Source organism: Lysinibacillus mangiferihumi, from assembly GCF_003049665.1.
GTDB lineage: Bacteria > Bacillota > Bacilli > Bacillales_A > Planococcaceae > Lysinibacillus > Lysinibacillus mangiferihumi.
On the sequence record NZ_PYWM01000002.1, the window covers coordinates 288358 to 345610 of the forward strand.

58 protein-coding genes, 4 pseudogenes and 2 riboswitches (1 of these 64 cut by a window edge) are annotated in these 57253 nt (G+C 36.5%); of the genes and pseudogenes, 44 read left to right on the forward strand and 18 right to left on the reverse strand.

The window, feature by feature from the left end; all coding sequences use genetic code 11:
* Together C9J37_RS03425 and C9J37_RS28155 are read left to right on the forward strand one after the other, a co-directional pair.
* Positions 1–160 carry the final stretch of an MFS transporter gene (locus C9J37_RS03425; RefSeq protein WP_103976841.1) on the forward strand. 1085 nt of this gene lie to the left of the window's left edge, so 160 of the gene's 1245 nt are visible here — the last part of the coding sequence; its start codon lies off the left edge, out of view; the stop codon is at positions 158–160.
* 303 nt (positions 161–463) lie between these two features.
* Positions 464–613 carry a hypothetical protein gene (locus tag C9J37_RS28155; RefSeq protein WP_103976839.1) on the forward strand — a complete coding sequence of 50 codons (150 nt, stop codon included), beginning with the start codon at positions 464–466 and terminating at the stop codon, positions 611–613.
* A 19-nt stretch (positions 614–632) separates the two neighbouring features.
* Here C9J37_RS28155 and C9J37_RS03435 read toward each other — a convergent pair whose 3' ends face one another.
* The 3 genes from C9J37_RS03435 to C9J37_RS03445 are packed head-to-tail and all read right to left on the reverse strand — an operon-like array spanning position 633 to position 2052.
* Complete coding sequence (locus tag C9J37_RS03435) at positions 633–1187, reverse strand: DUF7010 family protein (protein ID WP_107894249.1); 555 nt, start codon at positions 1185–1187, stop codon at positions 633–635.
* Positions 1184–1615, reverse strand: a complete 432-nt coding sequence (locus tag C9J37_RS03440) for a hypothetical protein (RefSeq protein ID WP_107894250.1) — start codon at positions 1613–1615, stop codon at positions 1184–1186. Before C9J37_RS03440 ends, C9J37_RS03435 begins: the two co-directional genes overlap by 4 nt.
* Positions 1612–2052, reverse strand: coding sequence for a LytTR family DNA-binding domain-containing protein (locus C9J37_RS03445; protein ID WP_107894251.1), 441 nt, complete (start codon positions 2050–2052; stop codon positions 1612–1614). The genes C9J37_RS03440 and C9J37_RS03445 overlap by 4 nt, the downstream gene beginning before the upstream one ends.
* 231 nt (positions 2053–2283) lie before the next feature.
* Positions 2284–2473, forward strand: a riboswitch (cobalamin riboswitch).
* A 582-nt stretch (positions 2474–3055) separates the two neighbouring features.
* Here C9J37_RS03445 and C9J37_RS03455 point away from each other — a divergent pair.
* From C9J37_RS03455 to C9J37_RS03485, 7 genes and pseudogenes are all read left to right on the forward strand, one after another.
* The gene (locus tag C9J37_RS03455) at positions 3056–3544 is read left to right on the forward strand and encodes a hypothetical protein (protein ID WP_107894253.1); all 489 of its coding nucleotides are present in this window, start codon (positions 3056–3058) and stop codon (positions 3542–3544) included.
* A 168-nt stretch (positions 3545–3712) separates the two neighbouring features.
* Positions 3713–3989, forward strand: a pseudogene (locus tag C9J37_RS03460) (DUF6892 domain-containing protein).
* Between the two features lie 158 nt (positions 3990–4147).
* Positions 4148–4338, forward strand: a riboswitch (cobalamin riboswitch).
* A 214-nt stretch (positions 4339–4552) separates the two neighbouring features.
* Positions 4553–4735 carry a hypothetical protein gene (locus C9J37_RS03465; protein WP_024363603.1) on the forward strand — a complete coding sequence of 61 codons (183 nt, stop codon included), beginning with the start codon at positions 4553–4555 and terminating at the stop codon, positions 4733–4735.
* Positions 4736–4887: 152 nt separating this feature from the next.
* A complete protein-coding gene (locus tag C9J37_RS03470) occupies positions 4888–6243 on the forward strand; it encodes a PepSY-associated TM helix domain-containing protein (RefSeq protein ID WP_107894254.1) in 1356 nt (451 codons plus the stop codon).
* Positions 6244–6358: 115 nt separating this feature from the next.
* Positions 6359–7522 (forward strand): hypothetical protein, encoded by a 1164-nt coding sequence (locus C9J37_RS03475; protein WP_235617015.1) that lies wholly within the window; start codon positions 6359–6361, stop codon positions 7520–7522.
* A gap of 121 nt (positions 7523–7643) precedes the next feature.
* A pseudogene (locus C9J37_RS03480) lies at positions 7644–8607 on the forward strand (quinone oxidoreductase family protein).
* Between the two features lie 147 nt (positions 8608–8754).
* A complete protein-coding gene (locus C9J37_RS03485) occupies positions 8755–9372 on the forward strand; it encodes an NUDIX hydrolase (protein WP_107894255.1) in 618 nt (205 codons plus the stop codon).
* A gap of 133 nt (positions 9373–9505) precedes the next feature.
* On the opposite strand, the gene C9J37_RS03490 is transcribed toward C9J37_RS03485, so the two are convergent.
* Positions 9506–10213, reverse strand: coding sequence for a class I SAM-dependent methyltransferase (locus C9J37_RS03490; protein ID WP_235617016.1), 708 nt, complete (start codon positions 10211–10213; stop codon positions 9506–9508).
* A 236-nt stretch (positions 10214–10449) separates the two neighbouring features.
* Here C9J37_RS03490 and C9J37_RS03495 point away from each other — a divergent pair, with 236 nt between their 5' ends.
* Complete coding sequence (locus tag C9J37_RS03495) at positions 10450–10716, forward strand: hypothetical protein (RefSeq protein WP_024363609.1); 267 nt, start codon at positions 10450–10452, stop codon at positions 10714–10716.
* A gap of 257 nt (positions 10717–10973) precedes the next feature.
* Here the strand turns inward: C9J37_RS03495 and C9J37_RS03500 are convergent, their stop codons facing one another.
* Positions 10974–12017 carry an NAD(P)/FAD-dependent oxidoreductase gene (locus C9J37_RS03500; RefSeq protein ID WP_107894256.1) on the reverse strand — a complete coding sequence of 348 codons (1044 nt, stop codon included), beginning with the start codon at positions 12015–12017 and terminating at the stop codon, positions 10974–10976.
* Between the two features lie 137 nt (positions 12018–12154).
* Between C9J37_RS03500 and C9J37_RS03505 the strand changes: the two genes are divergently transcribed.
* The 9 genes and pseudogenes from C9J37_RS03505 to C9J37_RS03545 all read left to right on the forward strand — a co-directional run bounded on the left by C9J37_RS03505 (position 12155) and on the right by C9J37_RS03545 (position 21639).
* Positions 12155–12943, forward strand: coding sequence for an ABC transporter ATP-binding protein (locus C9J37_RS03505; protein ID WP_107894257.1), 789 nt, complete (start codon positions 12155–12157; stop codon positions 12941–12943).
* Positions 12944–12958: 15 nt separating this feature from the next.
* Positions 12959–13885 carry an iron-hydroxamate ABC transporter substrate-binding protein gene (locus tag C9J37_RS03510; RefSeq protein ID WP_107894258.1) on the forward strand — a complete coding sequence of 309 codons (927 nt, stop codon included), beginning with the start codon at positions 12959–12961 and terminating at the stop codon, positions 13883–13885.
* 25 nt (positions 13886–13910) lie between these two features.
* Positions 13911–14906 (forward strand): FecCD family ABC transporter permease, encoded by a 996-nt coding sequence (locus C9J37_RS03515; RefSeq protein ID WP_107894259.1) that lies wholly within the window; start codon positions 13911–13913, stop codon positions 14904–14906.
* Position 14907: 1 nt separating this feature from the next.
* Positions 14908–15906, forward strand: coding sequence for a FecCD family ABC transporter permease (locus C9J37_RS03520; protein WP_201262126.1), 999 nt, complete (start codon positions 14908–14910; stop codon positions 15904–15906).
* Between the two features lie 103 nt (positions 15907–16009).
* The gene (locus C9J37_RS03525; RefSeq protein WP_235617017.1) at positions 16010–16438 is read left to right on the forward strand and encodes a MarR family winged helix-turn-helix transcriptional regulator; all 429 of its coding nucleotides are present in this window, start codon (positions 16010–16012) and stop codon (positions 16436–16438) included.
* 12 nt (positions 16439–16450) lie between these two features.
* Positions 16451–17647: pseudogene (locus tag C9J37_RS03530) on the forward strand (MFS transporter).
* Positions 17648–17813: 166 nt separating this feature from the next.
* Positions 17814–18680: an iron uptake system protein EfeO gene (gene efeO / locus C9J37_RS03535; protein ID WP_107894262.1), complete on the forward strand. Its 867-nt coding sequence runs from the start codon at positions 17814–17816 to the stop codon at positions 18678–18680.
* Between the two features lie 6 nt (positions 18681–18686).
* Positions 18687–19946: an iron uptake transporter deferrochelatase/peroxidase subunit gene (efeB, locus tag C9J37_RS03540; protein ID WP_107894263.1), complete on the forward strand. Its 1260-nt coding sequence runs from the start codon at positions 18687–18689 to the stop codon at positions 19944–19946.
* Complete coding sequence (locus C9J37_RS03545) at positions 19921–21639, forward strand: FTR1 family iron permease (RefSeq protein ID WP_107894264.1); 1719 nt, start codon at positions 19921–19923, stop codon at positions 21637–21639. The genes efeB and C9J37_RS03545 overlap by 26 nt, the downstream gene beginning before the upstream one ends.
* Positions 21640–21962: 323 nt before the next feature.
* Here the strand turns inward: C9J37_RS03545 and C9J37_RS03550 are convergent, their stop codons facing one another.
* Positions 21963–22832 carry a pentapeptide repeat-containing protein gene (locus C9J37_RS03550; RefSeq protein ID WP_107894265.1) on the reverse strand — a complete coding sequence of 290 codons (870 nt, stop codon included), beginning with the start codon at positions 22830–22832 and terminating at the stop codon, positions 21963–21965.
* Between the two features lie 216 nt (positions 22833–23048).
* Here C9J37_RS03550 and C9J37_RS03555 point away from each other — a divergent pair, with 216 nt between their 5' ends.
* From C9J37_RS03555 to C9J37_RS03580, 6 genes are all read left to right on the forward strand, one after another.
* Positions 23049–23342 carry a PadR family transcriptional regulator gene (locus C9J37_RS03555; protein ID WP_107894314.1) on the forward strand — a complete coding sequence of 98 codons (294 nt, stop codon included), beginning with the start codon at positions 23049–23051 and terminating at the stop codon, positions 23340–23342.
* Positions 23339–24442, forward strand: a complete 1104-nt coding sequence (locus tag C9J37_RS03560) for a DUF2812 domain-containing protein (protein WP_107894266.1) — start codon at positions 23339–23341, stop codon at positions 24440–24442. Before C9J37_RS03555 ends, C9J37_RS03560 begins: the two co-directional genes overlap by 4 nt.
* A gap of 253 nt (positions 24443–24695) precedes the next feature.
* Positions 24696–25553, forward strand: coding sequence for a patatin-like phospholipase family protein (locus tag C9J37_RS03565; protein WP_107894267.1), 858 nt, complete (start codon positions 24696–24698; stop codon positions 25551–25553).
* Positions 25554–25708: 155 nt separating this feature from the next.
* Positions 25709–26581: a LysR family transcriptional regulator gene (locus C9J37_RS03570; protein WP_107894268.1), complete on the forward strand. Its 873-nt coding sequence runs from the start codon at positions 25709–25711 to the stop codon at positions 26579–26581.
* Positions 26582–26600: 19 nt separating this feature from the next.
* Complete coding sequence (locus tag C9J37_RS03575) at positions 26601–27341, forward strand: urease accessory protein UreH domain-containing protein (protein ID WP_107894269.1); 741 nt, start codon at positions 26601–26603, stop codon at positions 27339–27341.
* 97 nt (positions 27342–27438) lie between these two features.
* Positions 27439–27762, forward strand: a complete 324-nt coding sequence (locus C9J37_RS03580) for a YnfA family protein (protein ID WP_107894270.1) — start codon at positions 27439–27441, stop codon at positions 27760–27762.
* A gap of 196 nt (positions 27763–27958) precedes the next feature.
* Here the strand turns inward: C9J37_RS03580 and C9J37_RS03585 are convergent, their stop codons facing one another.
* The 3 genes from C9J37_RS03585 to C9J37_RS03595 form a co-directional block, all read right to left on the reverse strand.
* Complete coding sequence (locus C9J37_RS03585; RefSeq protein WP_107894271.1) at positions 27959–28717, reverse strand: class I SAM-dependent methyltransferase; 759 nt, start codon at positions 28715–28717, stop codon at positions 27959–27961.
* A gap of 169 nt (positions 28718–28886) precedes the next feature.
* A complete protein-coding gene (gene nhaC, locus C9J37_RS03590; protein ID WP_107894272.1) occupies positions 28887–30263 on the reverse strand; it encodes a Na+/H+ antiporter NhaC in 1377 nt (458 codons plus the stop codon).
* Positions 30264–30406: 143 nt separating this feature from the next.
* The gene (locus C9J37_RS03595; protein WP_107894273.1) at positions 30407–31177 is read right to left on the reverse strand and encodes a sulfite exporter TauE/SafE family protein; all 771 of its coding nucleotides are present in this window, start codon (positions 31175–31177) and stop codon (positions 30407–30409) included.
* 383 nt (positions 31178–31560) lie between these two features.
* Here C9J37_RS03595 and C9J37_RS03600 point away from each other — a divergent pair, with 383 nt between their 5' ends.
* The 11 genes from C9J37_RS03600 (at position 31561) to C9J37_RS03650 (ending at position 42354) form a co-directional block, all read left to right on the forward strand.
* Positions 31561–32181 (forward strand): DUF47 domain-containing protein, encoded by a 621-nt coding sequence (locus tag C9J37_RS03600; RefSeq protein ID WP_025219331.1) that lies wholly within the window; start codon positions 31561–31563, stop codon positions 32179–32181.
* Between the two features lie 15 nt (positions 32182–32196).
* Complete coding sequence (locus C9J37_RS03605) at positions 32197–33213, forward strand: inorganic phosphate transporter (protein ID WP_107894274.1); 1017 nt, start codon at positions 32197–32199, stop codon at positions 33211–33213.
* Positions 33214–33372: 159 nt separating this feature from the next.
* The gene (locus C9J37_RS03610) at positions 33373–34071 is read left to right on the forward strand and encodes a response regulator transcription factor (protein WP_107894275.1); all 699 of its coding nucleotides are present in this window, start codon (positions 33373–33375) and stop codon (positions 34069–34071) included.
* Positions 34068–35516: a sensor histidine kinase gene (locus tag C9J37_RS03615; protein WP_107894276.1), complete on the forward strand. Its 1449-nt coding sequence runs from the start codon at positions 34068–34070 to the stop codon at positions 35514–35516. The genes C9J37_RS03610 and C9J37_RS03615 overlap by 4 nt, the downstream gene beginning before the upstream one ends.
* Positions 35513–36577, forward strand: coding sequence for a LolA family protein (locus C9J37_RS03620; RefSeq protein ID WP_107894277.1), 1065 nt, complete (start codon positions 35513–35515; stop codon positions 36575–36577). Before C9J37_RS03615 ends, C9J37_RS03620 begins: the two co-directional genes overlap by 4 nt.
* Entirely contained in the window at positions 36567–36809 is a 243-nt protein-coding gene (locus tag C9J37_RS03625) for a hypothetical protein (RefSeq protein WP_227665434.1), read from the forward strand. Before C9J37_RS03620 ends, C9J37_RS03625 begins: the two co-directional genes overlap by 11 nt.
* Positions 36810–37113: 304 nt before the next feature.
* The gene (locus C9J37_RS03630; RefSeq protein ID WP_107894278.1) at positions 37114–38562 is read left to right on the forward strand and encodes a tetratricopeptide repeat-containing diguanylate cyclase; all 1449 of its coding nucleotides are present in this window, start codon (positions 37114–37116) and stop codon (positions 38560–38562) included.
* A gap of 336 nt (positions 38563–38898) precedes the next feature.
* The gene (locus C9J37_RS03635; RefSeq protein WP_107894279.1) at positions 38899–39414 is read left to right on the forward strand and encodes a sigma-70 family RNA polymerase sigma factor; all 516 of its coding nucleotides are present in this window, start codon (positions 38899–38901) and stop codon (positions 39412–39414) included.
* Positions 39401–40069, forward strand: coding sequence for a TIGR04104 family putative zinc finger protein (locus C9J37_RS03640; protein WP_167397249.1), 669 nt, complete (start codon positions 39401–39403; stop codon positions 40067–40069). Before C9J37_RS03635 ends, C9J37_RS03640 begins: the two co-directional genes overlap by 14 nt.
* A 136-nt stretch (positions 40070–40205) precedes the next feature.
* Positions 40206–40757 carry a biotin transporter BioY gene (locus C9J37_RS03645; protein WP_107894281.1) on the forward strand — a complete coding sequence of 184 codons (552 nt, stop codon included), beginning with the start codon at positions 40206–40208 and terminating at the stop codon, positions 40755–40757.
* A 13-nt stretch (positions 40758–40770) separates the two neighbouring features.
* Entirely contained in the window at positions 40771–42354 is a 1584-nt protein-coding gene (locus C9J37_RS03650; RefSeq protein ID WP_107894282.1) for an amidohydrolase, read from the forward strand.
* A gap of 27 nt (positions 42355–42381) precedes the next feature.
* Here C9J37_RS03650 and C9J37_RS03655 read toward each other — a convergent pair whose 3' ends face one another.
* Positions 42382–42591 carry a hypothetical protein gene (locus C9J37_RS03655; protein ID WP_107894283.1) on the reverse strand — a complete coding sequence of 70 codons (210 nt, stop codon included), beginning with the start codon at positions 42589–42591 and terminating at the stop codon, positions 42382–42384.
* A 307-nt stretch (positions 42592–42898) separates the two neighbouring features.
* On the opposite strand from C9J37_RS03655, the gene C9J37_RS03660 reads away from it, so the two are divergent.
* The 3 genes from C9J37_RS03660 to C9J37_RS03670 all read left to right on the forward strand — a co-directional run bounded on the left by C9J37_RS03660 (position 42899) and on the right by C9J37_RS03670 (position 46691).
* Positions 42899–44668 (forward strand): glycerophosphoryl diester phosphodiesterase membrane domain-containing protein, encoded by a 1770-nt coding sequence (locus tag C9J37_RS03660; RefSeq protein WP_107894284.1) that lies wholly within the window; start codon positions 42899–42901, stop codon positions 44666–44668.
* A 124-nt stretch (positions 44669–44792) separates the two neighbouring features.
* Positions 44793–45731 carry a stalk domain-containing protein gene (locus C9J37_RS03665; RefSeq protein WP_107894285.1) on the forward strand — a complete coding sequence of 313 codons (939 nt, stop codon included), beginning with the start codon at positions 44793–44795 and terminating at the stop codon, positions 45729–45731.
* Between the two features lie 156 nt (positions 45732–45887).
* Entirely contained in the window at positions 45888–46691 is an 804-nt protein-coding gene (locus C9J37_RS03670) for a hypothetical protein (RefSeq protein ID WP_107894286.1), read from the forward strand.
* A 191-nt stretch (positions 46692–46882) separates the two neighbouring features.
* On the opposite strand, the gene fumC is transcribed toward C9J37_RS03670, so the two are convergent.
* From fumC to C9J37_RS03685, 3 genes are all read right to left on the reverse strand, one after another.
* Positions 46883–48271, reverse strand: a complete 1389-nt coding sequence (gene fumC, locus C9J37_RS03675; RefSeq protein WP_024363640.1) for a class II fumarate hydratase — start codon at positions 48269–48271, stop codon at positions 46883–46885.
* 304 nt (positions 48272–48575) lie between these two features.
* Entirely contained in the window at positions 48576–48794 is a 219-nt protein-coding gene (locus tag C9J37_RS03680; protein ID WP_024363641.1) for a hypothetical protein, read from the reverse strand.
* Positions 48795–48949: 155 nt separating this feature from the next.
* Entirely contained in the window at positions 48950–50569 is a 1620-nt protein-coding gene (locus C9J37_RS03685; protein ID WP_107894287.1) for an ABC1 kinase family protein, read from the reverse strand.
* 295 nt (positions 50570–50864) lie between these two features.
* On the opposite strand from C9J37_RS03685, the gene C9J37_RS03690 reads away from it, so the two are divergent.
* Complete coding sequence (locus C9J37_RS03690) at positions 50865–51551, forward strand: DUF421 domain-containing protein (protein WP_107894288.1); 687 nt, start codon at positions 50865–50867, stop codon at positions 51549–51551.
* Here C9J37_RS03690 and C9J37_RS03695 read toward each other — a convergent pair.
* From C9J37_RS03695 to C9J37_RS29365, 5 genes and pseudogenes are all read right to left on the reverse strand, one after another.
* On the reverse strand, positions 51535–51834 hold the full coding sequence (locus C9J37_RS03695) for a site-specific integrase (RefSeq protein WP_167397250.1): 300 nt from the start codon (positions 51832–51834) through the stop codon (positions 51535–51537). The genes C9J37_RS03690 and C9J37_RS03695 overlap by 17 nt on opposite strands.
* A gap of 45 nt (positions 51835–51879) precedes the next feature.
* Complete coding sequence (locus tag C9J37_RS03700; protein WP_107894290.1) at positions 51880–52185, reverse strand: hypothetical protein; 306 nt, start codon at positions 52183–52185, stop codon at positions 51880–51882.
* Positions 52118–52330, reverse strand: a pseudogene (locus C9J37_RS29615) (site-specific integrase); the annotation flags it as partial. The gene C9J37_RS03700 and the pseudogene C9J37_RS29615, both read right to left, overlap by 68 nt.
* A gap of 468 nt (positions 52331–52798) precedes the next feature.
* Complete coding sequence (locus C9J37_RS03705; protein WP_107894291.1) at positions 52799–53263, reverse strand: GNAT family N-acetyltransferase; 465 nt, start codon at positions 53261–53263, stop codon at positions 52799–52801.
* Positions 53264–53436: 173 nt separating this feature from the next.
* Complete coding sequence (locus C9J37_RS29365) at positions 53437–53559, reverse strand: hypothetical protein (RefSeq protein ID WP_268807972.1); 123 nt, start codon at positions 53557–53559, stop codon at positions 53437–53439.
* Between the two features lie 1010 nt (positions 53560–54569).
* Here C9J37_RS29365 and C9J37_RS03710 point away from each other — a divergent pair.
* The 4 genes from C9J37_RS03710 to C9J37_RS03720 form a co-directional block, all read left to right on the forward strand.
* Complete coding sequence (locus C9J37_RS03710) at positions 54570–54866, forward strand: hypothetical protein (RefSeq protein ID WP_107894292.1); 297 nt, start codon at positions 54570–54572, stop codon at positions 54864–54866.
* Positions 54867–55313: 447 nt separating this feature from the next.
* Entirely contained in the window at positions 55314–55862 is a 549-nt protein-coding gene (locus C9J37_RS03715; protein ID WP_107894293.1) for a pyridoxamine 5'-phosphate oxidase family protein, read from the forward strand.
* Between the two features lie 234 nt (positions 55863–56096).
* Entirely contained in the window at positions 56097–56228 is a 132-nt protein-coding gene (locus C9J37_RS29370; RefSeq protein ID WP_268807973.1) for a hypothetical protein, read from the forward strand.
* Between the two features lie 505 nt (positions 56229–56733).
* The coding region (locus C9J37_RS03720) for an RNA-guided endonuclease InsQ/TnpB family protein (protein ID WP_153063480.1) at positions 56734–57253 on the forward strand (520 nt) is incomplete at its 3' end.

The following is a 57253-nucleotide window of genomic DNA, read 5'->3' on the forward strand; positions in this document are numbered from 1 at the left end:
TGCTTTTGCTTTATTTTTTGGTAGTTTCCTTGCGGATAAAATAGGAATCGTGAATGTGTATATTCTAGCGGGGATGATCTACACATTAGTGACGGTTTATGCATTTTCATCCGCTGTTATTAGAAACTTCAATATAAAACGCAGTCATACCAGTGTCTAAGTTGTATTGTTAGTACTAGTTTTATGATACGATTATTTTATATTTCAAAAGCAGACTCTCTTTTTGTTATGTGTAACAAATAACTAGAAGGGTAGTTTTTATTTTGGACAAAATTAAAGATTTGATTGATGATTTTATAATAATCGGTAATTTTAAGTAATGAATTATTTTAAGTAAATTATTCTGTTTTTATGGATATATGCAGGGCTAGCAGTACCCGAATAAGGTTTACTTCAGTAAAATAAGGTATAGTATATGTGTTGAGTAGATTTTGTTAAGGACGAGTAAAGTAGGTGAATAAGCGTGGGGAAATATCAATTGGATACTAAAGGTAAGGTAGCTGTGGCGAAGTATCATGAAAAAAACAAACCTGCCAAATTTGATAAAAAGCAGCAACTTGAAAAAATACGTGCGGAGTATTTGAAAAAGAAGCAAGAACAAACAGATAAATAAGATGAACAACATAGGAAGACTAGAGCTCCCTATGTTTTTTTATTTCCTTCTTTAACATTAAAAATAAGAAAAGTACACCAACCTCTACGATTATCGGGATATACATACTATTTAAATGGAAGAATAGCATACTGACCAAAATGGCTATACAAATAAAGATAGCGCTATATTGATAGTTTTTTGATTGGTAAAAAAATGCATAGGGTAACAAATGGGCACCGTAAATAATTGCATATGCAGGTAAGACCAACATCGGTGCTTTCATTAATAGAAGAATACAAATGATTAAGTATAAAATTTGATTGTTTGTCGCAATCAGTAGACCATTAATCAATGGATTTTCTTTATAAAATAAATCGACATTTACTATTTTGGCACAAACAATGGAAACGGGAAACAGTAAAGCACCACAAGATAAAATGCCAATGTTTTTAATCATTAAATCTATAGGAAGTAATGCGATTGTTGTAATCACTCCCCAAATAAAGAGGGAAGCCATGATAAACGGGAGCCCCTTCTTTTGTTTTTGCGCAATATCATTTAATAGGACGTGTAAGCTAGTATTAATGTTCATTTTCTGTCTCCTTCATGTTCTAGCGATTGATTCAAGCTAGCTGCTAGTCTTTTATTTTCATATTTTGAGAAAAAGTAAAATCCGATGATATGACCGATCAACGTGATGGCGAAAATCAGCAACAAATAAGGTTGAATAAATGCTAACATTTGCTCTGAAAAAAGGTAGACCATGCCTACGCCACAGAAAAAATTTAAAAACGTACTAATGATAATTTTGAACGTACCTTTTAATGTGGAGTAGTTCCATAAGTAAGGGTAGGCGATACCAAAAACGATACCAAGTAGTACACTAATACCAATTAAATTCCAAATATAATAAAAGTTGACCAGTTCTTTATGTAAATTAAAAAGTGTTATTAAAAACACAATCCAAATCAATCCCAAAAATGAAGTGGACAAAAAGCTGTTTTTTAAGTCTTTGATCATATCAATTTCTCCTTAATAGATTTTGCATAATGTCTACTGACAATATACTTATTTTGTTGTTTTGTTATAACTTCCAGTCTTGCGTGGCTTCCTGAAGCAAACGACTGGATTTGATTCAAATTTAAAATCATTGAATTGTTAATACGTACCAATCTAAAGGATTCTAAGTAAGCTAGTTCTTTTAAAATCTTATTCAGTAATAGTTCAGTACCATCTATTAAAAAGATTTTAGTAAAATGACCAGCTGCTTCAATGGCTTCGATAGTCTGGAGGTCAATCAGTACCTGCCGATTTGTTTTAAAATCTGTTGCACTTAATGGTATAGATTGTAAAAAGTGCTGTTCCAATGTAGAAAGTAATGTTTTATTTGATGGATGACTAATAATGTCAATTTCAGATGACGATTGTTTGTTTTTCCAAATAAAGTTGAATTTCATGTTGTTCTCCTTTCTGTTTTAATCGTAGCAACACCGCTTTGTTCTTACCATGAATTTTCGATTTGTTGCAAAAAAAGTAGACTTTGTTGCAAATCGATTCAGTAAGCTATACAACGATATATGAATATTGCATTAATATGTATTAAATGGAAAATTTGCCACTATACTAGATATTAGTAATCTATTTGAATAGTGTCAATGTACACAATTCTTTATGATATAAAAATAAAAATAGAATAATAAGAAAGAGGTACAAATCGAAATTTTGCTTTGTTTAAAAGGGAAGATCGGTGAAAAACCGAAGCTGTCCCGCAACTGTAAAGGGAGCACATTTCAAAAAACACTGTTACGCTTGTGTAATGGGAAGGTGAAATGTGTGATGAACATAAGCCAGGAGACTTGCCTTTAACTAGTACAACAAAAAAACCTACGAGGATAGGGAGAATGTCTATTTGGTTGTCTGTTATAAATGTTGAAATTCTCGTCATTTTAAATATAAAAAGGTTAGTGTGCAAGTAGCGCTACAATTCTTTTATCCTTAGACACTTTTAGTAGATTAATAAAATCTATTAGTGGTGTTTTTTTGTTAGTTAAATTTGCTAATCTCTTCATGTGAAATTATAAAGGTGGTGAAAGAATGAATACTGTTTGATACATATTATGCAGATTTTAATTAGAAAACGTTCAAGGCTGAGTAGAAGTGTTTTTCCAACTACTTTATTGTTCGGTTCAATGTTAAATCTGATAATGCAAAGGTCTATTCTTGAAATGAGGATTACTAGAAAGGCTATTTTAAGTATTATTAATACGTATAAAGGTGATGAAGTCTCTAATCTAAATATTCATGAAGACAATTAAAATTATATGATTTGTTGATGTGGTATTTTCTCAAATAAAAATAGAAAAGATTTTGAAGAAATGAAATTATATTTATTAAAAAACATAAATTTCTTATTATTGCTAATGTGGTAATATATAGATGTATTATATTGGAGGGATTAGATTGAAAAAAAGAACAGTATTACTCTTTTTGGTAGTAACAACCATTTTATTGACGGCTTGTAGTGAGGGAAGAGATATTTCAAGTGTTGAAACAGCTATTTTTGGTCATTGGGTTAGCGAATCTGAGGATCCAGAACTTGGAGATACTCACTATTATATAAGTGGAGAAAAATTTATTATGGTTGATGGAGGTACAAAATCTATAATGGATTATACTGTGTCCTCTACCAATGAAGAAGAAAAATGGATTGAAATAATCACAGAAGGTAAAAAAGGCTCGGGTAGTTTAGTGAGGAGACTAGAATTTGCGAATGATGACATGACGAAAATAGTGTATCCTATAAAGATGAGTGATGTTATTGTATCTTCAGATAGAGCAGATAGTAAAGATACTCAAGAATTGTTTGATTTCGCTGAAAATGTATTAGGAGAAACAGAAATTAAATCGACTTGGAAGTATGTAGATGGTTTAACAGAGCCGAAAAAATGAATGGAATTATAACGTAAATAGTAAAAGAGTATTTGGAATTATTCCTTCTACTCTTTTTTGTTGTTTTCAGTTAATAACAATAAACCTTGTATTTCAATTTCATTCAGGTCGCAACCAAGCAATTTGAATCGAAAACTAGTTGGAATGTACTAGAATTGGAGGTAGAGGATGTTTAAGGATTTAAATTTTAAATTAGTAATAATCGATGCTTTACTAGATAAAGAACCATTATTTATAGACGAATTAACAGACTTAATTAATAAGTAAACAAATAATTTTGTGTGGTATTCTGGTGCTGGAGTAATCGTAGAAATCAGGGATTATTTAGAAGGTTTAACATTGGAAGTTTCGATATTTAAGAAATATAAAAAGAGTGGATTATATTTCAATGTGTGATTCAAAAGTGTTAGAACCATTTAGAAAAGCTGGGATTGAAATTAAATAGTAAAATAATCTATTAAAAGATCACTCAATGATGGGTGATCTTATATATTTGACTTTAAGTAGTACTTTACAATCATATTTGCTACATGATAAGTATCATGTTCACAAAATAATATATACATGTCAACGTACATAATTCTTTATGGTATAATAATAAAAACGGAATAATAAGATAGAGGTACAAATCGAATTTCGATTTGTTTAAAAGGGAAGATCGGTGAAAAGCCGACGCTGTCCCGCAACTGTAAATGGGAGCACATTTCAAAAAACCACTGTTACGCTTGTGTAATGGGAAGGTGAAACGTGTGATGAACATAAGCCAGGAGACCTGCCTTTATCTAGTACAACCAAAAAACCTACGAGGATAGGGGGTGTTGAGTGTGACTAGAGAATTTCTTCTGCATGCTCATAGTACGACGATTGTCAAAAGGGTAGCTTCTATGCATAATAGAATGCTTTTTCTGTCATGGCCATCGACGTATTATGTCGTGTATTTGTCATAGTAGGCATCTTTCTAAAGAAGGAAAGATGTTTTTTTATGCTAAAAATGAAGGAGTGTATCACATGAATCCACATGTTATCGAGTATTATGAAAATCTTTTTAAATATGAAATTATGCAAAAGCAGTTTGATGGAGCTAGAAAAACGTTAAATGAGCTTGTCGAACAATTTTTTGGGCAAGATGAAGCGCATCATTCAGACATTTATACAGCTTATTGCAATGTTAGAAAAGAAATAATCGGCTAAAAATAGCGGTAGGCTACTTTCGACAACCCATTAAAGGGATGCGAGAGTAGTCTTTTTATTTTATTAATTTTTTTCTAGGACTTCATTCTTATTTCACTTTTATTTTATATAATAAATTTGCTTTTAATATAAAATCGATTGGAGAACTAGAGATGAAAAATGCAACTTATTCAAGTTTTTGGCGAATGCATTTTTATGCGGCATTATTTATTACACCACTTCTAATCACACTGACATTAAGTGGCATTGGGTACTTGTTTTATACAGATGTAGAAGATCATTTATATGAGGACTACTTCTTTGGCAATAGTAACAAAACCGAAGTATTGACAATAGACGAAGGGGTTCAACAAGCGGAAGCGGCATTTGCGGGTTATACAACAACCAAAATTATTGAGTTAGATGAGCCTTACAATACACGATTAACACTGTCAAATAGTGAAGGCGATCAACGCTATGTGTTTTTAGATGATAATAATCAAATTGTTGGTCATCAAGACCCTACATACACATTTTCTAATGTGTTAAGAAGCTTACATAGCTCCTTGTTTGTTGGTGGAACGGTAGTCAATTATTTAGTAGAGTTAGCGGCATGTTGGGCAATCTTTTTATTGCTATCAGGTCTATACATGACCTTTAAAGGAAAAGTATTAAAGAAAGTAAAACAAGCAAATAAACGACAAAAAAATAGAAAATGGCACGCCCTACTTGGAACGATTATTACAATTCCAATGGTTATTATCATTTTTACTGGATTACCTTGGTCTGCATTTATGGGGAACTTTATATATACAGCAGCACAAGATAATCCGTCCTTCGGTATTCCGTTATTACAACAACAACCGCCGACATCTGATATGAGTGAAATTCCGTGGGCAACACGTCAGGAAGAAGCACCTTCTTCGTCTAAACATGCACACCATGGAATGGGTGCTGCAAGTACAAGCAGAAACGAAAATCAGTTAGATGTGGCAAGTTTACAACAACAAATTGAGGCGAATGGTATTACAAAGCCATATTCCATTATTTATCCGACAAGTGATGACGGTGTTTTTACCGTGGCTAAATCAAGTAATACAGGGGTAACAGGACTCGATGTGAGCCCTTATGACGAAGCGACAATGTACTTTGACCAATATAGTGGTGACTTTATTTCTAAGGTAAACTATGATGACTATGGCATTTTGGCAAAATGGTTCACATGGGGAATTCCGTTACATGAAGGTCACTTATTTGGTTGGCCAAATAAGCTAATTAACTTACTCGTTTGTGTAGCCTTTTTAGGTGTTATTTTCTGGGGATTCCGTACATGGTTATTGCGCAAGAAAAAAGGCCTACTATCAGCACCCCCTCAATTATCACAGAAAATCTCGATTCCTTTTATCGTGATAATCGTTCTATTAGGTGTTATGATGCCGTTATTTGGCCTATCTTTAATTCTTGTCGCATTCATTGAATTCGCAATGAAAGCAATGAATAAAAATAAACCGACAAATGACATGAACTAAAAACCTTTTAAACTAGTATGCTAAAAATTTCTCCTAGCATACTAGTTTTTTTGACTTGAAATCTTTGCAATGAGTAACAAACCCTACGTATAACAATCTTACGGAGTGGGCAAGAATGGTAACGGAGGTAGACCAACTAATTACGATGTTGAAGGATTCGTGTGCAAAAAATTCGAAAGGGGTTAGCCAATTGACAATGAAAAAAAGCATTATGATACCCATTCTTTTAACAGGGTTGCTAACGTTAACAGGTTGTAATTTTCTGAATAAACAGGAGACATCCAAGCAAGGGCAAGCACAACAAGAAACAAAAAACGAGATAGCAAAAGAAGCAGTGCAAATCACAGAAATAAAGCCATTAAACATCATGACATTACAAGTCACTTTTTCTGAACCATTGTCGGAAGAAGGTGTGAAAGTAGAAAATTTAGAGACAATAAAAAAAGCCTTTTCATTCAATGATGATTTAAGTATCGTCAATGTGCCACGCTTGAAAATTGGTGCTACAAGTACGTATATTGTGCCAGTCACTATGCAGAAGGCAGGAACAAACTACACACTAAGATACAAAGAGGGTGAAACAAAGGCCTTTGATGGCAGCGATGAAAAAATAACGCTGAGCCAAACGAAACAAGTGACAAATGATACTTTTGAAATTGAATCATTTAAAGATGAAGGTGTAACAGATTATTCAAATATTATTGAAGCCTATAAAGAGGCGAGAGGTGACTTGTCGTTCCAATTGAATGATGACAATAAGGACGAAAAAGGCAAGCAGTATCAGGTCATTTCCTCTTTACGCGACCGTGTCGTAACATTGACTGCAGAAAATGGTGAAAAGTTACAAGCTGATTATGTGTTGTTTACACAAGCCGCAGATGGCAGACAAGCACCAAAATTCCGCTTGCCAGAAGGAAAAGCGTTAAAGGCGGGGACAAACTATACCGTGTCAGCTGACTGGGCAACCATTAAAAATCCAACCTTTACAGCAACGGATATAGCGCCTTTAACGATTAAGTCGGTTGAACCACTTGATGCTACATCATTCCAAGTGACACTCGAGCATGATCCCGGTATGGAGTTATTTGCAGGTCGCATCGTCGAATTACAGGCTGAAGATGGCTCGACTTTACAAGCGCAATATCGCTATTCATCTCGTAAAGGGGCTGTCGGGATATTTGATGTAAAGGACCAAACATTAAAGGCTGGTGGCACATATAAAGTACTACCCATTAACAATTGGGCAACGGCTGATAATGTCACGTTAACAGCAAAGTAATAAGGCAAGTAGTCAGTAGTGAATGCTTTCACTACTGGCTTTTTTTCAAGCTTAAAGAGTTGTATTGACCTTTTTCTTTAGCGTAATATAGTGCTACATACATTTAACAAGGGGTTAGAAAATGAAAGCATTAGTTTTTGAAACATTTGGTGGACCAGAAGTATTACAATATCAAGAAGGCTGATCCTATTCTGACAGATAACGAAGTTTTAGTACGAACAAAGGCCGTTGGGTTAAATTTTGCTGATATTTATCGACGGAAAGGCAATTATCATTTAGCAGGTCAGCCACCATTTATTTTAGGCTATGAAGGGGCTGGTGTCGTTGAAAAAGTCGGTGCAAATATACACAATATCCAAGTAGGCGATCGCATTGCATTTGCGGACGTACCCTTTGCGAATGCTGAATTAGTGGCAGTGCCACATGATAAAGTGATGTTATTACCAGTTGAAATATCTTTTGAAATGGCGGCTGCCATATTATTACAAGGGTTAACGGCACAATATTTAGTGACAGATAGCTATGCGATTCAACCAGGTGATACGGTCTTAATTCACGCAGCGGCAGGTGGTGTTGGTCAAAACTTAATCCAAATGGCTAAGTTAAAAGGGGCTAACGTCATTGGTCTCACATCTTCAACAGAAAAAGCACAAGTAGCATATGCCATCGGGGCGGACCATGTCTTTTTATATAAAGAGCAATGGGTGCAACATGTGAAGGATACTACTGATGGTCAAGGGGTTCATGTTGTGTACGAATCGGTAGGCTCTACACTGCAAGATAGTTTAGAGGCAACAAAAATCGGTGGAACAGTGGTGTTTTTTGGCATGTCAGGGGGAGATCCTGTGGCGGTGGATCCTCGTCTGTTAATGGATACTTCGAAAACGTTAACGGGGGGAGACCTTTGGAATGTGTTAACTTTTTTTGAGGAAAGAAAAATACGTTCACAACAACTGTTCGAATGGATGATAGATGGTAAGATAAAAATTTCTGAGCCGACTATTTTTGCCCTTGAAGACGGTGCTCAGGCACATACTTTACTGGAAAGTCGCAAAAGTATCGGTAAGATATTATTACAACCTTAAACAATGCAGATGGAGGATTGCTTGTCTCCTTTACTTTAATATTGTAACACTATCATATTTGGAAGTTGGAATATGATAGTGTTTATCCAACTACTAATTCATGATACGATAAAATACAATATGAACTATTGAGGTGAGCACAATCTCATGTTTCTAGATAAATTGAAGCATCAGTTACAGCAAAATCAATCGCTATTTATTGGGGAAGAGACTGCTTTTCGTTCGGCCGTTTTAATTCCATTAGTTCAAGTGGATGACAAGTGGCATATTCTTTTTGAAGTACGGTCATTGACAATGAGAAAGCAACCAGGAGATATTAGTTTTCCAGGTGGGCGAATTGATGCCACAGATGCATCTCCATTAGCTGCAGCGTTACGGGAAACGCATGAAGAGTTAGGAATCGATCCAACAACGGTACATGTTGTAGGACCATTAAGTCCATATGTTGCATCTTCTTCATTTGTAACGTACCCATTTGTAGCGATTATTGATACCAATCAAATCATTCATGAATACAACAAAGATGAAGTGGAAGAAGTTTTGACTGTACCAATTGACTGGTTATTAAACTATGAGCCTTATATGCATTTAGTATCAGTTGAACCAATGCCTTCAATCGATTTTCCATTTGAGAAAATTGTTAATGGTGCGCAGTATAAATGGCGAACGCGGTCAATGGAAGAATGGTTTTTTGATTATGAGCAATACACGATATGGGGTTTAACCGCCCGAATTTTAAAACACTTTATAGAACTGATAAAATAGCAGAATAGCTACATTCCACAGCTTTGTTCCTCACACCTATTCAAAATAGCTATGCGCTACATAAGGTGCACATCTCCATAATAATTTAAAAGGCGCATATGCTTTTCTTATAAAAAAGCATACGCGCCTTAACTTACTTCGTACAATAATAAATTCGATAGTCCAATACCCCATCGTATTTTACATTCATCTCAATGTTTTGCTCCATGACTTTGTACAATTCAGGCTCAATCTGTTGTGAGTAGTGAAATTCAGGCGCTGAAGAAAAAGATTTATTTTTGCGAATGTGAATCGTCTGAAAACCAGCCTGTTTAAATAGTGCTACCCAATCTTTTTTCGTGGACAACATATCAAAGCCATAAAATTGTTTGATTTCCTCCGCACTCATGTCGTCAAGTTCTTGTTGTATCGTAAATTCAATCGTAATTAGTCGACCACCAAATTTCAATAAACGATAAATTTCGTTGAGCGCTTTGTGCTTGTTGACAAAGGACAGAACAGATTCCGCAATTATGAAATCGAATTGTTGTTTAGCTAAAGGTAGTTGTTCAACGGAACCTTTAATAATTTGAACTGGTAGGGAGTGTTTTGCCATTCTGCTTTGAGCCTTCTCAACCATAATGGCATTGTTATCAATGCCTGTAACATTTGCTTTATAATGAGATGCTAAGTAGGCGGCTGTTTGGCCTGTACCACAGCCTACATCTAGTATTTGAGAGTGTTTGGTAATGTTCTCATTTTTCAAAAGTTGCTTTGTTAACGCCATGCCCCCAGGATGTGCCCCGCCAACACCAAATTTAGATAAAAATTCGAGATATTTGGATTTTTGAATAACGATCACCTTCTTTTTTCTTCTTGTTTGTATGATATGAAAAGAAAAATAGTATGGTTCCTAGTGGAGGAATGAAACGAACGATAGGATAAAAAGCAAAACGAAATGTCTAATTATAAGTTTTCAATAGGTTTCCATCGAACGCTTCTATACTATTTATTTTGATGTAGGTTCTTCAAAAGTCTAAACATAAAAAATTTCTAAACGTATACTATATAAACGTTTTATGTATAGGAGGTGAATTGATGCAATATTATTCGCAAAATCCTAGAAGGAGACCAGTCCCAAGAAGATATAGACAAAGTTTTGATCCTATGAATCAAGGTAGACGCGTACAACCCTTCAATTTTAATAGTCCACAACCTTTTACGTTCAACAATCAACAACCCCAAACTTCTCGCTTTGGAAATTTATCAAATAATTTACAGGCAATGATGGGCCATGCAGGAACAATAACGAATGGGGTTAATATGCTAAGGCAAATGGGGTCTTTATTAAGTCTATTTAGATAATAGTAGATATTAATAAGAGGATAGACGTTAAATTTGGCGCGTTTATTCTCTTTTTTCCATGAATATCGCCATGAAACGAATTGAAATCGCCACTAAAAGCCCGAGAATCGCCACTAAACGAGTGGAAATCGCCACTAAAAGCCCGAGAATGGCCACTAAAACAATAAGAGTACGTCCGCCAGAACGGCACCAACGTTCGTATCAAAAAAGTGTTAGTTGACCGCTGTCAATCTAACACTTTTAATTGTTTAACTACTTTATTTCGATAAGCTGTTTTCGATAATCGAGCGATTTTTTTCTTTAAATACTTCGTTATGAGAGGATACTACTGCATGTCGATGAGCCGTTGGTTCTAAGTACGTTTTAATGGAGTTAACGGCGTTTGCTGCATCTTGAAATGTGCCAAGTAGAAGATGAATTTTCCCTTCAAACGATAAAATATCACCGGCTGCAAAAATTCCGGGTTGTGCTGTTTCGCCAGTTGCTTTTCCTTCAAAATAATAGTCATCTTTTTTAGGAATGGCAATGGCTTCATCAAATGTGAGCGAGGCTTCGCGATTATAACCGTGACTTACAATGACTTCATCAATTTGGCGTGTATAGCTTTGGTTGGTCCGAGAATTTTCACATGTAACGAATTGAATCGCTGTTTTATCTGTATTGGCAGATAGTTTTGTAATGGTTGTATTACATTCGATTTGTACACCAACAGCTAGCGCCTCTTGTATGGTTGCTTCGTGTGCTGAAAGCGTGTCCTTACGGTAGACAATCGTTACGTTTTTGGCGATCGGGCTAAGTTCTACTGCCCAGTCGAGTGCCGCATTTCCGCCTCCTGAAATAATAATATCTTTATTTACAAAGCGTTTATAAGACTGGACTGTATAGTGTAAATTGGACATTTCGTATTTTTCAGCACCTTCTAACGTCAGTTTTTGCGGATTAATAATACCACCACCAACAGCTAACAGAACGGTTTTCGAATAATGTTTTTCTCCCTGTGCTGTATGTATTACAAATAAATCTCCTTGACGTTCGATAAAGTCAACCTTTGTGCTTGTTAGCATTGTTGGTTTAAATGTTTTGGCTTGCGCTATTAATTGTTTGACAAATTGTTCGCCTAAAATGGGCGGGTGACCGCCTATATCCCATATTAACTTTTCAGGATAAAGTAACACCTTTCCACCTAGCTGTTCTTGGCTTTCAATTAATTTTGTTTTCAAGCCTCTTAATCCACTATAAAAGGCGCTATATAAACCTGCAGGGCCACCGCCAATAATCGTTACATCGTATATATCTTGCACTTGTATCGCCACATCCTTCAAAAGTATTTGACAAATAATTATCGGAAAACTAAACTAGCTTTATTGATAATGATTATCAATATCACTTTATTGCTATCATATCATGTGTATTAGTAAAAAGAAAGTGAGGGTATGTTTTGCGTTTACAAATAGAATCGATTCGTGTTGGCTATGACAACAAAACCATTGTGCATGACTTATCATTACAAATTCCAGATGGAAAAATAACGACAATTATTGGTTCCAATGGCTGTGGTAAGTCTACGCTTTTAAAGGCAATTACAAGAATCTTAAAATATGATAGTGGCCATGTTATTTTAGATGGTCAAAATATTGCTAAAATGCATACGAAAGAATTAGCAAAAGAGCTGGCTATTTTGCCACAAAGTCCTGAAAGTGCGCATGGTTTAACAGTTGAAGAACTTGTGTCTTACGGTCGATTTCCATATCAAAAGGGTTTCGGTAATTTATCGCAAAAAGATAAAGATGTTATCGATTGGTCCTTAAAGGTTACAAAAACAGATGCTTTTCGTCAGCACCCAGTGGATGCATTGTCTGGTGGGCAACGTCAACGTGTTTGGATTGCGATGGCTTTAGCGCAAGAAACGGATATTATTTTTTTAGATGAGCCAACCACTTATTTAGATATGGCTCACCAATTAGAGGTATTAGAATTATTAAGCATGCTCAATAAAGAAGAAGGTCGCACCATTGTCATGGTACTCCATGATTTAAATCAAGCTGCCCGTTTTTCCGATTATATTGTAGCGCTGTCACAAGGTAAGCTTGTGAAATTTGGTACAGCAGAAGAAGTCATTGTACCTGAAGTATTAAAGAAAGTGTTTCATATTGATGCAGTCATTGGAAAAGATCCGCGAACAGACAAACCGATGTGCATTACATATAACTTATTACATATAACTTAAAAAGGGGATATTCAAATGAAAAAGTGGCTTTTACCAATATTGATGCTGGTCGTTCTTGTATTGGCAGCATGTGGCAACAAAGAAGAGGCTGTGGAGAAGGAAGATGAAGGTACAAAAGCTTCTTCATCAGCAGAAACCATTACGTATCAATCTGAAACTGGTCCAATCGAAGTACCGGCGCATCCTAAACGTGTCGTTGTGCTTGCACAATATGTTGGGCATTTATTGCATCTTGGTGTCAATGTTGTCGGTGTGGATTCATGGGCTGCGGATAATCCAAACTTCAAAGAGGCTATTCAAGATGCAGTAGTCGTTAAAAATTCGGATATTGAAAAAATTATTGAGCTTAATCCAGATTTAATCATCGGTTTAAATAGCATTGAAAACGCTGATAAACTAGCAGAAATTGCACCGACTGTGTTATTTACTTATGGCAAAGTCGATTATTTACAACAATTTATTGAGATTGGGAAAGTCGTGAACAAAGAAGAAGAAGCAACAAAATGGGTAGCAGATTTTAAAAAACGCGCGGCTGAAGCTGGGGCAGAAATTAAAGCGAAAATTGGTGAAAATGCAACGGTGACGGTAGCAGAAATGTTTAAAAAACAAATGTATGTCTATGGCGATAATTGGGGTCGTGGAACAGAAATTTTATATCAAGAAATGGGCTTGAATATGCCTGAAAAAGTGAAAGCAGATGCACTAACTCCAGGCTATTTCGCTATTTCTAGTGAAGTGTTAAATGAGTATGCTGGCGACTATGTAATTTTTAGTACGTTTAATGGACAAGAGTCTTCTATTGCAGATGCTCCTTGGTATAAAGAATTAGATGCTGTAAAGAATGGTCATTTATTTGAAATCAATGGTAACGTCTTTTACTTTAATGACCCAATCACATTAGAATATCAACTAACATTCTTTAAAGAGAAGTTTTTACAATAATTTCAGTAGAGAGTAGCGAAGGCAAATGACACACCGTTTCCCGTTTAGGCTTCAAGTGTTACTAGCACTGCTCGTTTTAGCTGTCTTAGTAGCACTCTCGCTTTCTATGGGCGCTGCAAATACAAGTTTACAAGATGTGTATCAAGCAATTATAGGCCAAGAAAGCGGCAAGCATTATACGATATTACGTGAAATTCGATTCCCCCGAATTATTGCAGCTATTTTTGTTGGAAGTGCACTGGCCGTAGCTGGTGCTATTATGCAAGGGGTTACAAGAAATCCATTAGCAGACCCTGGGCTACTTGGTTTAACAGCAGGTGCGAATGCAGCTTTAGCGTTCATGTTGGCATTACTCCCGCAATCATCGTATTATATGCTGATTTTGGCGTGTTTTATTGGAGCGGGTATAGGGATGATCATTGTCTATAGTATCGGTATATCAACCAAAAGAGGTTTTTCTCCATTAAAGCTTGTATTAGCTGGTGCAGCAGTATCAGCTCTTTTACAAGCAGTGGCCGATGGTACGGGCATATTATTTAAAATTGCAAAAGATGTTTCCATGTGGACAAGTGGTGGTTTAGTAGGAACAACATGGCAGGCGTTAATTATCGTGCCGTTTATTATCATTGGCTTAGTCATTGCGTTTATTTTCAGTCGTCAGCTGACCATTTTAAGTTTAAATGAAGAGGTAGCTGTCGGCTTAGGTCAAAATACAACCTTGATTAAAGTAATGATGATGTTTGTAGTGGTAATACTGGCGGGCTCTGCTGTTGCACTTGTAGGTAATCTAGCGTTTATTGGCTTAATGGTACCGCATATTGTTCGTGCTTTAGTTGGGACAGATTATCGTTTTGTCTTGCCAATGAGTGCACTTATTGGTGGCTTATTAATGGTTATTGCAGATTTACTTGCTCGCATCGTCAATGCGCCGTATGAAACACCTGTTGTTGCGATTATTTCAATTCTTGGCCTTCCGTTCTTCTTACTGCTTGTACGGAAGGGAGGTCGTCAATTTGTTTGAAATGGCACAAAAGAAACAACGAATATGGCTTATCGTTTGGCTCGTGCTAACATTGCTTATTTTTGTAATGGGCATGTCGCTAGGTGCTGCCTCTATATCGATCAATCGCATTTTACCTATCTTGTTTGGAGATGGTAGCTTTAAAGAGTCCTTTGTATTGTTTTCTGTCCGCTTGCCAAGACTATTTATACTTGCCTTAGCAGGAATGGCTTTAGCAATGGCAGGATCAGTGTTACAAGGGGTTACACGAAATGAATTAGCAGACCCTGGTATTATCGGCATCAATGCTGGTGCAGGTGTAGGGATTACGATTTTTTATTTATGTGTAAACGGAGACTTACCTCACTTTGCATATATATTACCTGTGATAGGCTTTTTAAGCGCTGTATTAACAGCTCTTTGTATTTACTTTTTTTCTTATAAACGCAATCAAAGCGTGCAACCTGTGCAACTTATTTTAATTGGGGTAGGTGTCGCAGCGGCATTATCGGGTGTAATGATACTACTCATTTCTTCTGCTGAACGCTCTGATGTGCAGTTTATTGCACAATGGCTGGCAGGTAGTGTGTGGGGAACGGATTGGCCCTTTCTTTGGGCATTAGTGCCGTGGCTAGTTATCTGCATTCCGTTTATCTTTTATAAAGCGAATGTCTTAAATGTGCTCGCGATGACGGAGCAAACAGCTATTGGCTTAGGGATGAATATTGCCAAAGAACGATTGCAACTATTATTGGTGGCGGTTGCTCTTGCAGCCGCAGCCGTTTCTGTAACGGGGGGCATAGCCTTTATTGGCTTAATGGCACCGCATATTGCAAAGCAGCTTGTGGGCCCACGTTACCAATTGTTTTTACCCATCACCTTATGTATTGGTGCAAGTTTATTGATATTAGCTGATACCATTGGTCGGGTGGTTATTTCAAGTGCCACTGTGCCTGCTGGCATTGTTGTAGCATGTATCGGTGCCCCTTATTTTTTATACTTATTACGGAAAAACGACTGAATGGCTTGCGCTGTTCAGTTGTTTTTTGTTGAAACACAACAAGCAACAATCTAGAAAAATGGTGTCAATTCATAATTAGTTAGCTAAGCTAACTAATTGAGGAGTGGTTTTTTTGACGATTGAACAGCAATTTTTTAATGAATTTCGCTTAATGTACCGACCGTTTACAAATCAACTTAATAAGCAACTGGAACAATATCAGTTATATAGTTCACAGTGGGCTGTTTTACGTTTTTTAATTGATAAAGGTCCGCATTCATTAGTTGAAATCGCAAATTTTATGTCCATTGAAAAGCCGAGTGTAACGAGGCTTGTACAAAAGCTTGTGGAACTTGGCTATGTGGAGACAGTGGCTGGCAAAGATAAACGAGAAAAAGTGGTACAATTAACGCCATTTGGAGAAAACATCGTGCAAGAAGTGCAGGAGCATTTAAAACCATTTTTAGAAAAAGCATTAGCAGGTGTTTCAAAACAAGATACTGAAATTGCTTCTCGCGTTTTAGCAAATATAAGTAAAAACATTCATCAGTAGGAGAGGAAACAAGTGGAAGTATCTAGACAGAAATTATGGACCAAAGACTTTTTAATCGTATCACTCATCAATTTTACGATTACGTTAATTTTTTATTTATTAATGGTGACAATAGCAGGCTATGCGGTAGAAAATTTTAACGCTTCCACAAGTACAGCAGGGCTAGTGTCGAGTATTTTTATTATCGGGACACTATTTGGACGACTTGGCACAGGACGTATTATCGGTGATTGGGGCAGTAAAAAAACATTCTTTTGTGGCTTATTACTGTTTATGTTATCGACCATGTCTTATTTTATCGCTTGAAATCTTCCTTTACTGATGATCAATCGTTTAATGCAGGGGATTGCGCTGGGTGTAGCGAGTACGGCTACAGGTACGATTATTGCACAAATTTTACCACCAGAGCGACGAGGTGAAGGGATTGGCTATTACAGCTTAAGTGCTATTTTAGCAACTGCAATAGGTCCGTTTATCGGTATATTATTAACGCAGTTATTTAAAGATTATCGCATGATTTTTGCGGTCGATTCGGTTTTAGCAGTCGTTTGCTTTATGATGTATTTTATGGTGACCGCGCCAGATGCGCCAAAAAATCCAAAGATAATGGCGGAAAAAGCTGGCTTCAAGCTATCCAGCTTTATTGAACTGTGTGCACTGCCTATCGCCTTTGTAGCACTTGTTATTGGCTTTGCTTATTCAGGCGTGATGTCGTTTATGACATTTTACGCAAAAGAGCTTCATTTGGTAACAGCAGGCAGTTACTTCTTTATCGTTTATGCCCTTGTTATTTTAGCAACTCGTCTATTTACGGGGAAATTACTTGATGCTAGAGGCGCGAATATTATTATTTATCCGTGTCTGATGTTGTTTGCGATGGGCATGTATGTGTTTAGTACAGCGACAAGCACTGTTGTATTTTTAATAGCTGCGGCTTTTATTGGTATTGGGTATGGTAATTTTAACTCAGTAGCCCAAGCAATAGCTATTAAGATTACACCACATGAGCGTTTAGGGCTCGCCACTTCAACGTATTTTCTTTTGTACGATTTAGGATTAGGGGTAGGGCCTTATTTCTTAGGGCTTTTTGCACCGACGATGGGCTATAGCGCCATATTTTTATCCATGGTAGCGGTAATTCTTCTTTCAATCGTGCTCTATTATTTCTTATATGGGAAATATGAAAAAGTAAAACAAGTCAATATTTAGTAGATTGTAATCATTATATTGTAGAACAAACGTCTTTTTGCTTGTTGGAAATAAAATTCAACTGCAAAATGACGTTTTTTTCTTAAATTAAAAATACTTCTTGCAATCGAATATGATAATGATTATCATTCACAATAGAGACTAATTCGGGAAGCAGGTATTTAGCATGAAAAACAAATCATTATTATCAGTGTTAGTAGCAGGTGGCATAATTATGGCGGGCTGTGGCAATACAGAAGACACAAAAAAAGAAGAGAAACCAGCAACGGAGCAAGCACAACAAACGGCAGCGGTAGATTTGACTACTGAACTATCAGCCTATCAACAATTTGCATTAGAACAGATGGATCATTTCTTGCTAGATACAGAAAAGTTCGTCAACCTGTTTAAAGCGGGTGATATTGAGGGTGCAAAAGCAGCGTATGCGCCAGCACGTATGTACTTCGAGCGTTCTGAACCAATTGCAGAAAGCTTTGGTGACCTTGATCCACGTATTGATGGTCGTTTAGCCGATATTGAAGAAGAGGGTAAAGGGAAAGAAGAGTGGACTGGCTACCATAAGCTTGAATATGCACTTTGGGTAGAAAACACAACAAAGGGCTATGAGGCAGTGGCAGATCAGCTACTAGCAGACGCTAAAGAACTACATGCACTTGTTCAAACAGTAGAAGTAACACCGGATTTAATGATTACAGGTGCAGTTGATTTATTGAATGAAGTATCTACTTCAAAAATTACGGGTGAAGAAGAAATTTATTCACATACAGACCTCTATGATTTTAAAGCGAATATTGAAGGGGCAGAAAAAATCTTTGAAATTCTTCGACCAAAATTAGAAGCAAAAGATAAAGAGTTAGTCGTAGCGTTAGATGAAAAATTTAAAGCAGTTGATGACTTATTAGCACTACATGCAACAGCTGATGGCGGTTATATTTCTTACGAAGATTTAACAGAAGAAAATACAAAAGCATTAGCAGCAGCAGTGAACCAACTAGGTGAGCCATTAAGTCAAATGGGCATTATTTTGGAGTGATAAAGAATGACAACATCTAATGATGAAAAATGGATAAATAAAAAAATATCTCGCCGTGACATGTTAAAGCTAACAGGCATGGGCGTGGCTGGCATTGCGATAGGTGCTTCTGGCTTTGGTGGCGTAATGAAAGCGATGGGTTACGATATGTTTGAACCGGTCGCTGATAGCATAACAGCAAAAAATAAAGTTAATTTCTATGGTAAACATCAGTCTGGCATTAATACACCCGTTCAAAAACATATATATTTTGCTTCTTTAACGGTTTTAGTGACATCAAAAGAGGAGCTACAAGAGTTGTTCAAGAAATGGACACCTCTTGTTGTTCGTTTAATGAATGGTGAATTAATGGTAGATTTAACAACAAATACTAGAGTTCCAACGGGTGATACCGGAGAAGCAGAAGGCTTAGATGCTTCGAATTTATCCATAACGGTTGGTGTAGGTCCTTCATTGTTCGATAAGCTTGGCATGGCGCATTTAAAACCAGCCGAATTAGCGGACTTACCACATTTTCCGAAAGACCAACTACAAAAGGAATATACAGGTGGAGACCTTTGCATTCAAGCCTGTGCGGACGATCCCCAAGTGGCGTTCCATGCTGTACGCAATTTAGTACGCGCTGCTTCCGGCAAAGTGGAGATTAAATGGTCCCAAGCGGGCTTTAACTCATTCCCAGCTGAAGGGGGGACACCTCGAAATTTATTTGCATTCAAGGACGGTACAGTCAACCCTTCTATTAAAGATGAACAAGACTTAAACAAAGTAGTATGGGTTGATAAAGGCTGGCTTAAGGGTGGCTCCTATTTAGTGGCTCGAAAAATCCAAATGCATCTTGAAACATGGGATCGTACATCTTTAAAGGATCAAGAAGCAACGTTTGGGCGTTATCGCGATAGTGGTGCGCCATTTGGTAAAACGAAGGAATTCGATGATTTTGATGTAGAAGCAAAAGATAGCAAGGGCGAGTATATTATGCCCGATACATCGCATGTCCATTTAGCACGTAAATCAGGTGCTCGTATACTGCGTCGCTCTTATTCTTACGCATCAGGCGTCATGTCGAATACAGGAGCGCACGATGCAGGGCTACTATTTATCTCTTTCCAAAAAGATCCGGCGCAGTTTACAACAGTACAAAACAGTCTAGGACGGATGGACAAAATGAATGAATATATTACTCATCGAGGCAGTGCCGTTTTTGCTTGCTTCCCTGGAGTACAAAAAGGGAGTTATTTAGGTGAAGCACTTTTTAACGCGCTGTAGCATGATAGTATGCTTATTATTGGCACTTGCGGTACCAGTACAAGCAGCAGAATCTTATAGTCACTTGTACATTTCCATTAGTGACGCTCTGATGAATACGAAGCAAGACAAGCAAGCTGAAGCAACGCGTGCACTTGAACAATTTGCAACGGACTGGGCAACTGTAAATTCACAACAAACTGAAGCAAAAGAAAAGGTTGATCAAATACTTGAGCAAGCTGTAAAGGCTTCTTCAAAAGAAGAGCGTTTAACTGCATTGTCGGCTCTATCGAATGCATTACGTGCATTAGAAAAGCTCGAAAATCCAGTAGATGAAGCGGAGCAACGAGCTGACTTTGGTCTAAAAATGAAACCGATTATGACTGCCTTTGAGCAAGCGTTAGCAAGTGGTGATATAACAACGATTGACGCTGCGTACAAAGAGTTTAATATGAAATGGAATAAAAATGAAAGACCAGTACGTGAACAAAGTATTGCAATGTACGGTCAAATTGAAACACAAATGGCTTTTTTACGTATTACAATTTCTTCAGAACAGCCTGATGTAACATTAATGCAATCACAATTTGCAGAACTAAAGAAAACGATTGAAGATTTTGTAGCAGGTAACGATACAGCACAAATTGTAGCAGGTGAATATTCTTTAGCATCTTTAATTGCGTATATAGATGAAGCCAATGATTTGATAGACGATGGTGACTACAAGGCAGCATCTGATAAAATACGTGAATTTATTACGATTTGGCCAAGTGTAGAGATTGAAATTTCAACACGCAACGGTAATCTCTATACTAAAATAGAAAGTGATATGCCGATTATAGTAAGTGACTTATTAAAGACTCAAGTCGATGAAAAGGCCATTAAAAGTAAACTTAATCAGTTCCGTACCGAGATTGAATTAATACAAGGTAATGCCGATTATTCCATTTGGGATTCAGCACTTATTTTGTTGCGTGAGGGCTTAGAGGCATTATTGATTATCCTTGCGTTAGTGTCATTTTTAAATAAATCAGGACAAACATCGTTACGTAAATGGATTTATATAGGGGCTTTAGCTGGGGTAGTATTATCAGCTGTAGCGGCAGTATTAATGTCAACTATCTTTCATTCAGCAACGGTCGATACAAACCGAGAAATAATGGAAGGTTATGTCGGTCTTGTTGCTGCTGCAATGATGATAGGAGTCGGGATATGGCTTCATAGTAAATCCAATGTTGCGAGCTGGAATCGTTATATTTCAAAACAAATGGGCAATGCTATTTCAAGTGGTTCCGTATTTGCTATGGCTGCTGTCAGCTTTTTATCGGTGTTCCGAGAAGGAGCAGAAACACTTGTGTTCTATGCCGGAATTGCACCGAAAATGGCGACCTCTCAATTTATACTCGGTATTGTCTTAGCGCTTGTCATCTTAGCTGTCATCGCAATCGTCTTATTCAAAGCGAGCGGTAAAATCGCCATTCATAAGCTTTTTGCGGTGGCAACTGTGTTAATTTATGTTTTGGCATTTAAAATTATTGGTGTCAGCTTGCATACATTACAACTTAGAGATAGTGTATCAACGACTATTGTGGATGGTCTGCCAGTCATTAGCTTAATCGGCTTCTACCCAACACTAGAAACAATGATAGGGCAAGCGATTTTACTGGTGCTAGTAGTAGCAACCATTATCTATAAAAAGAAACAAGCGAAATAGCAAAAAAGGGGAACAAAAGAGAAAAAGTGTTAGATTGACTGCCATCAATCTAACACTTTTTTGCTGCGCCGTTGTTGTCCGCTTCGGCGGTACTTTCCGCTCAGCACAGTAAGCCGCAACCCTCGCTAACGCGCAGAATGCCAGCGTCTTACGGTGTGTGCGTTCTGAGCAGGAGTCACCGCCTCGCTACCAACAACTAGTGAACACTTCTAATTTTTAATTTTTGCAAAAGCAAGAATGGCTAAGTTCCCATAATAGCAAAAATTTACGAACACCTTTCCTCTGTTCCTTAAATTTTTTTAGTTATGTCCCAGCGTCTTCTTTTATGGTGCAGTATGCCAATGCGAAGGCATATGCAAATAAAATGGTAGTTTTGTTTGGTGATTACCGCTTGCCGAATTGATTTGCATTTGCGTTAAAAACATCGCAGTGGAAAGATTCGCTCCGCACAAGTTAGCATCACGTAAATCGGCACCGATAAAGTCCACGCCTCTTAAATCTGCATTTTGCAGGTTTGCAGCAATTAAATAGGCACCGCGCAAGTCTGTTCCTCTTAAATCTTTCCCCTTTAAATTTTTCCCAATCCAATTGGCCCCTCTATGGTTCGGCGCATTTTTTTCACCTAAAGTGGTGACCGCAAGCTTATTGCGAATTTGTGCACTGGTTTCTAATAGTAGGTTGTTTACAGGTTGTCGGATTGGAGGGATATCTAGAGCAATTAATGCTGTTGCCTCTAATTTTGTAAGGCTTTGTAATGTCTCTAATTGTTCATGCAAATTGTCATATAATTTAGGTGATATCCGATATGCCATTGCCTCTGCAACATAAGCAATCATTTCATATAACTGCTCCATAATCGGAAATACTTGAAACATTTTTTCAGCCACTTCAGCGTTACCTCGCCAATCTTGTCCATTGAATGTCGTTTGAGCAACCAGTTGTCCCGCCCCTAAACAATCATAGACGGTACACCCCTTAAAACCTTTGCTTCTTAAGTCACGATGTATTTGACAGTGAAAGTTAGATTGCAAATGGGTGCATGGTATGCCAGCGGGCTTATTCATAGCAAAATCACTGGATGCGGTAATAGTTAGTGCTGTACAGCATAAGCCAAAGCAGTTTTGACAATCTGCTTGCATGCTTTTACGAATGTTCTTTGAGACTGTATCATCTATTCCTTTTACCGATGACATTGTGCCCTCCTCAGTTAAGACTTTTTGTTATATATGATTCTAGCATTAAATATAGCTGATTAACTCCTCTTGTTATTAGAAAATTGTATAAAAATAAGATTTTTCTCAAAATAATTGAAAACTATGTCGCGGTGTGATATAGTCTAGGTATGACATAGTCACGGTGCGACATATGGAGGTGGGAAATTGGATAAATTAATTAAAAAATATGTACCAATGACTGAGACTTCATTTTATATATTATTATCACTAACTAAACCACGCCATGGTTACGGTATTATTAAGTGCGTTGCTGAATTAACGAATGACAGAATCAAGTTAGGTTCTGGTACGATTTATGGCACGCTAACAAAAATGCAAAAGGATGAAATGATTACAGTTTTTGCGGATGATCGTAGAAAAACCATTTATGAAGTAACGGAACTTGGGAAACAGGTTATGCAAGCGGAAATGGCTCGTTTAAAAGAATTACATGCACATGTATTACGATTTGAGGAGGATTTTTCATGAAAAAAATGCGATGGCTGTGGAGCTATCAAGTAAATAGAACAGAGAAATGGCTAAGTGATATGGCAAGGGAAGGCTATCATTTATGTGATTTTAATGCAGTAACACGTGAATTTACTTTTGAAGAGGGGGAACCGAGAAATGCTATCTATGCGATTCGTTTTGATAACAATGCATTACCAAGTGCTTTAAAGCAGGAAGGTTGGCACATTGTAGCATCGTCGAAAAGTTGGCAGTTTGTGAAGAATGCATCATCAGACGTCGCTGTCTATCCAACACGTGAAACTATCTTAAGACGAGCGAGAATGCATACGTACTTATTTATTTTATTGGCCATTTTTTTGATGGCAGGACAGATTAATGTGTTACTAATGACTACCATTATATCGAGAACAGTGGGAGATATCAGTTGGTTGGGGATTGTCATTCCGCTTTTTATTCTTACCCTTTTTATAAGTTTATCAATGTTTGTCTTTAGAGCTTATCGAAAGTTTGAAAAGAAGGAAATGGACTTTGGTATTCAGGTCGTTGCTAATGGTAGGAAATCACACAAAATAAAGCTAGGTTGGATGTACTTGCCACAACAAACAAAGGAATGGCTTGAAGTACAAGCAGAACAAGGGTTTGAACTTGAACGTGTTTTTGGACCCCTATTTACATTTCGTCAAACAGGTAGAAAAAATATTGCATATGAAGTAAGCTTTGAACCGAAAGTAGATAGTACTTTCTTCTCCATTCATAAGGAGATAGGTTGGCAATTAAAATTTTCTTCTAATTTAACATGGATGCATTACTCGATTTGGGCAATGCCATATAAAGAAGGAGAGATGGTTCCTGCATTTATGTATGATCCCCATGAAAGGCTCCGTAGTCTTAAAAAATCATTATTTATGAGTTTAGGCATCAGTGGTTATTTGCTAATAATTCTTGCAGTTTCTCTATATATGAATTTTTATAGAATAGGCAATACTTTTTTTGAAATGTCAATTGACGGCATATTACGGTTGTTATTAATCGTTACAATTGCATTATGGGGATCAATATTTTTAAAAATTATTATAGGATTTTTACGTGAATGGAAGATAGTAAGAGAGGGATATTAATAAAGTTGATTATCTAAGCGCTTCCTTTCAAATGGAGGTGCTTTTTGATGCGTTGAATAATTCGTTATCATGTTAAAATATCAGAAATAAGTATGGTTACTAAAGTTCTAAATGCTAGTCATGTGAGACATAGAGAATACGTAATTTATTATGAAATTGATGCTGAGTAATTAGTAAGTATGCTGCAAAAAATCAAGAAACTTATTTAAGTTTGCTGTAAACTAAAGAGAAAATAGAGTGAAAGAGTGATGGCATGCTACAGGTAAATGTGGAGGATTCAAGTTTAATATTAGAGGGTGGGACATTTCGTACATTGTTTACATCTGGTGTCTTGGATGCTTTTTTAGAGCATGACATTATGATGCCTTATGTTGTCGCTATTTCAGCAGGTGCAATCAATGCATGCTCGTATGTATCACAGCAAAAGGAACGGTCTTTACGTGTATTAATGGATTATCGCCATGATAAGCGCTACATGGGCTTGAAAAATTTCCTTAAAGAAAAAAGCTTATTTGGCTTGGATTTTGCGTATAATGTGATTCCGAATGAGCTAGATATTTTTGATTGGGATACGTACAAGCAGTATGATGGAAAATTGCTTTTTGGCGTAACAAATGCAGCAACAGGCCAAGTTGAGTATATGGATGCAAAGGAAATGGATCGCCAATGTATGATGTTGCGTGCAACTTGTGCTATACCAATCTTATTTCCAGAAATCAAACTAAATAATACGCCATATTACGATGGTGGCTTAGCAGAGCCAATTCCGATCATGCATGGTGTTGATACGGGTTTTAAAAAGCATGTACTGGTATTAACCCGACCTAAAGGCTACCGTAAACAGCTAGATCGGCAAAGTAAATGGGCTATGAAACTACTAGCTAAACGTTATCCGAATTTAGTAAAAAGCATGCAAAAACGTGCAGACCATTATAACGCTTCACTTGATTATTGTGAACAATTAGAGGCACAAGGAAAGGCATTTATATTCCGCCCAACACAAGCACTTAATAGCTTTGAGAAAGATACAGTGCAAATGCGTAAAAATTACGACATGGGCTATCAGCAAGCGATGCAACAAATAGATGCATTAAAGCAATTTTTAACTTGATTTTGAATGGTAAGGGGGAGGGCCAACGTGCATTTTGGGCTCTCTCTTTTTCATAGCGCTTAAGCATCAACGTTCACTATGTAAAAATTGTAGAAAAGATTTCATGTCACATCACATTTCGATATAATAAATGAAAAACTAGAAGAGGCGCGTTTATGGAAACAGAATGGTTACGCACGTTTATCGTTGCGGCGAAAACGGAAAATTTTCGTGAGACGGCGGAAAGACGCTTTATCACGCAATCGACGGTATCCAAACATATTCAGCATTTAGAAAAGGAGTTGCAGACAACGCTTTTTGAACGTCAAACAAAGCATGTCAGACTCAATCGAATTGGTGCACACTTTTTACGACAAGCTGAAAAAGTGGTAGAAATCGTTGATGAAGCAGTACATAGTACACAATTGATGAAAAGTGGTTTTACTTCGAAATTAACAATAGGTGTAGCACCTCAAATAGCGAATTCCACATTACCAGCTATTATCGAGCGTTTTCAGCAACAAAACCCTACCATTCATCTTTCTATTGAACTGTTAAAATCTAATGAAATTGGGGAAGCGGTTTATGCGGGAGCTATAGATATAGGGATTTCGAAATTAACCTCCACCCGTGCAGTGCACACGAAAATGCTTGCCCAAGAGCCACTCCAACTTATCGTACCGATAGAGAAAAAATGGACTGATCCAATGACGCTTTTACAACAAGAAACGATTTTAACACATGAATACGCGTCTTATTGGCAAGAAGTACAACAAGTACTTCAGCAATTGCCAAGCTATAAAAGCATGCAGGTTAACCAAACAGAAGTTATAAAAAACTTTGTCAAGCAAGGGCTAGGAATTGCCTTTTTACCGAAAAGTGTTATTGAAGCCGCTTATGATGAGCAATCGCTCCATAGTTATTCGGTAAAGGAATTCTCGCATATTGTATCCAACACTTATTTTTTATCAAAGTACGTAACGGCTGATATTGAAGCTTTTTTTACAGTTTGTGATGCCGTCTATCAAAACAGAGGGAGCTATTACTAGAAGAGAAGGTGATATTTGCATGTATAATATGATGTCAGAAATAAGTCGAGTCGTTAGTGGACCCATCACGTTATTTTTAAATTCCTATGAACATTCTCCACTTGTTATCGCGTTACTTCTAGGCCTAGTTGGCGCACTAGCACCTTGTCAATTAACCGGCAACTTGAGCGCCATAACATTCTATGGTCATCGTACCATTCAAATGAAAAATAATTGGAGGGAAGTTATGGCTTTTATAATCGGTAAGGTTGCTGTCTTTAGTTTAATCGGCTTATTAGCTTGGCTATTTGGGCAATCATTTGAAACGTCAATAACTTCCTATTTTCCAATATTTCGTAAGACGATAGGACCCATTATGTTGTTAACAGGTCTTGTCCTAATCGGCATTTTAAAATTAAAATGGCTTCATCAAATATCATCCCATATCCCGCTTGTATTGAAAGAAGGTAAGGCAGGTTCATTTCTAATGGGGGCATGCTTTGCCATTGCCTTTTGCCCGACGATGTTTGTGCTATTTTTCGTTTGGCTGATGCCTACAGTTGTTACTACTTCCTATGGATTGGTTTTGCCAGCGGTTTTTGGTCTTGCGACTTCCATGCCACTTATTTTAATGTTGATACTGATTCAAATATTTGATACAAAACGCGCCATTATGAAAACAAGTATGAAAATGGGAAGAGTGATACAAATCGCAGCAGGTATCATTTTAATCATGATTGGCGTAATGGACACCATTACATATTGGGGTATAACGATTTGAAAAAAGTAAGTTGAGCTTGAGTGGAACAATTTGGAGGCTGTTGCTGTAAGGACGGTCTCTATTTTTATTTGTAAAAAGGAAAAGAAAGAGGGAACATATGATTTACGCAATCGCATTATTTCTATTAGCAGGTATTGGTGAAATCGGAGGTGGCTATTTAATTTGGCTTTGGTTAAGGGAAGGCAAACCGTTTTATTGGGGCATTTTTGGAGGGATTGCATTAGCTTTATATGGCGTGGTGGCAACTTTTCAATCATTTCCGACTTTTGGTCGAGTCTATGCAGCGTATGGAGGAGTTTTTATTGTGCTGTCCATCTTGTGGGGCTGGGGCATAGATAAGCAAAAGCCAGACATGTTAGATTTAGTTGGCGCTGGTATTTGTATCATCGGAGTCATGGTCATGTTAATACCGCGTTCATAATAGAGAGAAAAGTGTTAGATTAACGGTCATTAATCTAACACTTTTTTACTGTGAACCGATGTTGTCTATTTGGGTGGCGCTTCTTAAAGATTTTGTGGCGCTAACCTTTGTTTTTGTGGCGCTTTATGGATCTTTAGTGGCGCTAACCTTTGTTTTTGTGGCGATTCATGCCCCTATAGTGGCGCTAATCATTTTTTTAGCACTTCATTGCAACAAAACGTAAACGCCAATAATCAGCAATCCATTGTTTATCTCGATAATTGGTTGGTCGCAACAGTTCTTCACATTTTGCATAAACGCGTTCCTTTTCATGCTGACTTAAATGCTGGAGAATGTTGTCGCTAAACATAACAAGCCAATTCCGTAAGCCATCGTCACCTTGAAGCGGCGTCGGACGTTCATATAAAGTAATCATTTGTACAGTAAAGCCCACTTTTTCGAGCATCGTTTGATATTCGTCAGCTGCTGGAAAATACCATGGAAAATACTGCTCTTCATATGGTAGCCCAAGTGCCTCCATACTTGTTCTAAGTGCTCCGACAATAGAAGCAATATTCCCGTGGCCGCCCATTTCTGCAACAAAACGTCCTTGTTGTTTTAGTGCACGATAGATATTGTCAATCACTTTATCTTGTTGTTTCATCCAATGAAGCGCTGCATTGGAAAAGACTGCATCAAATTGATGTGTGTAGTCCATAGTAGCTGCATCTTGTGTGTTAAAGGTAAGCGTTGGATATTTTTGTTGAGCGCTTAAAATCATATCATGTGAAGCATCAATGCCATGTACAACTGCACCACATTGCGTTATCTCGTTGGCTAAATCTCCTGTGCCACAGCCAACATCTAAAATATGTTCTTGTTTTTGTGGTGCAAGTAAGTTGACTAAACTTTCTCCGAATTTTGAAACAAAGTTATGCTTTTGATCGTAAAGAGTTGCATTCCATTTTGTTGTCATTGTCTACCATCTCCTTTGTTTTTTAGCATAACAAAGAGAGGTGTGAAACGAAAATTCGAAAAAAGGGTTGTTTTGATTCCAATTTGGAATGATAGAAAGAGAAAAGAATCCGCTCGCTCTACGGGCAATTCGTAGTAAACGAGCAGATTCTTTTAAGCTAATTTAAATATTAAAGCTTTGTGAGCGTTTTGCCGCTCCAGCCAAATAGTATTGTTAAAACTGGACCAAGCAAACAGAAGAAGGTGAATGGTAGATAAGTAGTTGTTGGAATATCTAGTACACTAGCGATAAAAATTCCGCACACGCTCCATGGCACAAGCGGGTTCACAACAGTACCTGCATCTTCCATAACACGCGATAAATTTTTCGGCGCAAGTCCAACCTTTGCAAACTGCGCTTTAAATGCCTCTCCAGTAAGTAAAATGGACAAATATTGTTCACCGATTAATGTGTTGACGCCAATTCCTGTTAGCGCAGCACCCGTAATAACGGAGCCAGCACTTGTAAATAAGCTTTCAATTTTTGCTAAAATACTTTGAATAATACCAAGTGTAAATAATAATCCGCCCATTGTAAGTGCAAGTAATACTAAAGCGATTGTAAATAGCATACTATTCAATCCGCCACGAGTAAGCAGTGCATCTACGTCTTTAATTCCTGTATCGGATACATAGCCTTTAAACAGCATGTTAAATACGTGGGAAAGGGCCAGTGGTTCTTGTATGTAAGCAAGTCCAACGCCAACGATTGAAACAACTGCAAGTGTAATAAGAGCAGGTGCTTTATATAAGGTCATAATAACCAGAACAACGATTGGTAGTAATGTGTACCAATGAATAAGACCAGTAGAAAGTAATCCTATTTTAAATTGTTCAACCGTTTCAAAAGAAGTATTGGCACCAGATGGTGATAGCAAGGCATACAAAGCAAACGAGATCACAAAGGCAGGAATGGTCGTCCAACCCATATTTTTAATATGCTCAAATAAATCAACACCTACTGTACCGGATGCTAAATTAGTTGTATCAGATAGCGGTGACATTTTATCGCCAAAAAAGGCCCCAGAAACAATAGCACCAGCCGTGATGGCTAATGAAATATCCATTGCACCAGCGATTCCCATAAAGGCCACGCCGACTGTCGCAACTGTTGTTAAAGAGCTACCAACGGAAATCCCGACAATGCTACAAATAAGAAAAACAATGGCAAAGAAAAAGCTAGGTGAAACAGTTAAAAAACCGTAATATATCAGCGTTGGAATGGTGCCGCCCATAATCCAACTCGAAATTAAAATACCGATAAAGAAGAAAATAAAGACAGCACCTAAACCAGCACTGGCACCAGCAACCATCCCAGATTCAAGCTCACGGAACGGTACTTTTTTCAATAGTCCATAGGCAATTAAAAGTGAGATTACTAAAATAATGGGAATATGTGGCGTTGCTTTTAAATAGCCAATACTAATGGCCATTGTGGCAATAATTAAAAGTGTAATGAAGCAAGCCTCAATAAATCGAGGGTTACTTTTTGCTTCAATGCGAAACATACGAATCCTCCTAACAATTACTTCTGCGCTTCAATGCGGTGAAGCCCAAAAGTATTATAGCATGCTTATAAATATTGTCAATTGATTGAAAATTCTGTCTATATAGACCATTAAAAAAGATAGCGATATATTCTCGCTATCTGCTAGTTAAAATGCGCAACATAATCCCATGCATTTTTGATAATTAAGATACACGTCATCACAATAAAAATAAGACGCATCATGTTCGTCCCCCGTGTTAACGCAAATTTAGACCCTAAAATAGCACCGAATATCATAACGAAGCCCATTGGCAAGCCATATAAAAAATTGACCTGTCCTAATACTAAAAACATTACAAGTGCAGCCAAATTCGATGTGAAATTAAATGCTTTTGCATTCCCTGCAGCTTGCAAAAAATCATTACCCATCATTAAAAGGATGAAAATAAAAAAAGAACCTGTCCCTGGGCCAAAAAAACCATCGTAAAAGCCGACCGCCGCAAACGCACAAAGAAAGGTTATTTTCTTTCCTATACTTAACATACGTTGCTTTGGCTGTTGTCCCCAATCTTTTTTTAAAACGGTATAAGTTGCGACTAGTACGAGCATAACAAGCATAAGTGGCTTTAAAATCGAAGGTGATACAAGGTGCACAGTGTATGCACCAACTAAAGAGCCTAAAAAAATAAAAGGTAAGATTTTTCCAATCTTTTTAAAATCGACTTTACCTGCCCGCAAAAAAGTAAGCATGCTAGTGCCATTACTGATGGTATTCGCTAGTTTATTCGTTGCAATGGCTGTACTTGGTGGTAATCCTACCGCCATTAATGCTGGTAAAGAAATCAAGCCTCCGCCACCAACAATGGCATTTAAAAAGGATGCGATAAAGCCAAACACTAATAATGTACCAAGTGAAAGTAAATGAATTTCCATGAAAATAACCATCCTTTTGCATCATACAATGTTTTCTTGTAAGCGTACTGCTTATGGCTAAAAATAACAATGGTGATTGTATATTTTGTGGATTTAAAATTTACAATTCCTTTACATTGTAAAATTATAAGAAAAAAATTTTTTCAAGTATTTTTATAAAAATTAAAGAAATAACGTTACATTTAACAGCAAAAAACGTCTTTTTATTAGAAGATTTCCAACGTTTGTAACTTGTTTACGTATGTTTGCATGAAATATGGCAATTTTAATATTACATTATTGTAAATTCAATTTATTTATCTTTAAAGTTATGTAGAATTATGTAAAGATTTTGTTATGATAGTTGCAGAAATCGACAATATTTATTCAACAGGAGGAACATAATGTTCAACTCAAGTAAGCAAGATCCATTTTTTCAGGCTTTATTAAAAATTTCTCAAAATGTGAAAGAAGGTATTTACTTCGCTCATAACGCGCGTATTCATGATATCGATGCATTAAAAGAGATTGCCGATACAATGAAACAATATGAAACAAGCGGTGATAAGCTGATTCATGAGCTAATTGTTATGCTTAATAAATCATTTATGACACCTATTGAACGAGAAGATATATTAGCGCTAGCAAATAAATTAGATGATGTAATTGACGGGATGGAAGGCTGTATTGCCCATTTTAATATGTACAACTTAACAGAAGTAACAGAGCCGATGCGTCAATTCCTGACGTACATTGCTAAAAGTACAGATGAAATGGTACAAGCAATGGAGCTGCTAAATAGTAAAAAGCTTGTAGAAATGCGTAAACATGCCATTCAAATTAAAGACTATGAGCGTGAATGTGATGAGATATTCCGTTCTTCTATGAAGCAATTATTTATTCAAGAAAAAGATCCAATGCGCATTATCGTATTCAAAGATATTTACGAACAATTTGAAGATATTGCAGATTGTTGTCAAACAGTAGCGAATACAATCGAAACAATAATTATGCGAAATGCGTAAGATGGAGTGTACTAAATGGATACAATATTACTGATAACAATATTAGTCGTTATATTCGCACTTGTGTTCGACTTTATTAACGGCTTCCATGATACAGCCAATGCTATTGCAACATCTGTATCAACGCGTGCCCTAAAGCCACGTACTGCTGTGTACATGGCTGCGGTAATGAACTTTATCGGAGCTATTACATTTGTTGGTGTTGCGAAAGCATTAACGAAAGATATTGTTGACCCGTTTACACTAAATACGTATGACGGTGATATTACAGGGTCAGTTGTTATTTTGGCAGCTTTACTGTCAGCTATTACATGGAATTTATTAACATGGTATTTTGGGATACCGTCTAGTTCGTCCCATACTTTAATTGGTTCGGTTGCAGGGGCGGCAATTGCGGCGGCAGGATTTGATATTCTAAATTACACAGGTTTTATTAAAATCATTCAGGCGCTTATTTTCTCTCCATTACTTGCGTTTGTAGCTGGTTTTTTCATGATGTCACTGTTTAAAGTAATCTTTAAAGATATGAATTTATATCGAACAAATAAAGGCTTCCGAACGATGCAAATCGGTACAGCGGCATTGCAATCATTTACACACGGTACGAACGATGCGCAAAAGGCGATGGGGATTATCACCCTTGCATTAATTGCAGGTGGTTTACACCAAGGTGACGATATTCCGTTTTGGGTTCGTTTTGCAGCTGCCTGTGCGATGGGTCTCGGAACATCGGTTGGTGGTTATAAAATAATTAAAACAGTCGGTGGTAAAATTATGAAAATACGCCCAGTGAATGGTGTAGCAGCGGACTTAGCATCTGCTTCGATCATCTTTGGTGCGACGTTAATTCATTTACCTGTATCGACAACGCACGTAATCTCTTCTTCTATTATGGGCGTAGGTACTGCACATCGCGTCAAAGGTGTAAAATGGGGTATGGCACGTAAAATTGTTACTACTTGGGTGATTACAATGCCAATCTCTGCCGTGATGGCTGCTACAATTTACTTTATTTTAAGCTTATTTTTCTAACATAGTGAAGGAATGCACAAACTTATGTGCATTCTTTTTTCTTTGGTTTGAATTTGCCCTTGTTAATATATGAGAGTCCATCTATGGTAATTATAAAGAAAGTATAAAGTTCAGAAGAAATACATCAATCCATAGTAAGGTTATAACAGGAGGAAAACGATGAATGAAAAGCTATTACTAATAGAGGATGATCACGCAATAGGTCGTATCGTCAAAGATACACTAGAGCAAGAGGGATACTTGGTCACATGGGCAACTACAGGTTTAGAAGGGCTAGCAGATTTTCAAGCGCAGCCATTTGATTTAGTATTAGTCGATTGGATGCTACCTGAAATGGATGGCCTTACTGTTTGTCAAAATATTCGTTGGGAAAGTGATGTGCCCATTTTAATGATGAGCGCCCGTAAAGACGAGGCTGATAAAGTGGAAGGCTTACAAGGTGCTGATGATTATTTAGCAAAGCCTTTTAGCTTAGCGGAATTAAAGGCACGTGTTGCCTCCCATTTACGTCGATGGCAACGCTATAAGAAAATAGAAGTGACAGAACATATCGCTACATTTGCATTTGGCTTAGCAATTGACTGGCATAAAGAACTAGCAACACTGGAAAACAAAGAACTAGCCTTAACTCAAAAAGAGTTTGCCCTGTTAAAGCTATTGGCTAAAAATCCAGGTCAACTATTTTCAAAGGAAGAGTTATATCAGCATATTTGGCAACAAGCGAGTGTAGACGAGACACATACAGTCACTGTGCATATTAAAGCATTACGAGAAAAATTACAGGATCCGGTTAAAACACCACATTATATTCAAACAGTTTGGGGCAAGGGCTATCGCTTCATCGGAGAACCGTTATGAAAATAAAATCTTGGCTACTGATGATGTTTTTTATTGTGATGATTGTGCCAATTGGCGGGGCGTATGGCTTATATATGTGGATTAATGCCTATTACCATGATAAAAGCTTTGCAGAATATATTGAGAAATGGACGACACTAAACGATGTCAAGTCGGTCCTTAACGATCCAACATTATATGCCAAAAATGCAGATATGCAACAAGTAAAAGCACTTACGAGTGATCAACTAGCTATTACGCTATACGCAAAATCTGGCTTTGTTTATTATTCATCTAATCCGTTAACCTCCGGATTTGTTTCAAGAGAAAATGTGTTAAAAAACTTATATGTATTACAGCAAAAATACAATGCGTTTACATATAAGGAACCCGTTTTTCAACAAGGCGATTTAGTTGGTATTTATGAAATTCAACTTATCAGAAAGGACTGGGTTCAAGGTGTGGAGAGGCGTTCATGGCTCGTGATAGCGAGCGCGATTACGTTATTTCTAGCCATTTATACAGCAGTCATTTTGTTGCTTAACCGTAAATTACATCGACCTTTACAAGCATTAATGCAACAAATGGATGCATTTGGGAAGGGACAACATGTTGACGCTGTAATGGCTACAAGAAAAGATGAAATCGGGGAGCTTACAAATACTTTTTTAAGTATGCAAAGGGAAATTGAGGTCGCACGTGCCCATTTAAAAAATGAGCAAAAGCAGAAGGAACTGATGATTGCCAGTATTTCACATGATTTAAAGACACCCTTAACAGCAATTCAAGCGTATGCAGAGAGTCTACAAAATTCTTCCCTCACTGCGCATATGCAGGAGGAATATCGGGCAGTGATTTTAACAAAGGCAATGGATATGAAGCAAATGCTAGAAGATTTACTTATGTATACGTTGCTTCAATCCACAACCTATGATGTAACACTGGTCCCAGTAGAAGGACAGGAATTTTTTGATATGGCAATCTCGGAGTATGAACCACTTTGTCAAAGTAAAGGGCTATCACTGCAAACGTTTTGTGATGTAAAGGGTACCTTTGCTGTTCAGCCCTCACAAATGCAACGTGTGATTGACAATCTGATGAGTAATGCAACTCATTTTGGCACTTTAGGCACGACTATTTATTTAGCAGCTATCAGCAAGCAAAAACTCGATTGGGGTTTTGATTTTGTGAACGAGGCGCTTACGAAAAAAAGCGGCATGTATTTAGTTGTGCAAAATAGTGGAGCAGGTGTAGGTGAACAAGAAATCGGGCAATTATTTGAACCATTGTACCAATCAGATCATGCCAGAACAAAGACTGGACAACGAGGCACAGGGCTAGGCCTTAGCATAGCGAAACAAATTATTGAAAAACATGGTGGAACAATAAATATGGTATCCAAGCGTGGAGTCGGCACAGCAGTACTGTGTTGGTTACCGCCTTACAAAGGAGAAAATGACAAATGAACTGGAAACAAACAATACGAGTTGGGGGACTTATAACGCTGATGACGTTGAGTTTAGTTGGTTGTAATTCAGAGACATCTTATTCCCCGCAAGAGATTATAGATCAAGCATTACAAGAAACACAAGAGCTAGAAAGTTATTATGGAGAATATACGTTGGATATAGATGAATCTGGAGTCGCTAACGTAAAAGAATGGATGAAGGGTGGCAAACGTCGGATTGAGATGTCTGTTGATGGCGATCATGTTATTGCGGTTAATGATGGTAAACAAATTACATCGTTTAGTAAAAAAGAAAACAAGGCAACAATTATTTCATTTAAAAATGGAGAATTAGATGAATTTATGGGGCAATCCGCAAAAGACAGCGCCCAAGTATTATTAAACTTAGTGAAGGATTCTCACGATATTACCATTGCTGGAGAAGAATCAATTGCTGGTCGAGATACGTATCATATTACAGCGAAAGCGCAAAAAAAGAATACGTTATTAGGTGATATTGAAGTATGGATTGATAAAAAAACGTGGTTGACGTTAAAAACAATTACGACGAACGCAGGCAATGTGACGACGCAAGAATATTCTAAGCTTGACGTTAATAAGAAAATGGAGGATAAGTTGTTTACCTTTGATATCCCAAAAGATGCAACGGTAGAAAAAATAGATCCCCAAAATCAAACATCAACGGCAACAATCGAAGAGGTGAAGGAACAACTAGGTAACTTTTTAATGGTACCTGAGGAAAATGGCTTGTCCATATCCACAATCGTCGATATGAAAGTGAAAGAGCGCCCAGAATTTTCTTTTGAATTTGAAAAAGATGACCAACCTGCATTTTCAGTTTCAGTTCTTAAAGAAGCTAGTAATGAGGAATTTGGTAATCTTGGGAATGAAGAAGAAATACAAGTACGAGGCAAAAAAGGCACATGCATGGATTTAGGAGAACTTTTTATTATTTCTTGGTCTGAAGATGGCTACCAATATAACATTATAAGTGAAAATCCTGAATTTACTAAAGAAGAAATTTTAGCATATGCCGAGGAAATGACCAATGTTCAGTGAGGTGAACGGTGTGCAAAAGGCGAATTTTATAAAGTGCATAGCATTATTTTTATTTGCTACTGGGTTTTTATACGGTGTTGGTGAAACGTATAGTGTTCCATGGCTACAATTTCAATTTCTAGGTGAATACAATAATGAAGGTTTTTATTTTAGCTTCAGTTCTCTTATTCCGTTACTCGGTGGCATACTCATAGTGGCAATATATGAGACGATTGTTAAACGATTTATATAAAAAGAGAAAATCCACTACTATATTGAAGTGGATTTTCTCTTTTTATTGGATGGTTAGGGGCGTTCACTTTCGTTTCATACGCAGGAGTCCGATGAAATTTAACTAAGTTAAGAAAGAGCTAAAAATAGAAAATGTTAAAAATATATAAATTAAAACAAGTCTCTTTTAAAGAGGCTTGTTTTTTAAATTCCTAAATTAGGTTAAATTACTCATATGCTGGAAAATAAATAAGGATAAAGAATTGTAATATTTTAGAAGCGAATGTAGTATTAAGGGAGTAGGAAAAGAAAAAGGAGGATGCGGTATGGATTTACAAGAATTTGAAGAACTTTGGATTACCCTAAATGAATTATATAGTGCAAATCGCTATTTAGAATATATCGAGTTAAGCAGTCCCGCTATTGAAAGTGCCAATGCACTAGCGTTGTATGATAAGGCAATGCATCTATTGCGCTATAGCTGTATGAGCTATTATCAAGTGGGCGATCTACAAATATCCATCAATTTATTAGAAAAATACCGCGAACTGACTTTTTTATATGGGAATGATATTGACGTAATTCAATATTATTCACTTGCCTCCATTTATTGGGGAACGTTCGGACAACAAAAAAAATCCGAAGAGCTTTTAATGAAAGGGCTAGAAATTGCAGAGCGTATTCAACATATTGAAAGCATGGGGAAAATTTATAACAATCTAAGTGGTTTAGAAATTGAACTCGGTAAATATGCAAAGGCAAAGCGACTTGCCTTAAAAAGCTTATTCTATACGAATGAATTTGATTTGAAACACGATCCCCCCTATAAGGGTATTATACATGCCAAGACTAATTTAGCTATCGCCCATATTTGGCTGGAGGAATTTGAAGAAGCGAATACGCTCTTACAGGAATTATTGATGACAATAAAAGACCCTCCTTATAATAAGGCACAATTAGAGGTGTTTAATGCGCAAGCACTACTATATGAAAAACAGGGTCGTATTGGTGAAGCAATTGATATGTACCAAAAAGCAAAGCATTATGCATTGCAAAATAATGATCTATCTTTGTTACAGACAATTTACAATTCATTAGTTAAGCTTATTGAAGAACAAGGGAATAAAATTATTTTAAGCGCTGTACAAAAGGAATATATTAATATTTTATTAGAAATACAAAGGGAGAATTATACCCAAGTACTATTCGAAATGGAGTATAACGATCAGAAAAAACACTTTGAGCGAACTTCCTATATAGATCCGCTTACAAATATTTATAACCGACGTTATTTTGATGAACAGGCGAAAGAAATGGTGAAAAGTGCAGCGAGCAATCAAAAGCTACTAGCTCTCTTGATGATTGATTTAGATCACTTTAAATCAATCAATGATTCAAATGGTCATTTATTTGGAGACGATGCATTATCCATTACAGCGACCACATTGCAGCAGTTTTTTCAACCGTACGAAGCCATTGTCGCACGTTTTGGTGGTGATGAATTTATTGTTCTCCTTCATCTAAGAGAAGGGGAGTCAATCTCTATAATAGCTCAAAATCTATATCATTCATTAACTTCACTGGCATTGACAGTCAATGAAACTGTCGTGCAATTAGAATTTAGTATAGGTGTAAGCACGAATGAACATGGTTATATTACGCAACTCGAACAATTAATCCATAATGCTGATAGTGCACTTTATGCATCAAAACGGAATGGACGTAACCAAATAACACTCTATAACCAATATAACGATGCGGGAAATAGTAAATAAAGGAAAATGTTTACTAGTCTGTACTTTCGATCGTGTATAAACATCCGTGACCTTTCAAAGGACAAAACAATGTAAAACCTTACTAGTAGGTGTAAGGTTTTGTAAAGTCCATAAAAAGCGAGCGGATTTTTTGTTGACATAAAAACTATAGTTGAGTGTAGTACAGTGTGCTTCACTTCCTTGTGTTGCACGTGATTCTACTATTCGCTTGCAAAGCAATTAAGCAGTAGTAATCAAGAGTTAACGTCAGTAGCAAGAGGACAAAATTTTTTTATCAATTGTGAATCGGAAGGTATTTGGTAAACGTCAGTAGTGTAGAAAGAAGGTGAGGCAGCAATGGAGATTGAACAAATAATTGCAGAGCACGGGGATTATCTACTGAAGGTAGCCTATCTATATGTGAAGAATGAAGCAACTGCAGAGGACATAGTTCAAGATGTGTTTATTGCCTTTTATCAAAAGCAACAGCAGTTTCGACAAGAATCATCTTTACGTACATATTTGGTCAAAATGACAGTCAATCGCAGTCACGATTATTTACGCAGTTGGAAAAGTAAACGGCTGTCATTATTTGAGAAAATAGTAGGACGCACAACGACCATTACGCCGGAAAAAGAATTGCTCGCTAAATCGACAAAACAGGAGCTAGTAGCAGCTTTATTCACTTTATCAGTGCCATACAGAGAAGTACTAATTCTCTATTATTTTGAGGAAATGACCACTGTAGATATTGCCAAGCTAGTTCATTGCCCAGAAGCAACGATTCGAACAAGGTTGCAGCGGGCAAGAAAACAACTAGCATCAATAATTGGTGACGATGATTGGGAGGTGTTACGTTATGAATCAATTTAAAAAAAACGTGTTAAATGAGCTACAGCATGTAAAGCTATCCGCTGAAAAAAAGCAACAGATTGCACAAAAAGCTAGGAGTAGAAATAGACAAAAACAGAATAGCCAGCGGCAGTATCGTATTGTGTTAGCGACATTTACATTGCTTGCCATTGGTTTTAGCGTCCTTGTCACACTAAAAACGGAACATCCTACAAGGACAATGCAAGGAGCGACTTTACAGCAAGAGACAAATAGATGGAGCTTATGGATGCTGTTAGAGCATGATTGGATAAAAGGACTAGTGCTCTTAAGTTTATTTGTCACTATCGCATTGTGGATCAAGCGTATATTGCTAAAAAAAGGATATGGCTTGCCAGTATGTATGGCGTGTGGAGAAGTATGGACGGCTAAGCTAGTCCGAAAATATTATTGGAAAAATGGCCAAATGTCTTGTCCACATTGTCAAAAAGTACATTACCGCACAAAAAAGTCGGTACAATTAAACGCATTCACTAATTTACCTATACCATTTATGGTTTTTATCAATTATTTCTTTAGTAATCTTTTAATGGGTATTAGTTTTTATATTGTAAGTGTAGCAATTTATCTTTATATTTTAATTCCTGTTGTCATAAAACTACAGGAAGATGACCCTAGCAATGAACCCTTGTGGTAAGTTTTTAAAGGACGATACGAAATATAAAAGTCTCTTTTTATATGAATTTGTCAAAATCGATTGACAACTGTTTTTATTTGCTTTATCTTTTGGTTAACCTATTTTAAAGATAGGTTAACTAAAGGGGGATTTTCGTTTGAAGAAGAGTAGTACTTACAATTATGTGTTAGCGGCATTCGGAGCGGCTATTATCGCAGTTCTTGCACAGGTTACGATACCGCTACCATTGATTCCAATTACAGGACAAACTTTAGCAGTAGGCTTAGTTGTCACAATATTAGGTACAAAGCTTGGTACACTATCTGTACTTGTATATATTTTACTTGGCACAGCAGGAATACCTGTATTTAGTGGTATGTCAGGGGGATATGGTATTATCATAGGTCCAACAGGCGGATATATTGTAGGCTTCCTTGCAGCGGCTGTTTTAATGGGGGTATACTTAGATAAATTTGGTATTACTTATGTACAAGCAATGATTGCCAATATTATCGGCATGGTTGTAACATTGGCATTCGGTACAGTATGGTTAAAAATTGTTGGTGATTTAACATGGACTGCAGCATTTATGGGAGGAGCCGCACCATTTATTATTGTGGGTGTTGTGAAAGCAGTACTTGCTGCATGGCTTGGTGTTGTTGTACGTCGACGCTTAGTAAGTGCACATTTAATTGAAGCAGTAGCATAGGGGGTTATAAAGGATGGCAACGCTTTGGACAGGTGGAACAATTTATACGATGGAACGAGCTGGTGAAACAGTTGAAGCTGTTCTTGAGAAGGACGGAAAAATTGTGGCAGTAGGAACGGTAGATACCCTATTACCACAGGCAACTACTATCCAGCATTTGCAAGGGAACGTTATGTACCCAGGATTTGTCGATAGCCATTTACATATTATTGGCTATGGAGAGAAGTTACTGCATATAGATGTTTCAAACGTAACTAGTAAGGATGAGCTGCTCCATATCATTGGTGCGCGTATGGAAGGCGTTTCTGCAGAGCAATGGGTTGTTGCCATTGGTATGAATGAAACAGCGTATACAGAGCCCATTTTTCCAACTTTGTCAGAGCTTGACGCACTTGGTGAAGCCCATTTAATTATTAAACGAAGCTGCCATCATTTAATTTTAGCTAATTCTAAAGCACTTGCATTTGCAGGGATTACTAATGAATCACCTTCTCCAGAAGGTGGCATTATTGAAAAAAAACAAGGTCAATTAACAGGAGTTTTAAAAGATACAGCATTGTACTTGATTGTTAACAACATGCCTTATTATACGCCTGCATATATAGAGGAAGCGCTTCAAAAATCTGTTGCATCTCTTCAATCTTATGGTTTAGTTGGAGGGCATTCAGAAGATTTAAGCTACTTTGGGCCACCGAGTCAACCAATTCAAGCTTTTCGTAAAATTGTGGATGCCGAAAAATCTTTTAAAGTGCATTTATTACAGCACCATTCCGTTTTTGAGGAAGTTGCTTTGTTAAAGGAACAATCAACGCCGTATGTGGAATTTGGTGCTATGAAAATATTCGTCGATGGTGCTTTTGGTGGCTATACTGCCGCACTGCGTGAGCCTTATTGTGATGATCCAGATAATTATGGCATACTTGTACATTCGACAGCACAATTAGAGCAATATGTGCAACTTGCACGGCGCTATGGACAAACAGTAGCTGTGCACGCAATCGGAGATTTAGCCATTGAGACAATACTAAATGTTTTCGCGGCATATCCACCTCTTGAGGGGCAATTAGATCGTTTAATTCATTGTAGCCTAGTTGATGAAGCGATTTTAGACAAGTTGGCAGTATTACCGATAGCCGTAGATATGCAACCACAGTTTGTACAAGGCGAATATTTCGCTGAAATAGTAAAATTAGGTGAGAAACGTTCACAAGGTCTACATCCACTAAAATCTCTTTTAGATAGAGGGCTGATTGTAGCAGGAGGTAGTGATGCACCCATTGAAGTGCCGAATCCGTTATACGGAATTTATGCTGCCGTGGCAAGACGAAATTTTGGAGAGAGTCATGAAGGCTTTGGTCCTCAGGAGAAAATTTCACGCTTTGAAGCGGTGCGTTTGTATACAGTTGGGTCTGCTGAAATCATCGGTCAGGAGCATAGGCGAGGTAAGATAAAAGAAGGATTTAGTGCTGATTTTACCGTGTTCGACGATGATATTTTTACAGTTGATATTGAAAAAATCCCACATATTCAAGTTGCATATACAGTTGTCGATGGTCGTATCGTTTATGAACAGACAAAAAATCGTTGTGAGGCATAGCCACACAACGATTTTTTGATGTTTCTCCTATTGTCTTTTTGATAAATCGTGCACTTGTTCCTCCAAATCTCGGACACGTGTTGTCAGCTCATCCACATGTTGTTGTAGTGTGTCTCGAGAAGGAAGGACGGCTGTAGACTTTACATTTTTAATCATTTTTATCATAACGAAAAACATAGCAAGAAAAATGAGAAGAATAAAAATAGTACTAATGATGTCCCCAATATGTAGTTGCAACTGGATTTCCCCTCCTAATTTTATTTGCTATCTGTATTTACTGGATGGGCAAGTAAAAAGTTTCAATTTTTTAACGAGCATTGCATACAAATATGACAATTGCCTCAAATAAAGGCATAAATGAATGCTACAGATGTTTGGATGGGCTTACAAGTCGCAAGAAAAGTCTGGGCAGCTGTATTTGATAACATTTTCTATGTTGAAAGTAAATTGAATTACAATATCTATCATACGCTATAAGGAGAATTAAAAACGGATAGCAAATTGTCAAACAGGAAATGGGACAGTACGAAATTGGGGTGAGGGAATGCAAAAAGCACGTCAAATTTTGCGACAAGCCATCTATAACATTTATACGTATCGCATCGACTATATACGGGTTTTCGTTATGATTCGTGTATTTCAGTTTTCACTAGTAATACCGGTGTCAACACTCGTTTTTAATGTAATGCTAAATGTAACGGGCTACACGCATATAACGGAACAAAATATACAAAGTTTTTTAATGCACCCCTTTGTCATAGCTATGATGTTCCTTTTAGTCATGGTCGTATTGCTCTTTATTTACTATGAGATGGGTTTTCTGTTTATAATGGCTTTTAATCAGCAAAGGGGTACTCGTTATCGGTTTTTGACAATATGGCAACAACTAAATCGTAAACTTCCTTATTTTTATAGCTTACAAGTACTTTATTTAATTGTCTATATAGCTCTTTTATTGCCCTTAGCTTCATTTTTACTCCCTCTTTGGCTAACACAGGGGATAGCTTTTCCACACTTTATGACAAATGAAATAATGGGTACACCTACAGGTAAAATACTGTATGCTGCTGTTGCTAGTATCTTAGTGATGGTTGGAATAAGGAGTATGTTGACATTGCCTATTTTTGCAATACAGCCGAAAATTTCACTAAGGCAATCATTTCTCCAAAGTTGGCGTTTTTCAAGACGGGGCTTATTTAAACTACTTGTATTATTGGCAATGGTTTTAATGCTTCATTTATTACTTTTAATAGTTGTAACAGTAGTCGGTACACTACCACTATTTTTCCTGGAACGATTTATGCCAAGCGCAGCGCTGTTAACAGCAGGATTTACTTTGGCATTTCTTGAAATGGCCTTTATTGTGCTGTTTAGTCTGTTGCAAGCTATGTTTTCACAAGTCATGGTTGCGATTACGTATAATGCTCGTGTTTTGGCTCTAACAAGAAACGCTTATCAAAACAAACGCTATTTTCCTTTGCCAATAGTGCTTTGTGTTATTTTTTCAATTTTAAGCATAATCAATATTTTTTCGTTAGAGAAAAGTGTGTACGCACCAGATACTAAAATTATTGCACATCGTGGTTATACAGCAGGCAATGTGGAAAATACAATTAGCGGGCTTGTTAGTGCAGCGAATGCAGGTGCAGACTTAATTGAACTAGATATTCAGCAAACGGTAGATGGAGAATTTGTGGTCTTTCATGATCGTACATTAAGGCGTCTAGCAGGGAAAAATGGTGTTATTGCCAATATGACGCTAAGTGAATTAAAAACCATTACGATTTATGAGAATGGGATGAGCGACAAAATTTCTTCATTGGATGATTTTATCGAAATTGCCAAGGCGCTAGATGTTACATTACTAATTGAGCTAAAAGTACATGGGAAAGAAAGAGAAGACCTATTGCCTCGATTAGTAGAAAAGTTACGCGCCTATAAAGTGCTCGATACGTACTATGTACAGTCCTCAGATGCGCAATTGATGACACAGTTAAAAAATATAACACCTCATTTGCGTGTAGGAATTGTTTATGCGCTGAATATTGGACCGATGGATCATTTAACTGTAGATTTCATTGCGTTAGAAGCATCGTGGGTGGACGAGAGCTTAATTGCAGAACTCAATGCTCAACATTTAGATTTGTTTATCTGGACTTTAAATAAGGATCGTTCTTTACAGGAATTTATTGAGAAAAACGTTTCGGGCGTAATTACAGATCATCCAGATATAGCGTTAGAGATAAGAGCAAAACAAAGTGAACAGCAATACTTTCTACAGCGCGTCCTAAATCGATTATCACTCATCTTTTAGCTTTATTAAGTTGCAATTATTCTCTTTTGAAAAGTTTTTGAAAATAATATGGTAATAATGTAACCATTTCCTTTTACAATCGACTACTTCAATGAACTCGTGAAATGAAGGAGATGTATTTTTTATGAAAATGACAAAGGTTGTGCCATTTGCAATGACAGCATTATTACTAGGGGGCGTTGCAATCGCTCCAACTGCATCAGCAAATGAAGGAGAAGCAGTTGTCACAAATGCCCAACAGGATGAACAAACGCCACAAGTGCAGCCGGTTTTTATTAAAGTAGCTGGTACAATTGAAAGCGTGGAAGAACGTAATAATGCAACGTATTACACAACGAAAGATGGCGAAAATACGAACGTCTTTGTCGTAAATAAGGACACACTTATTTTTGATAATACGGGGAAAGAAGTAAAGCTACAAAAAGGTGATAAAGTAACAGCATATACGTATGCAAATAAGCCAATGCTGATGATATATCCACCACAGTATAATCCAGAAGTTATAATCGTGGAAACAAAGGAAATGGGTAGTGTCACTGTTGACTTTTTCAATAAGGATTTAGTCAATACGGATAACAGTTTAAAATTAAATGTTGGCAAAGAAACGGTGGTCCAAAGCCAATCAGCTAAAGAAGTCTCAGCTAAAGATTTAGCACAACAACATTTACTTGTGTTCTATACAATTACAACAAGAAGTATTCCTGCACAAACAACGCCAACAAAAGTCATTGTGTTAGATGCTACAGCGAAAGAACAAGGTGAAGTAACTGAGGAAGCTTCAGCTAATGCAGCAGTACAAGAAATTATTAAAACAGATTTTTATGAAGTGGATGGTACAACAATGGTGCCACTACGTCTAATTGCAGAAGAACTAGGCTTTAAAGTAGAATCAACTGGTACTGGCGCAATTGTTTCAAAAGGGGCGCTATCCTACACAATTACACGTGGTGAAAAAGCATACGGCTACAATAAAGCACTTCGTTACTTTAAAGTAGCACCTGCGTTATTAGAACCAACGAAAACTTATGTACCTATTGAATTTTTTGAAGAATTAATGCAATAACATGTCCCAAACCCCTCCAAAGTACAATGGAGGGGTTTTTTTACTTTATTAAAAAACTGAATATTCTAAATATTTTCGGTGCCTGGCACTTAAATCTATTTATTGGTAAAATAACAATAGATTAGTAGAATTGAATCAAGAAGTAGGAGGAGAATAGTGAAAAAATTTTTGATAGTGCTACTTGCAGCATTTGTAGTATTAATGGTTAATCCATCAACATCCAAAGCGAAAGTAATCTATGACGGCGTAGAAATTGTCAAAGGGCAAACGGGGAAGCTAACGTTTTCGAAAGATGTAAAAGTGTATAAGAAAAATGCCAATGGTCAGTTTGAATCGATGTTAGTCAAAAAGGGAAATTACTTCCGTGTATATAATATTGAAAAATATAATAAACAAACATATTATTGGATGAGCTCTGGATATCGTGTACAAGCAAGCGATTTAACTGTATTTAAAGCGATTCCGTTTGAACAACGTGTACAATTTTATCAAAATCCTGCCTATATGTGGATTAATAGAGATAAACCGTTTTACTCGTTTTATAATGAGAGTGATAGTTTGGCAACGCATGCACACTCTTATTATACCTATCTAAATAAATGGGGTAATTTTATTTTTGAACAGGGAGAACTTGTCAATACGTATAATATGAGTTTTGTAGGTGGCGGTATTGAAAAGCGAACAATTGATCCAACAGATATTCAACTAATCGAACCACAAGTTGTGAATAAAGATACATTATTTATTGTCACAAAAGATACGGTACAGCATATTAAACCATATTTAATTAACAATAACGATTACTATCAAAGACTTGCTCGTCCATTGCCAGCAGGTACTGTTCTTAAAAGTGTAGGTTTTAAAATTGGTAACTATTATGCGGTGACGTTTAATAGTGAATCTGACCTTTACAGCACATTTTTCGTTCCTGAAAGCTATGTAGTTGAAAAGGCGAATTAAATCGCTGATAAAACAACGTAAATCGCGGGTAAACCAGTGTAAATCGCGGGTAAACCAGCGTAAATCGCGGGTAAACCAGCACGAACTGCTAATAGGGTTGGAATTCATGATAACGGCAGTATTTGCCATATTACGCGATCATCAAAATATAAAGGCACCAAGAGTTCAAAACTTCTTGGTGCCTTTTGTATTTATGCATTCGGATAAATCATTGTAGCTGGATCAACATATTCATCGAACTGTTCTTCAGTTAATAAGCCTGAAGCGATGGCCGCTTCTTTTAGAGTCGTGCCTTCTTTATGTGCTTTCTTCGCAATTTTTGCCGCATTTTCATAGCCAATATAAGGGTTTAAGGCTGTTACAAGCATTAGCGAGTTTTGCAAGTTATGATCCAGTACCTCTTTGTTTGGTTCGATGCCGATAGCGCAGTGATCATTAAATGATTTCATCGTATCTGCTAGCAGGCGCGTCGATTGTAGGAAATTGTAAATAATAACAGGTTTAAAGACATTCAGTTCAAAATTCCCTTGCGAAGCGGCAAAGGCAATTGTTGCATCGTTCCCAACAACTTGCGTAACGACCATTGTCATCGCTTCACTTTGCGTTGGATTCACTTTACCTGGCATAATGGATGAGCCTGGTTCATTTTCTGGAATAGTAATTTCACCAATACCAGAGCGTGGACCACTTGCTAGCCAACGTACGTCATTGGCAATCTTCATCAAATCAGCAGCAAGTGCTTTTAATGCACCATGTGCCACAACCGCTTCATCATGACTTGTTAAAGCATGGAATTTATTTGCTGCGGAAGTAAACTGTTTGCCCGTTAGTTCACTAATTTCAGCTGCTACACGCTCACCAAATTCAGGATGTGCATTAATACCAGTACCGACAGCCGTACCGCCAATCGCAAGTTCTTTCATGTAGTCCACATTATGTTTAATCATTTGCTCGGATTTACCTAGCATAGCAGACCAGCCACTAATTTCTTGTCCCAATGTCAGTGGAGTAGCATCTTGTAAATGGGTACGTCCAATTTTAATAATATCTTTAAATTGCTCTGCTTTTTCATCCAACGTTGCCTTTAATAAACGAAGGCGAGGCAGTAGATAGTCTTCCACTTTTAGCACGGCTGCAATATGCAACGCAGTCGGAAACGTATCGTTTGAGCTTTGAGATTTATTGACATCGTCATTTGGATGAATGCGGTCAGCTTCGCCAGCATCTTGTAAAATTTGGTTTGCACGATGCGCAATCACCTCGTTGACATTCATATTCGATTGGGTACCACTACCAGTTTGCCAGACAACAAGAGGGAATTGATCGTCCCATTGACCATTTAAAATTTCATCTGCCGCTTGCACAATTGCATTGGCTTTAATATCCGAAAGCTTTCCTAATTTATTATTTGCGATTGCTGCACTTTTCTTTAAAATCGCCATAGCTTGAATCAGTTCAATCGGCATGTGTTCAGTACCAATTTGAAAATTCTCTTTACTACGTTGGGTTTGAGCACCCCAAATTTTATTGGCAGGTACTTTGATCTCACCCATAGTGTCTTTTTCAATACGATAATCCATTTAAAACAGCTCCTTCAATTTATGTAACTAAAAAACGGATATTCTTAGTCTGATGTAAGAATATCCGTTTAATGCATGTTTATTTCAAAAAATAAGGGGGGATTCTGAAATAAACAGTTTAGAGAAGAAATAATCTATATGATAATGATAATTGTTATCAATTAAAAAGTCAATCTTTCTGCTCAATAAAATTACTGTTAATGAGAATAGTTCGCATTTTGTTCAAAAAATCAATCGTTATTGCGATAACCGTTATGTTTTGTATACCCACCCTGTATGTTGATAAACATAAAAAAGGGAAGAACTATCTTTTCTTCTTCCCAAGATCTTTTGTTAAAGGTTGTTTTTTTGATATTTTTTCAAAAAGCACAATGACATGATACTGGCGCTCATTCATTTGAATAACGTCCACTACTTTTGCTTTTCGACCTTTAATTTGGATGTTTTCATCAATAGTTGGAATGCGAATTAATAGCTGATTCAAAACGGAAATCTTATTTTCATAAAAATGAACAACATGCATTTTCGCAGTTCTCCTTATTTTGTATTTTAGTCAATTTATGAGTAACTGGCTGATTATAGAACAGTTGGTATAACAGGACGTATAGCATGGAAATCCCATTGGAAAGCATAAGGAAAGCCTCCTAAACGTTAGAATTAGGAGGCTAATTGTGTTATCTATAGCGTTTTTTTGGAGAGCCGTTGTAACCATCTTTTTTGTTTCCAACTACTTACGATATAAAAAAGACTAGAAAGCGCTAATACGCCACTCGATGCTTTTATAAGTAGGGCATATTGTAAATACAGGCCAAAGAAAACTGCGCCTAATGCTAGTACACTAATGATAAAGGCTTGCTTTTTTTGATTTTCATAGATTGCAAAGACAAAATCCCTTTGCTGCAATGCATCTTTTTGAATTAACATTCGCTGGGGTGTCTCCACAAGGTCTTGCAGGGAATGGAATACTTTAAAAATTGGGAGCGCATTAAGCCATTGTAAAACAGTTTTCCAATTATTTGAGCTTCCTTGCTTGATCCAATCTGAAAATACAGGTTTAATAATGTCTAAAATTTCTTTCTCTGGAGTAAGGGTCAGCAACATACCTTCAATTGTCACAAACGAGCGCCCTAAAAAGACAAATCGTGTAGGAACTTGTATAGGAAGTAATTTTATCATGTCATTCATTTCTTTTTTGACAGCAAATACATCCATTTCCTTTACTTTGTTTAAATCCAATAGTAGTACTTCTCTTAGAAGATTTTCGATGATTTTTAAATCCGCTCCTGGTAGTAAAAATCCTAAGTTTTTTAATATTTCAGCCGCTTGAGCATAATTTTTTAATAAAATAGCCTGCATTAAAATTTGAAAATTGGCTGCATCTTTTCTTGATATTTCGCCAACCATACCAAAATCAAGAAGGACAATCGTACCATCCTCCGTTACTAGCACATTGCCAGCGTGCGGATCAGCATGAAATAGCCCAGCCTCTAGCCATTGTGGTAAGAAAATGCGCATTAATCGCTCAGATAATGCTTCTTTATCAATTTGATTGGAAGTTAAAAATGCGTTATCTGTGATTCTTGCACCATCTATCCATTCCATTACTAATACTTGAGGGGTGCTAAGTTCGGGATACGCAGTAGGAATTTTAAGTTCATTAATAGATTCAAAGCGTTCGCGAAAATGTGTCATGGTGTCTAGTTCTTTATTAAAATCTAATTCTCTACTGATCACATGTTTGACTTCATTAAAAAGCAATTTAAAATTAATAAAGCCTTTAGGTACTGGAGCAATATATTGCGCAAACCACATAATAATAGCGAGCGAACGAAAATCTGTTCGCATAATAGTTGGTATAGTGGGTCGTTGTACTTTAATTGCTACATTCGTACCATCCTTTAACTTTCCGCGATAAACCTCTCCAATGGATGCGGAAGCGACAGCTTTTGTCTCGATTGAAAGAAGTACATTGTCAACAGGACTTCCCCATTCTTTTTCCAAAACAAGTTGAATGTCTTCCCAAGGAGAGGGAGGGACTTGATCTACTAAATCCTGTATTTGGCTAATAAAACTTTTTGGTAGTAAATCCTCGCGAATACTTAAAAGTTGCCCGACTTTAATTAACACGCCTTCGAGTTCAAATAACGTTTCTCGAAATTGTCGACCAAGCTTTTCCCAGAGCATTTCCCATTGTGTTTCTGATTTTTTTCGAATGCGAAACCAATAAACTTGCAACAACATGGAAAAAGCGAAGGAAAGTATTTTCCACATACGATACCAACTTTTCCTTTTTTTCATGCGACATACCTCCGATTTTTTTATTTGAGCAAAAAGACAAAATTTATGTAAATATTTCCTATAAATCGAATATCTAAATCATACACCAATTGCCAAACTAAATGGATTGTATTTTATCTATAAATCTAATAAAAAAATAGCACTAAAATTAACCTGTTTCTATGGTAGAGGTTATTTATGCCTTACAAAAACTTCTTCTAGAAGCAAGCAGTGGTGAGAACAAGGAATGCACCTAGTTTTGAGTGTATGTTATGGACTGCATAACGCATTCTATTGTATAGATAGGAGTGGTGATATGAAAGATGTAAGCTACTTACAAATAGCCATAGAAACAGTTGTAACTTTTTTCGTACTTCTTGCCCTCACACGTTTTTTAGGGAAAAAACAATTAAGTCAACTTACTTTTTTCAATTACGTAACAGGAATCACAATTGGCTCGATTGCCGCAAATATGATTGTTTTAAGTACTAAAGATTACATGAAAGATTTGGTAAGCTTAATTATTTGGTGTTCGTTGACGACACTAATCGGCTATATCAGTTTGAAATCAGGGAAAATAAGAATGTTGCTTGACGGTCAGCCTACAATTGTTATAAAACACGGCAAAATCGATCGAAAAGCATTGAAACGAACCGGTGTTAATATTGATGACCTAACGATGATGATTAGACAATACCAAGTTTTTTCAATTGATGAAATAGATTTTGCCATTCTAGAACCGAATGGTACGCTTAGTATTCTTAAGAAACCGCCATTTCAAGGTACCCAAAAAATGGATATAAACATCTCACCTGAAAATCCACCTTTTTTGCCAATTGAAATAATATCCGATGGAAAATTATTAAAAAGAAATTTATTGGAAGTAGGAAAAAATCGACAATGGTTAAAAGATGAACTCAAAAAGCTGTCTATCGAAAATATTGAAGAAGTATTCTATGCTGAAATTCAATCGAATGGGCAATTATTTATCCAAAAATATTAACTTTTTTTATAAACCGTTGGGGCACTAGGGAAGAACGGCATTTTGATAAAACGTTCCCCCAATCTTGCCCCCAAACTATACATAACGAAAGTCTAATTAAGGACTCATCAATAGCGATAGTGCGATAACTATTTTTAGTTTTTGGTGTTCTATAACTAATTTCATCGCGTGTCCCTTCTATTGTAATTGTACCATTTGTTAAATCAATATTTTTCCATTTTAAAGCTAAAGCTTCGCCACGTTGCATACCTGTAAAAGCTAGTGTTCTTATAATTGTATTCAAAGTTAAAGATTCTTCGGCTGCAATTTCAAGAAATCGATTGAGTTGCTAGATATTTAAAACGTTAGGTTTATCGTAATCATCCTCATGAAAATTCACTTTATTGAATCGGTTACGAGAAATAATTTCTGAGTCTACTGCTGCATTAATTGCAGTATTAAAAATAAGATGGTAATACCGAACTGAAGATGGTTTGTATTGCTTTAGTAATGGCCAAATGAAATTGCGTTTATATGATTCTTTATCGAGTGTAGAAAGTTTCTTTTTCCCAATTAGAGGCTTTATTTTATTTTGAATGACGTTTATTTTTTTGCTTTTGAGTTGATATTTTCCACTCGTGCTTATTTGACTCATACCATATATCCATCCATTCTCCTACAGTTAAATCCTCTTGCTCAACTTGCTTAAAATTACTATTTAATAATTTGGATTTCACTTCTAATAATTTTCGAAGTGCGGCATTTTCAGTGGTGAAGCCTTGACTGGATTTTTCCTTACGCTTACCGAATACATCTTAATAGCGATGTCGATAGGCATATTTTTTAGCGCCATGAGCATCATTATACCGGGTGTCCCAAACGCAAAGCTTATGACCTTAGTAACAAATGCAGAGGATACAAGGTTTATAGAGAACTAAGGAGCATTGGAAAAGAGCTTGAGCGGATTAGTCGTTTGCGTAGGTGAGCCAGGTGAGTAATAGATAGAAATTATGTATAAAAGGTATTGAAATAACTGCTAGGGGTCAAAACGGATTTTCAAAATCATCTGTACAATGGAAGTTTCCTTAGCAGTTATACTACCACTATTTACAAACAGAGATGCTTTTATAACCGTATTTGAAAGATATTGTGCAGTAAAGGGTACAAGTTGTTTTTAAAGTTAAAGTTGGATTTTATAAAGGGAGAGTCAAAAGTCGTTGGAGCTGTTGATTACAGCTCCTCACATAATAATGTTCTGTATAGCTTTTTTACTCAAATTCAAAACGCATAGTATGGCTCATATCTTTGAAACCTTGTTTTTCATATAAAGTTATTGCGCCAATATTTTCAGATAATACGTTCAACTCCAAGTAATCCAAATTACGATTTTTTGCCCATTTTTTCGCTTCTAATAGTAAAACTGAACCAATTCCTTGGCTTTGGTATTGATTTCCGACAATTACATCAATAATGAAGGCGTATTTGTGCTCAATTAGACATGAATATGGTGGTGTTACAGTTTCTTTAATAAGCAAGAAACCTAAAACTTGGTTATCTTTTTCAGCTATTAAAATATCTGATCCATTTTCATTAATTGAGTTCCTAATAAAGGTTACGTCTTGTTTACCAGGTTGCATATACTTTGGTTGTAAGATTGACATACCTAAAAAAAGCTCTTGGTATAAAATCTCAATTTGTTGCACTTCATTTAGTGTTGCAATTTTTATTTCCATAATAACCCTCCGTTGTGTGTTTTATTATCAAATAGCGATTTTAGTACTATGTAATATTTTACATTATAGGAATATTAATGGGTATGTTAAAAATTAAACTACTGAACGCTTTGAGTATTTAACGACAATAGAGCGATAATAATATCGCTCCAGAAGCCAGTTATGTAGCATAATCACTTATTTCTTTCAAGTTCTACAACACGTTTTTCTAATTTTTTGATTTTCATGTCATTAAGCAAGGCAATGACTGTCGTTGATATAGCTAAAGAGAAAGCTACGAACGTGAAACCAGACAAAAGTGCACCCCCTAATTTTTGTTAATTTTATTGTAACACAAAAAGGCCGCAGCGTCGTCACACGCTACAGCAAATAATTGGTTTTTCCACTTGAGCCTTCTAAAAAGCATGATACCACAGCTTAAGGGGGGCTAAATAGAGATATGGGAGAAATGGAGAAAAGTAGCATATGGTATAGTAAAGAAAAGTATATAAGGGAGGATGTTTTATGAGCAATTCAGAAAGTCATGTTCTCAAACAAAAACAAATAGCAGAGGCATTTTCAAATGGGAATTTTGAAATTATTTTTCCATTTCTAGCAAAAACAATTGGAATATAATTGGTGATAAAACCCTTTGTGGGTAGGGAATCTGTAATAGAAAGTTGCAAGCAATGATCCCAATCCGAAAGAAATTTTTTATGCAATTACTAAATGGAATGATAAATAAAGTTTTATTCAGCAATCGTGCGCGATTGTGGAACAAAAGTAACAGATGTAACAAAAGGAACAAATGTAAAACATGTACGATGTTTTGTGTTTGGAAATTTGTATTGTAAACTCGGAAGTAGGTTCGATGCGGTAAAGGTTTCCTCCATTGGTATTTATAAAAACCTAAATATTAGGGAAAGACCGACGACCGACCCCGCGCTTGGTAGACTTGTTCGGAGCGCGACTTTATTCGGGGTCATAGCAGTATCTCTTTCAGCGTATGGACTTATTACACGTGTGGATTAAATAAGGAGTGGTGATATACAACAGATAATTTTATTGTTGTTTTGTAACGGCGTGCATGGTTTAAGTACATATCAAACAGGAGTTGATGCACACATAACAATTTTACGAATGGATATCTATCTATAGAAAGAATTAGAGTAGATGGAGATACTCGTTCGCATTCCGATATTATTCACGCAGGAATTTATAATGTTATGATTTACAATAGCTAAAGAAGATAAGTAGGTGAGAGATTATTAAATTTAAAAGTATTATTTTAATTATTAGCGTAATCATTTGTTTGGGATATATTTCCTTGGAAAAATATAATTCATTTCAACCAAAGACTAGTATTGATTTAGTAAGAAAATTAGAGAATACTAATATAGAAAATTATAATAAGTACTCGATTGATTTAACTGAAAATAACTATAAAGATATTAAGGATTTTGTTTCGAATTTAGATCAGACTGTTTTACAGTTTACTGTAATTGAGTCAGGAGAAGATGTTTTAATTTTAGAGACAACTCCTCAAACAGTAGATAATCGACTTAAAATTAAAAGTGTAAAAAAAATGTCTAAAGAAGATTTTGAAAAAATTTTTAAGGAATAAATTTTGTATAAGTTATATAAAAATGCCAGTTGCTCATTATTCAGTGAGTACCTGGTCTTTTTATAACCATTTTGATGAACAAGTTGATAAAAAAGCCACTGATTAAGTGACTAAAAGTTAAGAAAATAACAATTGAATTATTGTTAAAACAAACGTTGCAGTTTCGGCGCCAACCCTTGTAATCATCCCCACATTAGCAAAGGTTGTAAAGGTAATTTTAATATGAAAAACATAAGGAGTTTATCAATCTTTACCTAGAATGTGTTCAATGCAGGGGGACGATGAGTAATTTTTTTCCCGGAAATATTAGACCAGCACGTAATTTAAAATACGTGCTGGTTTTTTAACAGTTTCTTGTACCCATGGAAATTCCCAAAACTGTCCCTTCTTAATCGCACGGTTCTATTATAAACTTCCAATTATCATAGGTAAGGAGAAGTGATATGGATGGAAACTAATATTCGTAAGGCGGATCGAACGTGTACAAATGAAGGACAAATTAATAACTTTTTACGAGAAGCTCAAACAGCTTTTCTTGGCTTGATTGATCATAACATGCCATATGTAATTCCACTCAATTTTGTATTCAAAGAAGGGATTTTTTATATTCACGGCGCAAATGAAGGAAGAAAAATCACCATCTTACACACGAATTCAAATGCTTGTATGACCATAAGTGAAAATTACGGAACAATTGCCGATCCCATTCCTGCTAATACAGATACTGCTTATATGAGCGTTATCGCAAACGGTATCATCGAAGTGGTAACAAATTTAGACGAAGCAACGGCAGCAATGCAAGCAATGCTAGATAAATATGTCCCAGCTTACTATCAAGCGCCCTTATCAAAAGCACATGTTGAGAAGTATCAATCTTCTTTAGGAAGTAAAACGATTGTTCTAAAATTAAAACCAATAACGATGACCGCTAAAGCACATCAAGATAATGGACAAATGAAGTTTTATCCTGGTAGATCCATTCAACAGGATATTTAAAATAGCAACTTGACTTGGAAATAAAAGTGGATAATGTTTACACGGTGGCTGCTGGTAAACAATTCGAGAACTCGTTCAAGCGTCTTTGTACTGAATAAGATAGCTATAGTCAGCCTTATATTGTTAAAGGAAGCCTTTATGTAATCAAAGTAGTACTGCGGATAACTTCGTCTCTCTATTTTTGGGAGATGGAGTTTTTTAATATAAGAAATAATGAAAAGTAGGGGAAGCTATATGGACATCATAACAAACAATAACGTATCAATGATAGGACTGATAACACTTGTAGTTTCTACGCTCTTAACCGCCATGAGCCAAGTGTTTAATGCCAAGCAAGTACAGGAAGTACGCCCCTTCTTATTTTAAATGTTATAATGGCATAATTTTATTATCTTTTTTAGTAATTTGCACTGGATGACTGAAATATTTCTCGGGAAATATTGTGTAGATAGTTACTGTAACAGCAAGGATTGTCGTGTTTCCCATATAGTTATTACAAGTAGGCATTCGGTATTGTTCGGTATTAAAAGTAATGATGAGTTTATGTTTTGTTTTAATATTCTAATTTTTCTTTCTGTTTAACGCTAGTCTGGTCACCTATTTCCCTACTTGGCATTACGCTGTTATTGATAGCAGGTATTTTTAGTTGTATTTGGAAAAGAAGAGCGTTTCACAGTAGCTAATGGGAGTTATAATAGGAATAGGGAGTGGTGATACAGTTGAAAAAATTTATTCAAATGTATAAAACTATCGTTATTTTTTATAGTTATTACAGTGTAATCTTATTGAGGTGATTACTTTTGAAGTACTACGTAATAGAGAAATTTGCATATAACATAGGCAAAACAGTTCAAAAGGGAGCTACTTGAGGATGATACTGGCAAAGAAAGTTAGATTGTACCCAAGTGAATCACAAGAACAAAAGTTGTGGCAATCAGTAGGAACAGCGAGATTTATTTACAATTGGACATTGGCAAAACAGGAAGAAAATTATAAAAATGGCGGTAAATTTATAGCCGATGCAGTTCTTAGAAAAGAATTAACTCAATTAAAGAAAAAAGAATTGTCTTGGTTAAATGAAGTATCGAACAATGTAGCCAAACAAGCGGTTAAAGATGCCTGTGATGTATACAGGAAATTTTTCAAAGGACTAGCAAATAAACCAGTCTTTAAAAGCAGGAAAAAGAGCAAGAAGTCTTTCTATAATGACAATGTAAAGTTAAAAGTCAAAGATGGAAAGATGGTGCTTATTGAAAAAATTGGTTGGATAAAAACGAATGAGCAACTGCCTAGTGGTGTTAAATATAGAAATCCTAGAATTAGTTATGACAATAAGTATTGGTACTTATCAGTAGGATTAGAGCAAGAAAAAATACAAGAAGAACTAACAG

Coding starts and splice junctions, on each gene's coding strand:
- C9J37_RS03625 (WP_227665434.1), top strand. CDS start 36,567: ATGTTCAGTGAGGTGAACGGTGTGCAAAAGGCGAATTTTATAAAGTGC.
- C9J37_RS03680 (WP_024363641.1), bottom strand. CDS start 48,794: ATGCATGTTGTTCATTTTTATGAAAATAAGATTTCCGTTTTGAATCAG.
- C9J37_RS03470 (WP_107894254.1), top strand. CDS start 4,888: ATGAAAAATGCAACTTATTCAAGTTTTTGGCGAATGCATTTTTATGCG.
- C9J37_RS03585 (WP_107894271.1), bottom strand. CDS start 28,717: ATGACAACAAAATGGAATGCAACTCTTTACGATCAAAAGCATAACTTT.
- C9J37_RS03510 (WP_107894258.1), top strand. CDS start 12,959: ATGAAAAAGTGGCTTTTACCAATATTGATGCTGGTCGTTCTTGTATTG.
- C9J37_RS03640 (WP_167397249.1), top strand. CDS start 39,401: ATGAATCAATTTAAAAAAAACGTGTTAAATGAGCTACAGCATGTAAAG.
- C9J37_RS03660 (WP_107894284.1), top strand. CDS start 42,899: ATGCAAAAAGCACGTCAAATTTTGCGACAAGCCATCTATAACATTTAT.
- C9J37_RS03445 (WP_107894251.1), bottom strand. CDS start 2,052: ATGAAATTCAACTTTATTTGGAAAAACAAACAATCGTCATCTGAAATT.
- C9J37_RS03570 (WP_107894268.1), top strand. CDS start 25,709: ATGGAAACAGAATGGTTACGCACGTTTATCGTTGCGGCGAAAACGGAA.
- C9J37_RS03580 (WP_107894270.1), top strand. CDS start 27,439: ATGATTTACGCAATCGCATTATTTCTATTAGCAGGTATTGGTGAAATC.
- C9J37_RS03605 (WP_107894274.1), top strand. CDS start 32,197: ATGGATACAATATTACTGATAACAATATTAGTCGTTATATTCGCACTT.
- C9J37_RS03515 (WP_107894259.1), top strand. CDS start 13,911: ATGACACACCGTTTCCCGTTTAGGCTTCAAGTGTTACTAGCACTGCTC.
- C9J37_RS03565 (WP_107894267.1), top strand. CDS start 24,696: ATGCTACAGGTAAATGTGGAGGATTCAAGTTTAATATTAGAGGGTGGG.
- C9J37_RS03715 (WP_107894293.1), top strand. CDS start 55,314: ATGGAAACTAATATTCGTAAGGCGGATCGAACGTGTACAAATGAAGGA.
- C9J37_RS03495 (WP_024363609.1), top strand. CDS start 10,450: ATGCAATATTATTCGCAAAATCCTAGAAGGAGACCAGTCCCAAGAAGA.
- C9J37_RS03635 (WP_107894279.1), top strand. CDS start 38,899: ATGGAGATTGAACAAATAATTGCAGAGCACGGGGATTATCTACTGAAG.
- C9J37_RS03630 (WP_107894278.1), top strand. CDS start 37,114: ATGGATTTACAAGAATTTGAAGAACTTTGGATTACCCTAAATGAATTA.
- C9J37_RS03520 (WP_201262126.1), top strand. CDS start 14,908: ATGGCACAAAAGAAACAACGAATATGGCTTATCGTTTGGCTCGTGCTA.
- C9J37_RS03665 (WP_107894285.1), top strand. CDS start 44,793: ATGAAAATGACAAAGGTTGTGCCATTTGCAATGACAGCATTATTACTA.
- fumC (WP_024363640.1), bottom strand. CDS start 48,271: ATGGATTATCGTATTGAAAAAGACACTATGGGTGAGATCAAAGTACCT.
- C9J37_RS29370 (WP_268807973.1), top strand. CDS start 56,097: ATGGACATCATAACAAACAATAACGTATCAATGATAGGACTGATAACA.
- C9J37_RS03465 (WP_024363603.1), top strand. CDS start 4,553: ATGAATCCACATGTTATCGAGTATTATGAAAATCTTTTTAAATATGAA.
- C9J37_RS03575 (WP_107894269.1), top strand. CDS start 26,601: ATGTATAATATGATGTCAGAAATAAGTCGAGTCGTTAGTGGACCCATC.
- C9J37_RS03615 (WP_107894276.1), top strand. CDS start 34,068: ATGAAAATAAAATCTTGGCTACTGATGATGTTTTTTATTGTGATGATT.
- C9J37_RS03685 (WP_107894287.1), bottom strand. CDS start 50,569: ATGAAAAAAAGGAAAAGTTGGTATCGTATGTGGAAAATACTTTCCTTC.
- C9J37_RS03690 (WP_107894288.1), top strand. CDS start 50,865: ATGAAAGATGTAAGCTACTTACAAATAGCCATAGAAACAGTTGTAACT.
- C9J37_RS03620 (WP_107894277.1), top strand. CDS start 35,513: ATGAACTGGAAACAAACAATACGAGTTGGGGGACTTATAACGCTGATG.
- C9J37_RS03610 (WP_107894275.1), top strand. CDS start 33,373: ATGAATGAAAAGCTATTACTAATAGAGGATGATCACGCAATAGGTCGT.
- C9J37_RS03435 (WP_107894249.1), bottom strand. CDS start 1,187: ATGAACATTAATACTAGCTTACACGTCCTATTAAATGATATTGCGCAA.
- C9J37_RS03485 (WP_107894255.1), top strand. CDS start 8,755: ATGTTTCTAGATAAATTGAAGCATCAGTTACAGCAAAATCAATCGCTA.
- nhaC (WP_107894272.1), bottom strand. CDS start 30,263: ATGTTTCGCATTGAAGCAAAAAGTAACCCTCGATTTATTGAGGCTTGC.
- C9J37_RS03600 (WP_025219331.1), top strand. CDS start 31,561: ATGTTCAACTCAAGTAAGCAAGATCCATTTTTTCAGGCTTTATTAAAA.
- C9J37_RS03555 (WP_107894314.1), top strand. CDS start 23,049: ATGACTGAGACTTCATTTTATATATTATTATCACTAACTAAACCACGC.
- efeB (WP_107894263.1), top strand. CDS start 18,687: ATGACAACATCTAATGATGAAAAATGGATAAATAAAAAAATATCTCGC.
- C9J37_RS03650 (WP_107894282.1), top strand. CDS start 40,771: ATGGCAACGCTTTGGACAGGTGGAACAATTTATACGATGGAACGAGCT.
- C9J37_RS03475 (WP_235617015.1), top strand. CDS start 6,359: ATGGTAACGGAGGTAGACCAACTAATTACGATGTTGAAGGATTCGTGT.
- C9J37_RS03440 (WP_107894250.1), bottom strand. CDS start 1,615: ATGATCAAAGACTTAAAAAACAGCTTTTTGTCCACTTCATTTTTGGGA.
- C9J37_RS03595 (WP_107894273.1), bottom strand. CDS start 31,177: ATGGAAATTCATTTACTTTCACTTGGTACATTATTAGTGTTTGGCTTT.
- C9J37_RS03700 (WP_107894290.1), bottom strand. CDS start 52,185: ATGAGTCAAATAAGCACGAGTGGAAAATATCAACTCAAAAGCAAAAAA.
- C9J37_RS03560 (WP_107894266.1), top strand. CDS start 23,339: ATGAAAAAAATGCGATGGCTGTGGAGCTATCAAGTAAATAGAACAGAG.
- C9J37_RS03550 (WP_107894265.1), bottom strand. CDS start 22,832: ATGTCATCGGTAAAAGGAATAGATGATACAGTCTCAAAGAACATTCGT.
- C9J37_RS03705 (WP_107894291.1), bottom strand. CDS start 53,263: ATGGAAATAAAAATTGCAACACTAAATGAAGTGCAACAAATTGAGATT.
- efeO (WP_107894262.1), top strand. CDS start 17,814: ATGAAAAACAAATCATTATTATCAGTGTTAGTAGCAGGTGGCATAATT.